The following is a 57,055-nucleotide window of genomic DNA, read 5'->3' on the forward strand; positions in this document are numbered from 1 at the left end:
CGGGCTGGCCTGGCGCTGGCGGGCCGGGCGCCCACCGGTCCCCAGCGGGCGCGGGGAGTGACATCGGCCACGTCCGGGGGCCTAGAGTCCCGGGCGTGGCAGAGGAACGCATCCGGGTCGTGATCGCCAAGCCCGGGCTCGACGGTCACGACCGGGGCGCCAAGGTCGTCGCCCGGGCGCTGCGCGACGCCGGCATGGAGGTCGTCTACACCGGCCTGCACCAGACGCCCGAGCAGATCGTGGAGACCGTCGTCCAGGAGGACGCCGACGCGGTCGGGCTGTCGGTGCTCTCCGGGGCGCACATGACGCTGTTCGCCCGGCTCGCCGAGCTGCTGCGCGAACGGGGCATCGACGACGTCGTCGTCTTCGGCGGCGGGATCATCCCGGACGCCGACCGCCCCGAGCTGGCCCGGCTCGGCGTCGCGCAGGTGTTCACCCCCGGCGCGACCACCGAGGAGATCGTGAGCTGGGTGCGCGAGCACGTGGGCACCCCCGCCGAGGCGACCTCCTGACCCCACCCCACTGGGTGGAAGAGACGAGTGACACGTCCCACGCGGGGTGAGGCCGCGGCGCGGGGGTGCCGGGGGGCGAGCTACCGTCACCGTTCGTGGATCTCTTCGAGTACCAGGCCCGTGACCTGTTGGCCTCGCACGGCGTGCCCGTGCTCCCCGGCGGCGTCGCCGAGACACCCGAGCAGGCGGAGGCGATCGCGCGGGAGATCGCCGGGCAGGTCGTCGTCAAGGCGCAGGTGAAGGTCGGTGGCCGCGGCAAGGCCGGTGGCGTCAAGCTGGCCGACGACCCCGAGAGCGCCAAGGCGCGCGCCCAGGACATCCTCGGCCTGGACATCAAGGGGCACATCACCCACCGCGTGATGGTCGCCCAGGCCAGCGACATCGCCGAGGAGTACTACTTCTCGTACCTGCTCGACCGGTCCAACCGCACCTTCCTGGCGATGGCCAGCAAGGAGGGCGGCATGGAGATCGAGCAGCTCGCCGTCGAGCGCCCGGAGGCGCTGGCCCGCATCCCCGTCGACGCCTCCGTCGGTGTCGACAGCCAGAAGGCCGCCGAGATCGTGGACGCCGCCGGCTTCCCCGCCGAGGTGCGCGACCAGGTCATCGCGATCGCCGTCCAGCTGTGGGACGTGTTCTCGAAGGAGGACGCCACCCTGGTCGAGGTCAACCCGCTGGCCAAGGCCCCCGACGGCACCGTCCTCGCGCTCGACGCGAAGGTCACCCTCGACGAGAACGCGGCCTTCCGGCACGCCGGGCACGCCGCTCTCGAGGACACCGCCGCGGCCGACCCGCTGGAGGCGGCGGCCAAGGAGAAGAACCTCAACTACGTCAAGCTCGACGGCGAGGTCGGCATCATCGGCAACGGCGCCGGCCTGGTCATGAGCACCCTGGACGTCGTCGCGTACGCCGGCGAGGAGTTCGGCGGGGTCCGCCCGGCCAACTTCCTCGACATCGGCGGTGGCGCCTCCGCCGAGGTGATGGCCAACGGCCTGGGGATCATCCTCGGCGACCCGGCCGTCAAGAGCGTCTTCGTCAACGTCTTCGGTGGCATCACCGCCTGCGACGCCGTCGCCAACGGCATCGTGTCCGCGCTGGGCATCCTCGGCGACGAGGCCACCAAGCCCCTGGTCGTCCGGCTCGACGGCAACAACGTCGAGGAGGGCCGGCGGATCCTCGCCGAGGCCAACCACCCGCTCGTCACCGTGGTCGACACGATGGACGGCGCCGCGCGCCGGGCCGCCGAGCTCGCCGCCGCCTGAAGCCCTAGCGAACAGGACCAGTAGAGATGTCGATCTTCCTCAACGAGAACAGCAAGGTCATCGTCCAGGGCATGACCGGCTCCGAGGGGCGCAAGCACACCCAGCGGATGCTCGCCTCCGGCACCGCGATCGTCGGTGGCGTGAACCCGAAGAAGGCCGGCGAGAGCGTCGACTTCGACGGCGGCACCAGCGTGCCGGTGTTCGGCTCGGTCGCCGACGCCATGAAGGAGACCGGCGCCGACGTCAGCGTCATCTTCGTGCCGCCGGCCGGCGCGAAGAGCGCCGTCATCGAGGCCGTCGACGCCCAGATCGGCCTGGCCGTGGTCATCACCGAGGGCATCCCGGTGCACGACTCGACCTACTTCTGGGCGCACGCCCAGGGCGGCACCACCCGGATCATCGGCCCGAACTGCCCCGGCCTGATCAGCCCGGAGCGCTCGAACGCCGGCATCATCCCGGCCAACATCACCAAGGCCGGCAAGATCGGCCTGGTCAGCAAGAGCGGCACGCTGACCTACCAGATGATGTACGAGCTGCGCGACATCGGCTTCTCCACGGCCGTCGGCATCGGTGGCGACCCGGTCATCGGCACCACCCACATCGACTGCCTCCAGGCGTTCCAGGACGACCCGGAGACCGAGGCGATCGTGATGATCGGCGAGATCGGTGGCGACGCCGAGGAGCGGGCCGCGGACTTCATCAAGGCCAACGTCACCAAGCCGGTCGTCGGCTACGTCGCGGGCTTCACCGCCCCCGAGGGCAAGACCATGGGCCACGCGGGCGCCATCGTGTCCGGCTCGGCCGGTACCGCCCAGGCGAAGAAGGAGGCCCTCGAGGCCGCCGGCGTCCGGGTGGGCAAGACCCCTTCGGAGACCGCCCGCCTGATGCGGGAGATCGTCCAGGGCTGAGCCGCCCTCCGGACGGCCTGCGACTGCCCGGCACCCCCACCCCGGGGTGCCGGGCAGTCGGCGTCCCGGGGCCGGCGGCGTGGGATCCTGCGGGGACCACCTGCCAGCGAGGAGCGCCCGTCCATGACCTCCAGCGGCCCCGGCGGCCACCAGCCCGGCCCGGTCCCGCCCCTCCCCGCCCCGCCGGCCCGGAGCGGGGCGTTCGACCTGCGCCGCCTCGGCGTGCCCGACCTCGGGATGCCCGTCGCCGCGGTCCTCTACCTGGTGCTGGCCTGCCTGCCCTGGGCGTCGGTCGACTTCTTCGCCGGCCGGTTCACCGTCAGCGGCTTCCGCTTCTCGGGGCTGGTCACCGTCACGCTCGTCCTGCTGCTCGCCGCGGCGGTCTGGGCGCTGCTGCCCGCGGTGACCGTCGTCCGGCTGCAGTTCCCGCGGCACGTGGTCACCGGTGGACTGGCCGCGCTGGCGGTGCTGATGACCCTCATCACGTGGCTGCGCAGCCTCGACTACGGCTTCGCCGCCCCGGCGTTCCTCGGCCTGCTGGTGACGCTCGCCGCCGTCGCGCTGGCCGCGGTGGGGCTGCTGCCCGAGCTGCGTGGCACCGCCGGCCGGCCGGGGAGCGGCGCGCCGGGTCAGCCGCCCGCGCCCGCCGCGGGCCCGGCCTACGGCCGGCCCGGCTGGCAGCCGCCGCAGGGGGTCCGGCCCGCCGGCCAGCCGCCGGTCCCGGCCCCGCCGGGCAACGGCCTGCCGGCCGCCACGCCGCCAGTTGCCGCGCCACCGGTCTACACGCCGCCACCGCCGACCGCGCCGCCCGCGCCGCAGCCGGCGCCGCCCTCCGGTCCGGCCGCGCCGCGGCCGTCCGACGAGGAGGCAGGCTTCTGGTCCCGGCCCCGCCCCGGTGACCCCGGCGCGCAGTCGGGGCCGGACGCCGGGTGAGGCCGCGCCGCGTCCGGCGTGAGTTCCGCGCCCCCGGCGCGTGCCGTCGAGGCCGTGCCCGCGCGCTTGCGAGAGTGGGGAGGTGACCTCCGTGCTGACCCGCCCGCCCTCCGGTGGGCCCGGCGAGCCCGGGGAGGGACGCAGCGCGACGGCCGCCTGGCTCGCTCCGCTGGCCGCCCTCGCCGTCCCGGTCACCGGGCTGGTCGCCCTCGGGCTGGCGGTCGTCGTCGTCCAGACGCTCGACCCCAGCGGCGGCCTGCCGGTCTCCGGCAGCGCCCGCGTCGCCGGGCAGCTGTGGCTGCTCGCGCACGGCGCGGAGCTCCGGCTGGCCTCCGGGCCGCTGCGGATCGCCCCGCTGCTGCTCACCCTCGCGGTCGCCTGGGGGCTGTCCGCCGCCGCCCGCGGGGTGGTCGGCCGGCTGGGTGCGACCACCGGCCGGGACGTCGCCCTGGTGGTCGCCAGCCAGACCGCCGTGCACACCGCGGTCACCGCAGCGCTGGCGTTCCTGCTCGACCGGCCCGACGCCGGCACCGGGCTGCTGCGGCCCACCGTCGGCGCACTGCTGCTGGCCCTGGTCGCCGGCGGCTGGGGCGCGCTGCGGGAGTCGGGGCTGTCGACCGACGTCCTCGGGCGGCTGCCCGGCCCGGCCGGGGTGCTCGGCCGGGCCGTCGCCGCCGGGCTGCTCGCCCTGGCGGCCGGCTGCACCGCCGTCGTCGCCGTCGCGCTGGCCGCCGACACCGACGGCGCCGCTCGGATGACCACCGGCCTGGGCGGTGCGAGCGCGGGAGCGGCCGGCCTGGTCGGGCTGAGCGCGCTCCTGCTGCCGAACGCCGCCGCCGCGGTCGCCGGCCTCGCGGCCGGCCCTGGCTTCACCGTCGGCACCGGCACGGCCGTCTCGGTGGGCGGCGTGACGCTCGGCCCGGTGCCCGCGCTGCCGCTGCTGGCGGCGCTGCCCGACACCCAGGCCGTCCCGCTGCTGGCCTTCCTCACCCAGGTGCTGCCCGCGCTGGCCGGGGTGGTCACCGGCACGGTGGTCGGCCGCCGGCTGGTCGCCGCCGGCACCGTCACGGCCGCGCTGTGGGGCCTGGCGGCCGGGGTCGGTCTCGGTGTCGCGACCGGCCTGTGGGTGCTGCTCGCCGCCGGCCGGCTCGGCGACGCCGCGCTCGCCTCGGTGGGCGCGCCGGCGACGGCCACCGGCCTGGCGGTCGCCGCGCAGGCGGGGCTCGCGGCCGCGCTCGCCGCCGCGGTCACCCGGTGGCGGGGCCACGGCTGACCCCCGGCCAACCGTGGCGTCAGGGCCGCCGACGGCCCCGTCTAGGGTCTGGAACGTGCCGGACGCTCCCGCCCCGCGGTCGCGCCTCGTCGTCCTGCTCTCCGGAGCGGGAACGCTGTGCGCCGCGCTGCTCGCCGCCACCGACGCCCCGGGCTACCCGGCGGAGGTCGTGGCGGTCGGGTCCGACCGGGCCGACGCCGCCGGCCTCGCCGCCGCCCGCGACCGGGGCCTGCCCACCTTCACCGTGCCGCTGGGCGCCCACCCCGACCGCGCCGCCTGGGACCGCGCGCTGGCCACCGAGCTCGCCGCGCACCGCCCCGACTGGGTGGTCTCCGCCGGGTTCATGAAGGTCCTCGGGCCCGCCGTCCTCGCCGCCTTCCCCGAGCGGGTGCTCAACACGCACCCCGCGCTGCTGCCGGCCTTCCCCGGCGCGCACGCCGTCCGGGACACCCTGGCCGCCGGCGTCGGCACCACCGGGGCGACGGTGCACCTGGTGGACGCCGGCGTCGACACCGGCCCGGTGCTCGCCCAGCGCGCCGTCCCCGTGCTGCCCGGCGACGACGAGGACCGCCTGCACGAGCGCATCAAGACCGTGGAGCGCGAGCTCCTGGTGCAGACGGTGGCCGCGCTGGCCACCGGCGCCCCCCTGCCGGTAGTCGTACCCACCCGACCCGCCCCTGAGGAGAGCTCGCGATGAGCGACCGCACCCCCGTCCGCCGCGCCCTGCTGGGCGTCTACGACAAGACCGGCGTCGAGGAGCTGGCCCGCGGGCTGGCCGACGCCGGCGTCGAGCTGGTCAGCACCGGTGCCACCGCTGCGCGGATCGCCGCGGCCGGTGTGCCGGTCACCCCGGTCGAGCAGGTCACCGGCTTCCCCGAGTGCCTCGACGGCCGGGTCAAGACGCTGCACCCCGCCGTGCACGCCGGCATCCTGGCCGACCGGCGCAAGCCCGACCACGTGCGCCAGCTCGACGAGCTCGGCATCGCCGCCTTCGACCTGGTCGTGGTCAACCTCTACCCGTTCAGCGACACCGTCGCCTCCGGCGCGACGCCCGACGAGTGCATCGAGCAGATCGACATCGGCGGCCCGGCCATGGTCCGCGCCGCGGCGAAGAACCACCCGTCGGTCGCCGTCGTCGTCGCCCCGGACCGCTACGAGCAGGTGATCGCCGCGGTGCGGGAGGGCGGCTTCACGCTGTCCCAGCGCCAGCAGCTCGCCGCCGAGGCGTTCCGGCACACCGCGTCCTACGACGTCGCGGTCGCCTCCTGGATGGGCAACGTGCTCAGCCCGGACGACGAGAGCGGCTTCCCCGACTGGATCGGCGGCAGCTGGGAGCGCACCGACGTGCTGCGCTACGGCGAGAACCCGCACCAGGCCGCGGCCCTCTACCGCAGCGGCCAGCCCGGGCTCGCCGACGCCGAGCAGCTGCACGGCAAGCCGATGTCCTACAACAACTACATCGACACCGACGCCGCCTGGCGCGCCGCGCACGACCACGAGGACCCGTGCGTGGCGATCATCAAGCACGCCAACCCGTGCGGCATCGCCGTCGGCCCGGACATCGCCGCCGCGCACCGCAAGGCGCACGCCTGCGACCCGGTCAGCGCGTTCGGCGGCGTCATCGCCGCCAACCGCGAGGTCGACCTCACCCTGGCCGAGCAGATCGCCGAGGTGTTCACCGAGGTGGTCGCCGCGCCGTCCTTCACCGAGGACGCGCTCGCGCTGCTCAGCCAGAAGAAGAGCATCCGGCTGCTGCGCATGCCCGCCGACGCGGCCCGGCTGACCGTCGAGATGCGCCCGGTCAGCGGTGGGCTGCTGCTGCAGACCGCCGACCGGATCGACGCCCCCGGCGACGACCCGGCCAGCTGGACGCTGGCCACCGGTGAGCCGCTGGACGCCGCGGCCCTCGACGACCTGGTGTTCGCCTGGCGGGCCGTGCGCGCGGTGAAGAGCAACGCGATCCTGCTGGCCAGCGGCAAGGCGACCGTCGGCGTCGGCATGGGCCAGGTCAACCGGGTCGACTCGGCCAAGCTCGCCGTCTCCCGGGCCGGGGACCGCGCCGCCGGGTCGGTCGCCGCCTCCGACGCGTTCTTCCCGTTCGCCGACGGGCTGCAGGTGCTGCTGGACGCCGGGGTGCGCGCGGTCGTGCAGCCCGGCGGCTCGGTGCGCGACGAGGAGGTCGTCGCGGCGGCGCAGGAGGCCGGCGTGACCATGTACCTCACCGGCACCCGGCACTTCGCCCACTGATGCGGGGCGCCCGGACCCCGCTCGACCCGCCGGCGCCGGACACCGTCTGGGAGGACGAGGACCTCGCCCGGGTCGACTGGGACGGCGCCCGGCTGGAGCGGGTCACCTTCGTCGGCTGCCGGTTCGACGACGCCTCCCTGGCCGAGGTGGTCACCAGCCGCTGCGTGTTCGAGCGGTGCGTGCTGACCGGGGTCTCGATGAGCAGCAGCCGGCACGAGGGGAGCGCCTTCCTCTCGTGCCGGTTCGACCGGGCGAAGCTCTTCGGCGTCCGGTGGATCGGCTGCAAGCTCACCGGCTCGCAGTTCCCCGGCGCCACGCTGCGGCCGATGACCAGCACCGAGAGCGACTGGAGCTACGCCTCGCTGCGCGGCGCGGACCTCGCCGGCGTCGACCTCGCCGGGCAGCGGCTGACCGAGGCCGACCTGACCGACGCCGACCTGACCGGCGCGGACCTCAGCCGCGCCGACCTCCGGCACGCCCGGCTCCAGGGCACCCGGCTGCGCGGTGCCGACCTGCGCGGGGCGGAGACCGCCGGCGTCAACTGGCAGGCGTTCGACCTGGCCGGCGTCCGGCTGGACCTGGCCCAGGCGCTGCAGTTCACCGCCGCCCACGGCGCGCTGCTCGACTGAGCCGCCCCCCTCCCGGTTTCGGCGCCGAAGGTCGTCCCACTTTCGGCCCCGAAAGTGGGACGGCGGGCTGTCAGCGCACCTTCGGGCCGGTCATCAGGGCCTTGAGGCTGCCCAGGACGCCGAGCCCGGCGACGGCGATCGCGAACCAGAAGCCGGTCGTGAACCGGTCGAACGACCACCGGGCGTCGGCCAGCGGCACGAGCACCCCCGCGGCCACCAGCAGGGTGACCACCAGCCCCAGCCCGCCGAGGAAGCGGTGGGTGCGGGCCGGGGTGAACAGGAACAGCCCGACCAGGAACAGCAGCGCCCCGCCGAGCACCACGGCCAGCGGCTGCCAGGTGCCGGTGTCGGCGAGCCGGCCGGTGCCCACCCGGGCGTCGTCGATGCCGTTGCGCACCAGGTCGAACCCGGTGCCGCCGCCGTGCACCCAGACCACCAGCAGGCTCACGCCCGCGGCGATGCCGGCCAGCAGCAGGAGCAGCCCGGCGATCGTGTCCGGCCGGCGCACCGCGACCGGGCGGTCGGACCAGTCGGGCGCCGTCACGCCCGCCTCGGTGGGGGACGCGGCGGCGCCCGGGGCGCCGTAGGTCGCCTCCGCGGGGGCGGCGGGGGTCCAGGCCGGCCCGCCCAGGTCGGTGCGCGTCCGGTCGGCGCGGTCCTGCTCGGCCCGGGTCCCGTCCGGGTGGTGGTCGGCGGCGTCGCCGTCCCAGAAGCTCGGCGTCCGCGGCCCGGCGGCCGGGCGGGCGTCGACGACCGGGCGGGGCCCGGTGGGCGGGTGCGGGTCGACGGCCGGGCGCGGCCCGGTGGCCGGGTGCGGGTCGGCCGGGGGGCGGGGGGCGGCCACGGGCATGCCGGCGACGGTGGCCGGGCCGGTGTCGGCCTGCGCGGCGTGCCCCGGCCAGACCGGCGGGAGCTGCTCGGTGTGCTGCTCGCCGGACGGCTGGCCGGGCAGCGGCCGGTTCGGGAGCGCGGCACCGCCGTAGGCGCTGCTGCCGTGCGGCTGGGGACCGGGGGGCCGGTCGTCGGGGCCGGGCGGCTGGCTCATCTGGGTTCCTCCTCCGCGCGCGGGCGCGCGGCGGCCCGTGCAGCTGTCGGTGCTCCCGAGCCTACGGGTGGCGGCGTCGGGCAGACTGCAACACGTGGCAGCGACGACACTCGACGGCAAGGCGACGGCGGCGGCGATCCGGGGGGAGCTGACCGAACGGGTCGCCTCCTTGGCAGCGGCAGGACGACGACCCGGGCTGGGCACCCTGCTCGTGGGCGACGACCCCGGCAGCAGGTGGTACGTCTCGGCCAAGCACAAGGACTGCGCGCAGGTCGGCATCGCCAGCATCCAGCGCGAGCTCCCGGCCACGGCCACCCTGGAGGACGTGCTCGCCGTCATCGACGAGTTCAACGCCGACCCGGCGTGCACCGGCTACATCGTCCAGCTCCCGCTGCCCAAGGGCATCGACGAGAGCGTCGTGCTGGAGCGGATCGACCCGGCGAAGGACGCCGACGGCCTGCACCCCACCAACCTCGGCCGGCTGGTCCTCAACGTGCCCGCGCCCCTGCCGTGCACCCCGGTCGGCATCGTGGAGCTGCTGCGCCGCTACGACGTCCCGCTCAACGGTGCGGAGGTCGTGGTCGTCGGCCGCGGCATCACCGTGGGCCGGCCGCTGGGCCTGATCCTCACCCGGCGCAGCGAGAACGCCACCGTGACCCTGTGCCACACCGGCACCCGCGACCTGGCCGCGCACACCCGCAACGCCGACGTCGTCGTCGCCGCGGCCGGCGTGCCCTCGATCATCACCCCCGACATGGTGAAGCCGGGCGCCGCCGTGCTCGACGTCGGCGTGAGCCGGGTCGACGGCAAGATCGCCGGGGACGTCGACCCCGCGGTGGCCGAGGTCGCCGGTTTCGTCGCCCCCAACCCCGGCGGCGTCGGGCCGATGACCCGCGCGATGCTGCTGGCCAACGTGGTGCTCGCCGCCGAGCAGGCCGCGGCCGCCGCAGCGCTGTCCGCCTGACCGTGGCCCAGCCGCCCGGCCCGGCCGGCACCGGGAAGCCGCCGCTGTACGTGCGGCGGCCGTTCCTCGCCGGGGCGCTGCGCCAGTGGCCGCTGACGTTCGTCGTGGTCACGGTCGGCGCCGGCCTCGTGCTGGTCGCGGTCGACCGGTGGCGGGCCGGGCTGGTGCTGGTGGGCTGCGCGCTGCTGGCCGGCGGGCTGCTGCGGATGCTGCCGGAGCGGCGGCTGGGCTTCCTCGCCGTCCGCAGCCGGACGATCGACGTCACGCTGATGCTCGGGGCCGGGGCCGCGGTGGTCGCCATCGCGCTCTCGGTCCCGGCCGGCTGACCTCCCGGCCGGAAGGCGCGCGGGCGGCCCGGTCGAACCGGGTCGCCCGGCGCTAGGTTGACCGGCATGGCGCAGCGCAGCGGCAAGGTCACCGTCGTCGGGGCCGGCTTCTACGGGTCGACCACCGCCCAGCGGCTGGCCGAGTACGACGTCTTCGAGACCGTCGTCCTCACCGACGTCATCGAGGGCCGCCCCGAGGGCCTGGCGCTCGACATCAACCAGAGCCGGCCGGTCGAGGGCTTCGAGACCCGGGTGGTCGGCGTCGGCGGCGGGTCCTACGCGGGCACCGAGGGCTCGGACGTCGTCGTGGTCACCGCGGGCCTGCCGCGCAAGCCCGGCATGAGCCGGATGGACCTGCTGGAGACCAACGCCCGCATCGTGCGGTCGGTGTCCGAGCGGATCGCGGAGACCTCACCGGACGCCGTCCTCATCGTGGTGTCCAACCCGCTGGACGAGATGACCGCGCTCGCCCAGCTGGCCACCGGCTTCCCGCACTCCCGGGTGATGGGCCAGGCCGGCGTGCTGGACAGCGCCCGGTTCGCGCACTTCGTGGCCGAGGAGCTGGGCGTTCCCGTCGCGTCGGTGCGCACGCTGACCCTGGGCTCGCACGGCGAGACGATGGTGCCGGTGCCGTCGGCCTGCACGGTCGAGGGCAAGCCGCTGGCCGACGTGCTGCCCGCCGAGCGGGTCGAGGCGCTGGTCGACCGCACCCGCAACGGCGGCGCCGAGGTGGTCGGGCTGCTGAAGACCGGTTCGGCCTACTTCGCCCCGTCCGCGGCCGCGGCCCGGATGGCCCGCGCGGTCATCGAGGACTCGGGCAGCGTGCTCCCGGTCTGCGCCTGGGTCGACGGGCAGTACGGCATCTCCGGCGTCTACCTGGGGGTGGAGGCCGAGATCGGCCGGGACGGCGTCCGGCGGGTGGTCGAGACCGACCTGTCGGAGACCGAGCTGGCCGGGCTGCGCACCGCCGCCGACGCGGTGCGCGCCAAGCAGTCCGACGTCGCGGGCCTGTGACCCCGCCCGTCCCACCCCGGTCCCACCCGTCCCACCCGCCCGACCCCGGCCCCGCGCGTCGGTCCGTGCGGCCGACGGTGTAGAGAAGACCAGGACACGTGCGTCCGCGTGCCACCGCACGCCGGGCGCCGCAGTTGCAGACCAGCGGCCGACCAGGCCAGCGAGGAGAGCACGTGAGCAAGATCAAGGTCGAGGGCACGGTCGTCGAGCTCGACGGCGACGAGATGACCCGGATCATCTGGCAGTTCATCAAGGACCAGCTGATCCTGCCCTACCTCGACGTCGACCTCGAGTACTACGACCTGGGCATCGAGCACCGCGACGCGACGGACGACCAGGTCACGGTCGACGCGGCCGAGGCCATCAAGCGGCACGGCGTGGGCGTCAAGTGCGCCACCATCACCCCGGACGAGGCGCGGGTCGAGGAGTTCGGCCTCAAGAAGATGTACCGGTCGCCCAACGGGACGATCCGCAACATCCTCGGCGGCGTCATCTTCCGCGAGCCGATCATCATGCAGAACGTGCCGCGGCTGGTGCCGGGCTGGACCAAGCCGATCATCGTCGGCCGTCACGCCTTCGGCGACCAGTACCGGGCCACCGACTTCCGCTTCCCGGGCGAGGGCACGCTGACGCTGACCTTCACCCCGAAGGACGGCTCGGAGCCCATCGAGCACGAGGTGTTCCAGTCGCCGGGCTCCGGCGTCGTCATGGGCATGTACAACCTCGACGAGTCGATCCGCGACTTCGCGCGCGCCTCGCTGAACTACGGCCTGACCCGCGGCTACCCGGTCTACCTGTCCACGAAGAACACGATCCTCAAGGCCTACGACGGCCGGTTCAAGGACATCTTCGAGGAGATCTTCCAGGCCGAGTTCAAGGACGACTTCGCCAAGGCGGGCATCACCTACGAGCACCGCCTGATCGACGACATGGTCGCCGCCTCCCTCAAGTGGGAGGGCGGCTACGTCTGGGCGTGCAAGAACTACGACGGTGACGTGCAGTCCGACACCGTCGCGCAGGGCTTCGGCTCGCTGGGCCTGATGACGTCGGTGCTGTCCAGCCCCGACGGCCGCACCGTCGAGGCCGAGGCCGCGCACGGCACGGTGACCCGGCACTACCGGCAGCACCAGCAGGGCAAGGAGACCTCGACGAACCCGATCGCGTCGATCTTCGCCTGGACCCGGGGCCTGGCCCACCGCGGCAAGCTCGACGGCACCCCCGAGGTCACCCGGTTCGCCGAGACCCTCGAGCGCGTCTGCATCGAGACCGTCGAGAGCGGTCAGATGACCAAGGACCTGGCCCTGCTGATCAGCAAGGACCAGCCGTGGCTGAACACCCAGGACTTCCTGGCGGCCATCGACAACAACCTGAAGAAGGCCATGGCCTGACCTCGGCCCGACTGCACGACGGCCCCCTCACCCGCTGGGTGAGGGGGCCGTCGCGCGTCCGGGCCCCCGGTGATCGGCGTCAGACGCCGAAGTCCTGGGTCCACCAGGGGCCGCCGCTGCCGGTCGCGACGCCGACGCCGAGCGTGCGCAGGCTGCAGTTGAGGATGTTGGCCCGGTGGCCGGGGCTGTTCATCCACGCCTTCATCACGGCCGCGGCGTCCTGCTGGCCCATGGCGATGTTCTCCGCGCGCATGGTCGTGATGCCGGCCGCCTTCGCCCGGGCCCAGGGGTCCTGACCGCTGGGGTTGGTGTGGTCGAAGAAGTGCCGGTCGCGCATGTCGGCGCTGTGCGCCCGGGCCAGGTCGGCCAGCCGGCCGTCGGCGCTGACCGCGCCGCAGCCCGCCGAGGCGCGCTGCTGGTTCACCAGGGCGAGCACCTCGGCCTCGGGACCGGCAGCGGTCACCGGGGCGGGAGCCGGCACGGGCGCGGGCGCCGGCGCGGGCGCCGGTGCGGCGGACGACGGGGCCGCGGGCTGCGGCGCGGGCTTCTGGCTCGCCACCGACGACGACGGGGCGGCCGGGGCCTTGGGCCGTGGCGACGCGGCGGGCGACGGCGCCGTGGACGACGGCGCCGTCGACGACGGGGCGGACGACGACGCGGGCGCCGTGGTGCTCGGCGCCGGGGTCGGGGCCGCCGGCGACGGCTCGGCGGTCGTGCTCGGGGCCGGCGTGCCGGACGGCGCGGAGCGGGCGGCGCGGTCGGCGGCGCCGCGGCGGCCCTGGTCGGTCCACGAGCGGCCGGGGGCCTGGTGGGCCGAATTCGCGGAGGCGTCCTCGAGCAGCGCACCGGCGGAGTCCTTCACCGGGGGCACCCCGAGCAGGACCCCGCCCAGCACGGCGAGCACGGCGAGGGGGACCCACACCGGGCGGCGCAGGAGGGTGCGGGCGAGCGGTCGCAGCACCCGTCGGGGAACGGACGGCGGCGGGGTGGAGCGGTGGTGCACGGGGACGTCCTCAGAAAGATCACGAATCGTTACCGCGTCGACACTAAGCGCAAACACCTGATCAACTGAAGCCCCGGCGGGAACACCACAGCGACGTCCGCCCGTTGGAGCGGGAAGGCCGTCGGCCTCCTGCCGCCACTACCGTGGCCCCGGAACGGGACCGTCCCGGGCAGGACCCCACCTCTGGAGGAGCACGCCGCCGGTGAGCGACGTCTGGCTCAACATCGTCATGGTCGTCGTCTTCGTGCTGATCGGCGGCGCCTTCTCGGGAGCCGAGATCGCCCTGGTCTCGCTCCGCGAGTCGCAGGTCCGCAGCCTGGCCGAGACCGGCCGCCGCGGGCAGGCCCTGAGCAGGCTGCTCGGCGACCCCAACCGCTTCCTCGCCTCCGTGCAGGTCGGCGTCACGCTCGCCGGGTTCTTCTCGGCGGCGTTCGGTGCCAGCACGCTGTCCGCGCCGCTGGCCGACTGGGCCGTCGGCACGCTGGGCACGTCCCGCGGCCTGGCCGACCCGCTGTCGTTCATCGTCGTCACCATCGCGATCAGCTACCTGTCGCTGGTGGTCGGCGAGCTCACCCCCAAGCGGCTGGCCCTGCAGCGGGCCGAGGGCTTCTCGCTCGTCGTGGCCGCGCCGCTGAACGCCATCGCCAAGCTGTTCCGCCCGGTCATCTGGCTGCTGTCCAAGTCGACCGACCTGCTGGTGCGCGCGCTCGGCGGCAACCCGGACCAGAGCGGTGAGTCGATCAGCCAGGAGGAGCTGCGCGACCTGGTCGCCGCGCACGAGTCGCTGTCCAGCGACGAGCGCCGGCTGATCGACGAGGTCTTCCGCGCCGGCGACCGCGAGGTGCGCGAGGTGATGACCCCCCGCACCGAGGTGCACTTCCTCGACGCGTCGATGACCGCCAGCCGCGCGGCCAAGCAGGTGGCCGACTCCAGCTGGTCGCGGTACCCGGTGGTCGGCCGCAGCGAGGACGACGTGGTCGGCTTCGTGCACGTGCGCGACCTGTTCCTGCCCAGCCACCCCGCCGGCCGGGCGGCGACCGTCGGCGACCTGGCGCGCGAGGTGAAGCAGCTGCCGGGCACCGCGAAGGTGCTCACCGCGCTGTCGGAGATGCGCCGGGAGAACGCGCACTTCGCGATCGTCGTCGACGAGTACGGCGGCACCGACGGGATCGTGACCCTGGAGGACCTCATCGAGGAGGTCATCGGGGACATCTACGACGAGTACGACGCCGACGTCACCGCCGAGACCGACGAGCCGGTGGAAGGCCCGCACGAGGTCGACGGTCTGCTCAACCTCGACGACTTCCGGGACGTCACCGGGCTGGCGCTGCCCGAGGGACCCTACGAGACGGTCGCCGGGTACGTGCTGGCCGACCTCGGCCGGCTGCCGGTGGTCGGCGACACGGTCACCGTCGAGGGCCGGCAGCTCGGCGTGCTGGAGCTCGACGGGCGGCGGATCGCCCGGATCGCGGTGTCCCGGGCACCCGAGCAGCCGGCCGAGGGGGAGCAGCCCGCGGCAGCCGAGGCGACCGCGGGCTGAGCGTCACCGGCGCGAGCGGGTGAACTCCCACGCGTCGGTGACGATCTCGCGCAGCGAGGAGTGCGACGGCGACCAGCCGAGGTCGGCGCGGATCCGGTCGGAGCTGGCCACCAGCCGGGCCGGGTCGCCGGCGCGGCGGGGGCCCACCTCGACGGGCAGCTCGTGGCCGGTGACCTCGCGGACGGCCTCCACCATCTCCTGCACCGAGAACCCGGTCCCGTTGCCCAGGTTGTAGATCCGGTGCTCGCCGGGCGCGGGCGCGGGCAGTGCCAGCAGGTGCGCGTCGGCCAGGTCGGTGACGTGCACGTAGTCGCGGATGCAGGTGCCGTCCGGCGTCGGGTAGTCGTCGCCGTAGATGGTCAGCGCCTTCCGGTCACCGGCGGCGACCTGCAGCGCGATCGGGATCAGGTGCGTCTCGGTCGCGTGCCGCTCACCCCGGCCGAACGCGGCGCCGCCGACGTTGAAGTACCGCAGGCTGACCGCGGCGAAGTCGTAGGCGGTCGCGTACGAGGTCAGCATCGCGTCGACGGCGAGCTTGCTGGCGCCGTAGGTGTTGGTCGGCCGGGTCGGGGCGGTCTCCAGGATCGGCACCTGCTCCGGCTCGCCGTAGGTGGCGGCGGTGGAGGAGAACACGATCCGCCGGCAGCCGGCCGCGCGCATCGCCTCGAGCAGCGCGAGCGAGCCGCCCACGTTGTTCTCCCAGTACAGCTCGGGCGACTCCTGGCTCTGCCCGACCAGGCTCTTGGCCGCGAAGTGCAGCACCGCCTCGGGCCGGACGTCGGCCAGCACCGGGGCCGAGTCCTGCAGCCGGGCCTGCACGAAGCGGGCGCCCTCGGGCACCGCGTCCGCATGGCCGGTCGACAGGTCGTCGAGCACGGTCACGTCGTGACCCCCGGCGAGCAGCGCCGCGGTGACTACGCTGCCGATGTACCCGGCTCCGCCGGTGACGAGAACGCGCATGCTGCGAGCCTAGTCAGCGCCCCGCCGGGGCAGCGGGCGGCAGCCGAGGAGGAGCCCCGTGGTCAGCCCACGTCCGGCCGTGGCGGCGCTGCCCGCCTACCGCCCTGGTCGCAACCCCGCCGACCTGGCCCGCGAGCTCGGGGTCGAGCGCGCGGTGAAGCTGGCCAGCAACGAGGTGGCGTTCCCGCCGCTGCCCAAGGTGGTCCAGGCGATCACGGCCGCGGCGGCCGAGACCAACCGCTACCCGGACAACGGGGCGGCGCTGCTCACCGAGCGGCTGGCCGGGCGCTACGGCGTCCGGCCCGAGCAGGTGGTCGCCGGCTGCGGCGCGGTCATCCTCTGCGAGCAGCTGGCCTGGGCGTTCACCGAGCCGGGCACGAGCATCGCGTTCGCCTGGCGGTCGTTCGAGATGTACCCGCTGCTCGGCCAGCTCACCGGCGCCACGTCGGTGCCGGTGCCGCTGCTGCCCGGCACGACCGGCGCCGCCCCCGACACCCACGACCTCGACGCGCTCGCCGCCGCGGTCGACGGGACCACCCGGCTGGTGTTCGTCTGCAACCCGAACAACCCCACCGGGACGGCGGTGCGGCGGGCCGAGCTGGAGCGGTTCCTGGACGCCGTCCCGGCCACCACGCTGGTCGTGCTCGACGAGGCGTACCGCGAGTTCGTGACCGACCCGGACGTCCCCGACGGGCTGGAGCTGATGCGCGGGCGGCCCAACGTCGCGGTGCTGCGCACGTTCTCCAAGGCCTGGGGGCTGGCCGGGCTGCGGCTGGGCTACCTGGTCGCCGAGGACCCCGCGGTGGCCGACATGGTGCGCCGCACGCACGTGCCGTTCAGCGTCTCGATGATCGCCCAGGCCGCCGGCGTCGCGGCGCTGGACAGCGAGGACGAGGTGCGGGAGCGCTGCGCTGCCGTGGTCGCCGAGCGCGGGCGGCTGACCGCCGCGCTGCGCGAGCGGGGGCTGGCGGTGCCCGGCAGCCAGGCCAACTTCGTCTGGCTGCCGCTCGGCGAGCGCACCGCGGACGTCGCGGCCGCGCTGGAGGCCCGTGCGGTGATCACCCGGCCGTTCGCCGGCGACGGCATCCGGGTCACCGTCGGCACCCCGGAGGAGGACGACGTCTTCCTCGCCGCGCTCGACGCGGTGCTCGCGGCCGTGCCCGCGGCGGCCGTCGACGACACGGCGGTGACGTCGCCCGGCGCGTGAGCTGAGCAGCGGATACGGGACGAGCGGGCGCCGGATCCCGGAGCCTGCCCCGGGACCGCTGGGGCGCGTGGTTCGATGGAGGACGTGCCTGCTCCCCGTGTGCTGTCCGGCATCCAGCCGACGGCGGACTCCTTCCACCTCGGCAACTACCTGGGTGCGCTGAAGCAGTGGGTGGCCCTGCAGGACGACCACGACGCGTTCTACTGCGTCGTCGACCTGCACGCCATCACCGCCGAGCAGCCCGACCCGGCCGTGCTGCGCCGCCGCACCCTGGTGTCGGCCGCGCAGCTGGTGGCGCTCGGTGTCGACCCGGCGCGCAGCACCCTGTTCGTGCAGAGCCACGTGCCCGAGCACACCCAGCTGTCCTGGGTGCTGGAGTGCCTGACCGGCTTCGGCGAGGCCAGCCGGATGACCCAGTTCAAGGACAAGAGCCAGCGGGAGGGCGCCGGGACGACGTCCGTCGGGCTGTTCACCTACCCCGTGCTGATGGCCGCCGACATCCTCGTCTACCAGGCCGACAAGGTCCCGGTCGGCGACGACCAGCGGCAGCACCTGGAGCTGACCCGCGACGTGGCGACCCGGTTCAACAGCCGCTACGGGCAGACGCTGACCGTGCCGGCCGGCTTCATCCCCGAGGCGGCCGCGCGGGTGCTGGACCTGCAGCAGCCGGACAAGAAGATGAGCAAGAGCCTGCCCCCGGCCGGCTGCATCAACCTGCTCGACGACCCCGGGGTGACGGCGAAGAAGATCCGCTCGGCGGTCACCGACACCGGCCGCGAGGTCGTCGCCGACCCGGTGGAGAAGCCCGGCGTCACCAACCTGCTGGGCATCTACGCGGCGCTGTCGGGGCAGACGGTCGCGCAGCTGGAGGAGCACTTCGCCGGCCGCGGCTACGGCGACCTCAAGAAGGAGCTCGCCGAGGTCGTCACCGAGGCGCTGGCGCCGGTGCAGCAGCGCACCGCCGAGCTGCTCGCCGACCAGGCCGAGCTGGAGCGGCTGCTCGCCGCCGGCGCGGCCCGGGCCCGCGAGGTCGCCTCGGTCACCCTCGCCACCGTCTACGACCGGGTCGGCTTCCTGGCGCCGGGCAGCACGGGCGGGGCGTCCGCGTGAGCGGGCAGGCGCAGTGAACGGGTCGGCGGAGTGAGCGGGCGGGCGCTGCGCGCCGACGACACGTTCGTCCACCGGCCGGTCGAGCGGCGCGAGGGCGAGGACACCTCGACGCTGGGCGTGGTCGTGTCGGTGCCCGAGCCGTGGGCCCAGCTGCTGGTGGAGTGGCGGACCAAGTGCGGTGACCCGCAGGCGAGCCTGGTGCCACCGCACGTGACGCTGCTGCCGCCCACCGAGGTCGCCGTCCGCGACCGGGCCGCGATCAGCGAGCACCTGGCCGCCGTCGCCCGCGCGCACGCGCCGTTCGACATGCACCTGTCGGGCACCGGCACCTTCCGGCCGGTCTCCGAGGTCGTGTTCGTGACCGTCGCCCTCGGGATCGGCGACTGCGAGCAGATCGCCACCCACGTGCGCACCGGTCCGCTGGCCCGCCCGCTGTCGTTCCCGTACCACCCGCACGTGACCGTCGCCCACGACGTGCCCACCGACATGCTCGACATGGCGTACGTGGCGCTGGCCGACCTGCACGCGGAGTTCCGGGTCGACTCGTTCACCGAGTTCGAGCAGCAGCCCGACGGCGCCTGGTCGGTCGTGCAGGAGTACCCGCTCACCGGTCCGCGCCGCTGACCCGTCCGGTCAGCCCGGGGGCGGGTCGCCCCCGTCGCCGGACCGGCGGTCCCGCCGGCGCCGGGCGACCAGGAACCCCGCCAGGACGGTGAGCGCGCCGACCAGGCCCAGGGTGCCCATCAGGTCGAGCAGCCGCCGCGCCTGCGGGCCGGGGTCGTCGGGCGCCGGGGCCGGCGACCCGGACGGCGGGCTGGTGGGTGCCGGCGCGGCGGCCGGCGTCGGCGCGGGGGAGGGCAGCGGGGTCGCCTCGGCCGGCGCCGTGGTGGTGAGCACCGTGGGGGCGGGCGCGACCGGGTCGACCAGCCGGCCCACGCTGCTGCCCGGCGGGGTGGCGAAGCCCCAGTCCAGCAGGAGCGCGGCCTGCTGCTGCTCGGGCACCGGGCGCCGCTCGGCCTGCATCAGGCTGACCACCAGCCGCCGGCCGCCGCGCTCGGCGGCGACGACGAACGTGTGCCGGGCGGCGTCGGTGAACCCGGTCTTGCCGCCCAGGGTGCCCGGGTAGGTGGCCAGCAGCGCGTCCTGGTTCTGGATCTGGAAGCCCGGCCGGCCGCCGGCGTCGGGCAGCTGCGCGGTGGGGGTCTGCAGGTAGCCCAGCGCGATGGGGTCGGCGATCAGCTGCCGCATGACCAGCGCCAGGTCGTAGGGCGAGGAGGACTGGCCGGCGACGTCCAGCCCGGACGGCGTGCCGACCACGGTGTCCCAGGCGCCGATCCGCGCCGCGGTGGCGTTCATCGCCGCCACCGTGGCCTCGACGCCGCCGGCGGCCCGGGCCAGCGCGTTGGCGCAGTCGTTGCCCGACTGCAGCACCAGCGCCTGGAACAGCAGCGGCACCGGGTACTGGCCGCCCTCGACCAGCCCGACCCGGCTGCCCTCCACGTCCTCGTCCTCGCGGGTGCCGGCCACCACCTGCGCGGGGTCGAGCACCGGCACGAGGGTGAGCAGGGTCAGCGTCTTGAGCGTGCTGGCCGGGTAGTAGCGGCCGTGCGGGTCCTGCGCGGCGAGCACCTCGCCGGTGCCGGCGTCGGCGACCAGCCAGCCGCGCGCGTCGATCCCGGCCGGCAGCGGCGGGGCGCCGGGCGCGACCACCAGCCCGCGGGTGGCCAGCTGCGGTCCGCCGACGGTGCTGCCGTCGGGCGCGCTGCCCTGCGGCGGGCGGTCCGGGTACGGCACCGTCGGCGTCGGTGCGGCCGGGTCGGCGGTCGGCCGCGGGCCGGCCGCCAGCGCCGGCCCGCCGGTGCCCGCGCAGAGCAGGACGGCCGCGACCGACCCGGCGGCGAGCCGGGCGCGGAACGGGACGCGGCGCACGCCCCGAAGCTAACCGGCGGCACCCGCGCGGAACGCACCCGGGAGCGCCCGGCAGTGAGCCACGGCACGCGGCGTCCGTGAGCCCGCTCGCCCCGCGCGAGCGCGTGTGTGTGCCGTGTTGCCGCTCGGCAACGATCCCATCACGGTCCGGCCCTCGGGGGTCATCTCCCGGGCGGGCGCAGTTAGCGTGCCGAGGTCGCCGTCGCCCGGCCTGCCTGCCCCCGCGGGCTGCCGGGGCGGCGGGAGGAACGCCCGAGAGGGACCACGAACCGGACACCCGCAGGGGCGGATCACCACCCCTGCGCCCGTCCGCGAGGAGAGGAGAGCGTCTTGCGCCACGCGCGTGGGATGAAGGCCGCGGCGCTGCTGCTGGCCGGCGGACTGGCCCTGGCGGCCTGTGCGAGCGACGACAGCGACGGCGGCAGCGGCAGCAGCAGCGGCGGCGGCAGCGACAGCGTCAAGATCGGGCTGGCGTACGACACCGGCGGCCGCGGCGACAAGTCGTTCAACGACTCGGCCTACGCCGGCGTCGAGGCGTTCGTCAGCGCCCACAAGGGCAGCAAGGTGCAGGAGCTGTCGCCCAACGCCGACGCCTCCAACCGGGCCGACCTGCTGACCCAGCTCGCCGACCAGGGCTTCAACCCGGTCATCGCCGTCGGCTTCAACTACGCCGACGTCATCGGCGACGTGGCCAAGCAGTACCCGGACACCTCGTTCGCCGTCGTCGACTCCACCGGTGTCGACGTCGCCGACAACGTCACCGGCCTGCAGTTCGCCTCCAACGAGGGCTCGTTCCTCGGTGGTGTGGCGGCCGCGCTGAAGACGACCACCAAGCACGTCGGCTACATCGGTGGTGTCGAGAGCCCGCTGCTGCAGAGCTTCGAGGCGGGCTACGTCGCCGGCGTCAAGGCCGTCGACCCGGCCATCCAGGTCGACGTCCAGTACCTGTCGCCCAACGGTGACTTCTCCGGGTTCAGCGACCCGGCGAAGGGCCAGATCGTCGCGCAGGGCATGTACGACTCGGGTGCCGACATCATCTACGCCGCCGCGGGTGGCTCGGGCATCGGTGTCTTCCAGGCGGCCAAGGCCAGCAACAAGCGGGCCATCGGCGTCGACTCCGACCAGTACCAGACCGTCGGCGACCCGTCGCTGCAGCCGGTCATCATGACCTCGGTGCTCAAGCGGGTCGACAACGCCGTCCAGGCCTACATCGAGGACTTCGCCGACGGCGGGGTCAAGGGCGGCCAGGACGAGACCTACGACCTCAAGAGCGAGGGCGTCGGCCTGTCCACCAGCGGTGGGTTCATCGACGACATCAAGACCCAGATCGACGACTACACCAGCCAGATCACCAGCGGCAAGATCAAGGTGCCCTCGAAGCCCTGATCCGCACGCGCTGCGCACGACGGGGCGGCGGGTCCCGGGCGTTCCACGCCCCGGGACCCGCCGTTCCCATGTCCGGGCCCGTTCCACCTGCGGAACGGGGGCCGGGCGTCTGTACCGTTCCCGTCGTCCGTGAGGACGACGTCCTCCGCGTCACCCGGCGGGTCACCCGCCGGCCGACGCCCCTCCGGTTCGAGGAGTCAGGTTGAACGAGCCCACGCCGCTGGCGGTGGAGCTGCGCGGGATCACCAAGCGGTTCCCCGGTGTCGTGGCGAACTCAGACATCGAGCTGCGGGTCCGCCGCGGCGAGGTGCACGCCATCGTCGGGGAGAACGGCGCCGGCAAGTCGACGCTGATGAAGACCCTCTACGGGATGCACCGCCCGGACGAGGGCGAGATCCTGGTCGACGGCCGGCCGGTGACCTTCCGCAGCCCGGGCGACGCGATCGCCGCCGGCATCGGAATGGTCCACCAGCACTTCATGCTGGCCGACAACTTCACCGTCCTGGAGAACGTCGTCCTGGGCAGCGAGCCCACGAAGGGCGGCCGGCTGGACCGCGCCGAGGCCCGCCGCCGGATCCGGGAGATCTCCGACAGCTACGCCCTGGGCCTGGACCCCGACGCGCTGGTCGAGGACCTCGGCGTCGGCGACCGGCAGCGGGTCGAGATCGCGAAGGTGCTCTACCGGGGCGCCCGCACGCTGATCCTCGACGAGCCGACCGCCGTCCTGGTGCCCCAGGAGGTCGACGAGCTGTTCGGCAACCTCGCCGAGCTCAAGCGCGAGGGCCTCACCGTCATCTTCATCTCGCACAAGCTCGACGAGGTGCGCAAGGTCGCCGACGCGATCACCGTCATCCGCCGCGGCACCACCGTCGGCGAGGCCGACCCGCGGACGACGACCGCCAAGCAGCTGGCCGAGATGATGGTCGGCGCCGAGCTGCCCACCCCGGCCACCCGCGAGTCGACCGTCCGCGACACCCCCGTGCTGCGCCTGGACGGCGTGACCGTGCGCAACGCCGAGGGCCGGCCGGTCGTCGACGGTGTCACCTTCACCGTCCACGAGGGCGAGGTCGTCGGCATCGCCGGCGTCGAGGGCAACGGCCAGGCCGAGCTGGTCGACGCGATCATGGGCCTGCGGCCGCTGGACGGCGGCGTGCTCCACCTCGGCACGGACGACGTCACCGCCTGGTCGACCCGGGAGCGGCGCGAGCGCGGGATCGGGTTCATCCCCGAGGACCGGCACCGCCAGGGCATGCTGCTGGACGCGCCGCTGTGGGAGAACCGCGTGCTGGGCCACCAGACCCGGCCGCCGTCGGCCAAGGGCGTGTTCATCGACCGCAAGGGCGCCCGCAGCGACACCGAGCGGATCATGCGCGAGTACGACGTCCGCGCGCCCGGCCCGGACACCCTCGCCGTCGCGCTGTCCGGCGGCAACCAGCAGAAGCTCATCGTCGGCCGCGAGATGAGCGCGAAGCCGCGGCTGCTCATCGCCGCCCACCCGACCCGCGGGGTCGACGTCGGGGCCCAGTCGGCGATCTGGGAGCTGCTCAAGGACGCCCGAGCCGAAGGGATGGGGATCGTGCTGATCTCGGCCGACCTCGACGAGCTGATCGGCCTGTCCGACACGCTGCACGTCATGCTGCGCGGCCGGGTGGTCGCCACGCTGGACCCGGCCCGGCTCACCCCCGAGGAGCTCGGCGGGCACATGACCGGCGCCGGTGCCCAGGCCGAGGTGACCGCGTGACCGCCGTCCGCCGGCTCGGCCGGACGCTGCTCGCGCCGGTCCTCGCCGTCGTCGTCGCGCTGCTGATCTCCGCGGTCGTCATGCTGGCGATCAGCGTCAACCCGGTCGACGCGCTGCGGGTCATGTTCGACTTCGGCGAGACCTCCACCCAGCAGATGACCGCGCTGATCGTGGTCCTCAACCGGGCGGTGCCGCTGTTCCTCTCCGGCCTGGCGGTCTCCATCGCCTTCCGGATGGGCCTGTTCAACATCGGCGTCGAGGGCCAGTACCGGATGGCCACCATCCTCGCCGCCGGCGCGGGGGCCGCGGTCGCGCTGCCGGGCCCGCTGCACGTCGCGCTGATCATGGTCACCGCGATGGCCGTCGGCGCCGTCTGGGCGGCCGTCGTGGCGATCCTGAAGGTCACCCGCGGCGTCAGCGAGGTGATCAGCTCGATCATGCTGAACTTCATCGCGCTGGGCACGGCGTCCTACCTGCTCACCGGCCCGCTGCGGGGCAGCAAGCCGGGCGCCTCGATCGTCACGACCGCGGAGATCCCCGAGTCCGGCTGGATGCCCAGCCTCAACGGCCTGCTCTCCTCGCTCGGCCTGGAGAGCCCGCCGCGGCAGCTCTACGGCTTCCTGGTCGTGGCGATCGTCATCGGCGTGCTCATCGCGGTGCTGCTCAAGCGCACCCGGTTCGGCTTCGACCTGCGGGCCAGCGGCCTGTCGCCGTCGGCCGCCTCGGCCAGCGGCGTCGACGCCCGCGGCATGGTCATCAAGACGATGGTGCTGTCCGGCGCGGTCGCCGGGCTCATCGGCCTGCCCGACCTGCTCGGCAGCGACCACCACTACGGCACGGAGTTCACCACCGGCCTGGGCTTCCTCGGCATCGCCGTCTCGCTGCTCGGCCGCAACAGCCCGGCCGGCATCGCGGTCGCGGCGCTGCTGTTCGCCTTCCTCGACCGGGCGCAGGTGCCGCTGCAGCTCAACGACATCCCGTCCTCGGTCGTCACGATCATCCAGGGCACGATCGTGCTCGCCGTCGTCATCGCCAACGAGGTGGCCCGCCGGCTCACCCGGCGCGCGGCCGAGCGCGGCACCCCGGTCGCCCCGCCGTCCACCGGTGACGGCAGCACCGGTGGCGGCCAGGGCGGGGACGGCGGCCCGCCGCCGGACGACGGCCCGGGCAGCGGCACCGGACCGGCGATCAGCACCGCCACCGGTCGCGGTGGCCGCAGCGACGACGTGGAGGTCTCGCAGTGAGCACCGCCGTGACCACCGCCCCCGCGCCCGGCGCCTCCCGCGGCCGGCTGACCGAGCTGTTCACCGGTGGCGGGCGCGCGCGCCGGCTGACCTGGCTGCTCGTCGGGCTGATCGTGCTGTTCTCCGCGGTGCGGGTGATCAGCGGCGAGCAGCAGCTCACCTCGTCCTCGACGCTGTCCGCGGCGCTGCTGCTCGCGGTGCCGCTGGCGCTGGTGGCCCTCGGCGGCCTGTTCTCCGAGCGGGCCGGCGTGGTCAACATCGGCCTCGACGGGATGATGACCCTCGGCACCTGGGGCGCCGGCTGGGCCGGGTACCAGTGGGGCTGGCAGGGCGCGGTCGTCGGCGGCCTGGTCATGGGCGCGCTGGGCGGGCTCGTGCACGCCGTCGCCACGGTGAGCTTCGGCGTCGACCACGTCGTCTCCGGTGTGGCGATCAACATCCTCGCCGGCGGCGTCGTCCGCTTCCTGTCCGAGACGATCTACGTCGACAACCCGGCCGGCGGTGGCGTCACCCAGTCGCCGGCGCTGTCGAGCAAGCCGCCGTCGTTCTCGGTGCCCTTCTTCTCCTCGGGCGCCGACGTGCTCGGCGACCTGGAGCGCAAGCACTGGTTCCTGCTGTCCGACGTCGCGGGGCTGCTGCGCGGCCTCACCAACAACGTCGGCGTGCTGACCGTCGTCGCCGTCCTGCTGGTGCCCGCCGCCTACCTGCTGCTGTGGCGCACCGCGTTCGGCCTGCGGCTGCGGTCGTGCGGGGAGAACCCCGCGGCCGCCGACTCCCTCGGCGTGCCGGTCTACCGGCTGAAGTACACCGCGGTGGTCATCTCCGGCGCGCTGGCCGGCCTCGGCGGTGTCTTCCTGGTGTTCGTCGCCAACCTGTACCGCGAGGGCCAGACCAACGGCCGCGGCTACATCGGCCTCGCCGCGCTGATCTTCGGCAACTGGCGGCCGGGCGGGCTGGCCGGCGGCGCCTCGCTGTTCGGCTTCGCCGACGCGCTGCAGCTGCGCAGCCAGAGCGCCGTCGTGGCGCTGCTGCTGCTCCTGGCGATCGGGCTGGCGGCCATCGCGGTGCTGCAGTTGGTCCGCGGCAAGCGGCTGCAGGCGGTGCTGGCGCTGGTGTTCGCCGCCGCCGCGCTGGTCGGCTTCCTCACCATCGACGAGCTGCCCGACGGCATCGTCTCGTTCACCCCGCACATCGTCACGCTGTTGGTGTTGTCGCTCGCCTCGCAGAGGCTGCGGATGCCCAAGGCGGACGGACTGGTCTACCGGAGAGGGGAGCACTAGTGGCGGACATCGACTGGGATGCGCTGCGCACGGCCGCGCGCGAGGCGATGACCCACGCGTACGCGCCCTACTCGGACTTCCCGGTGGGCGTCGCCGGGCTGGTCGACGACGGCCGCCTGGTCACCGGCTGCAACGTCGAGAACGCCTCGTACGGCCTGGGGCTGTGCGCCGAGTGCGGCATGGTCAGCGACCTGGCCCGCACCGGCGGTGGCCGGCTGGTCGCCGTCGCGTGCGTGGGCGGCGACGGGCAGCCGCTGATGCCCTGCGGCCGGTGCCGCCAGCTGCTCTGGGAGCACGGCGGCCGCGACATGCTCATCGAGACGGTGTCGCTGGGCATCGTGCCGATGAGCGAGGTGCTGCCGGACGCGTTCGGCCCCGACGACCTCGTCGCGGCGGCGCAGCGGTGAGCGCCCCCTTCGACGCGATCGACGTCATCCGGGCCAAGCGCGACGGGCAGCCGCTGTCGGCGGAGCAGATCCGCTGGGTGATCGGCGCCTACACCGCCGGCGACGTCGCGCACGAGCAGATGAGCGCGCTGCTCATGGCGGTGTTCTTCCGGGGCCTGTCGCCCGACGAGCTGTCGGTGTGGACGCGGTCGATGATCGACTCCGGCGTCCGCAAGGACCTGTCGGGGCTCGGCCGGCCGACCGCCGACAAGCACTCCACCGGTGGCGTCGGCGACAAGATCACCCTGCCGCTGGCGCCGCTGGTCGCCGCCTGCGGCGTGGCGGTGCCGCAGCTGTCCGGCCGCGGCCTCGGGCACACCGGCGGCACGCTGGACAAGCTCGAGTCGGTGCCCGGCTGGCGGGCGTCGCTGTCGGACGAGGAGTACGTCCAGCAGCTGCGGGACGTCGGCGCGGTCATCTGCGCCGCCGGCAACGACCTGGCCCCGGCCGACAAGCTGCTGTACGCGCTGCGCGACGTCACCGGCACCGTCGAGTCGATCCCGCTGATCGCCAGCTCGATCATGAGCAAGAAGATCGCCGAGGGCGCCGACGCGCTGGTGCTCGACGTGAAGACCGGGTCGGGTGCGTTCATGAGCGACCCCGACCGGGCGCGCGAGCTGGCCCGCACCATGGTCGGCCTCGGTGAGGCGGCCGGGGTGCGCACGGTGGCCCTGGTGACGGCGATGGACCGGCCGCTGGGCCGCACCGCCGGCAACGCGGTCGAGGTCGCCGAGTCGGTGGAGGTGCTCGCCGGCGGCGGGCCGGCCGACGTCGTCGAGCTCACCCTGGCGCTGGCCCGGGAGATGCTCGCCGGCGCGGGCCGCGCCGACGTCGACCCCGCCGACGCGCTGGCCGACGGCCGGGCGATGGACGTGTGGCGGGCGATGATCAGCGCCCAGGGCGGCGACCCGGACGCGCCGCTGCCGCAGCCGGCCGAGACCCACGTGGTCACCGCCCCGGCCACCGGCACGCTGACGAATCTGGACGCCTACGCGCTGGGCGTCGCCGCCTGGCGGCTGGGTGCCGGCCGGGCCCGCAAGGAGGACCCGGTGTCCGCGGCCGCCGGGATCACCTGGACGGCGACGGTGGGCGAGCAGGTGACCGCCGGTCAGCCGCTGCTGGAGCTGCGCACCGACGACGCCGGCCGGATCCCGCGCGCGCTCGAGGCGCTGGAGGGCGCGGTCGGCGTCGACACCGGCGACCAGCCGCTGCCCCTGCTGCTGGACCGCATCACCGCCTGAGTGGAGTCCCAGCGCATCGTTTCCCGAGCGCTGGGACTCCACCCCGGTCGGGTGCGCACAGGTCGAGGGAGGACACTTGCCGCCTGTGACCCGTCCGTCGACCGCCGCTGCGCCGACCCGCGCCCCGCTCGACCCCGACGCCGCCATCTCCGTGCGCGGGCTGGTGAAGCGCTACGGCGACCGGGCCGCCGTCGACGGGCTGGACCTCGACATCCGGCGAGGCGAGATCTTCGCGCTGCTGGGCCCCAACGGCGCCGGCAAGACCACCACCGTCGAGGTGCTCGAGGGCTTCCGCGACCGCGACGACGGCGAGGTGCGGGTGCTCGGCGTCGACCCCGCGGTGGGCGGCCGGCGCTGGAAGGCGGGCCTGGGCATCGTGCTGCAGTCCGGCCTCGCCGACAGCCAGCTGACCTGCCGGGAGCTGCTGCGCGCGCAGGCGTCGTACTACCCGGACGCCCGGGACGCCGACGAGGTGCTCGCGCTGGTCGGCCTCACCGAGAAGGCCGGGTCGCGGGGGCGCACGCTGTCCGGCGGCCAGCGGCGCCGGCTGGACGTGGCGCTGGGCATCATCGGCCGGCCGCGGCTGCTGTTCCTCGACGAGCCGACCACCGGCTTCGACCCGGAGGCCCGCCGACGGTTCTGGGCGCTGATCCGGGAGCTGCGCGAGCTCGGGACGACGATCCTGCTCACCACCCACTACCTGGACGAGGCCGAGGAGCTGGCCGACCGGGTGGGGGTCATCGCCCGCGGCCGCGTGCTGGAGGTCGCCGTCCCCTCGGAGCTGGGCGGCCGGGGCACCGCGCCCGCCGTCGTGCACTGGACCGAGGACGGCGCCCGGCGCACCGCCGAGACCGACACCCCGACCGCGTTCGTGCAGCAGCTGGCCGCCCGCTTCCCCGACGAGGTGCCCGACCTGGTGGTCGCCCGGCCCACGCTCGAGGACGTGTACCTGCGGATGATCGGAGAGCGGCGTCCGTGAGTGAGCATCGCAGCGAGCGCCAGCGAGCGGGGAGCGCAGCGATCGGCCGAGCGGAGCGAGGAGCAGTGCCATGGCTGTGAGCACGACCGTGACCGAGGCGCCGCTGCCGGGGGCGTACCGGACCCGGATCGGCGTCGAGCTCAAGGAGTTCTTCCGGCAGCGCGAGGGCGTGACGTTCACCGTCCTGTTCCCCGTCGTCCTGCTGCTCGGGCTCGGCTCGGTGCTCGACTACGACATCGGCGCCGGCGTCGACTTCTCCCAGTACTTCATGGCCGGCGTCATCGCCGCGGGCATCGTCGGCGCGAGCCTGCAGAACCTGGGCATCTACATCGCCAGCGAGCGGGCCGACGGCACGCTGAAGATGCTGCGCGGCACCCCGATGCCGGCCAGCGCCTACTTCGTGGGCAAGGTCGTGCAGGTGCTCGCGGTCGCCGCGGTCACGATCGTGCTGCTGCTGGTGGTCGGCGTCCTCGTCTACGACATCGACCTGCCCTCGGCCGCCGACTGGGTCACCTTCCTGTGGGTGGCGCTCCTCGGCATCACCGCCTGCACCCTGCTGGGCATCGCCGTCTCCAGCCTCGCGCCCAACCGCCGCTCGGCGTCCGCGCTGATCAGCCCCGCCGCGCTGCTGCTGGAGTTCGTCTCCGGGGTGTTCATGCCGTTCGGGAACCTCCCGCACTGGCTGCAGGTGGTCAGCTCCTTCTTCCCGGTCAAGTGGATGGCCCAGGGCATGCGCTCGGTCTTCCTGCCCGACGCGCTGCAGGTCGACGAGCCCGCCGGCAGCTGGGAGCTCGACCGGGTGGCGATCGTGCTGGCGGTCTGGTGCGTGCTCGGCCTGGTGCTCTGCGTGCGCACCTTCCGCTGGCAGGACCGCGGCGACCGGTAGTCCCGGGCCCGGGTACCTGTGCCCAGGGGGCTGCGGACGGCTCAGTACCGTTCGGCAGGTGGCTGCTGAACTGACCGCCGAGGACCTCGCCCGCGCGCCCAAGGTGCTGCTGCACGACCACCTGGACGGCGGGCTGCGGCCGCAGACCGTGCTCGAGCTCGCCGAGGAGGCCGGCTACCGCGACCTGCCCGCCGACGAGCCCGCGGCGCTGGGCCGCTGGTTCCGGGAGGCCGCCGACTCCGGCTCGCTGCCGCGCTACCTGGAGACCTTCGCGCACACCGTGGCCGTGCTGCAGCGGCCCGAGGCGCTGCAGCGGGTGGCCCGCGAGGCGGCGCTCGACCTGGCCGCCGACGGCGTCGTCTACGCCGAGGTCCGGATGGCGCCGGAGCTGGCGACCGCCGGGGGCACGTCGCTGGACGCCGCGGTCGAGGCGATGCTCGACGGCTACGCCCAGGGCAGCCGGGACGCCGCCGCGGCGGGCCGGCCGATCGTCGTCGGCACCCTGCTGTGCGCGATGCGCCAGGCCGACCGCTGGGTGGAGGTCGCCGAGCAGGTGGTCCGCCACCGCGACGCCGGCGTGGTCGGCTTCGACCTGGCCGGGCCGGAGGACGGGTTCCCGCCGGACCGCATCCCCGAGGCGATCGCCCTGCTGGACCGGGCCGGCGCGCACCGCACCATCCACGCCGGGGAGGCCGCCGGGATCGGATCCATCGCCGCCGCGCTGGACGGCGCCCGCGCCGAGCGGCTGGGCCACGGGGTCCGGATCGCCGACGAGGTGCCGCTGGGCGGCCCGCTCGGGCCGGTGGCGGAGCGGGTGCTCGACGAGCAGGTGGTGCTCGAGGTCGCGCCGTCGTCCAACGTGCAGACCGGTGCCTACCCCTCGCTCGCCGACCACCCGGTCGACCGGCTGCTCCGGGCCGGCTTCGCGGTCACCCTCAACACCGACAACCGGCTGATGAGCGGGGTGTCGGTGACCAGCGAGCACGCCGCCGTCGCGGCGACGTTCGGCTGGACCTGGGACGACGTGCAGACCGTCGCCGAGCGCGCGCTGGCCGCCGGGTTCGCCGACCCCGCGGTGCGCGAGCGGCTGCTGGTGGACGTGCTCCGGCCGGGGTACGCGGCGCTGCGTGACTGAGCTCGCGGCCGGCTACCCCTCCGGTCAGGACTGGGAGCAGGTCGGCGAGCTCGGGCTCGCCTTCCTGCTGTCGGCGCTGATCGGGCTGGAGCGGGAGCTGCGGCAGAAGGCGGCCGGGCTGCGGACGCTGACCATCGTCGGCTTCGCCTCGGCGCTGTTCATGCTGATCAGCAAGTACGGCTTCTTCGACGTGGCCGGGCCGGGCGTGAGCATCGACCCGTCCCGGATGGCCGCGCAGGTCGTCTCCGGGCTGGGCTTCATCGGCGGTGGGCTGGTGTTCGTCCGCCGCGACTCGGTGCGCGGGCTGACCACCGCGGCCGTCGTCTGGCTCACCGCCGCGGTCGGGATGGCGGCCGGCGCGGGGCTGCCGCTGCTGGCCGTGCTGGTGACCGCCGGGCACTTCGTCATCGTCTACGGCTTCACCCCGCTGGCCCGCCGGCTGTCCCGGCGGGTGGCCGGCACCCACCAGGTCCGGCTCACCTACCGGGACGGCGAGGGCGTGCTGCGCCGGGCGCTCGCGGAGTGCACCAGCCGGGGCTTCGTCGTCCGCGAGCTGACCACCGCCCCCGACCCGTGGGACGGTCAGGACGACGGCACCCGGCGGGTGTCGCTGCGGCTGACCGTCGAGGGGCGGGGCACCGCCACCGAGCTCGCCGCCTGGCTCAGCGACGTCGACGGCGTGCTCGCGGTGACCGCCGGCGACGTCGACGAGGAGGCCGACTAGCGACCCCGAGGGTGGGGTGCGCCACGCTGCGGAATCATCCGGGGCGCTGCGCTGCTAACCTGGACGTGCCGGTGAGTGCCGGTCATCCTCCCGGACGGTCCTGTCCGGGCAGCGCATCCGTGCAGATCACGCGTCATCGCAGACGGCGGCGATCACCAGTGTGAGCGCCGGTCTCCCGGCGGTCACCACACCACGGGACGCGCACCGATCTGTATCGGAGTTCCCGCTTGACCTCGTTCGACTCTGTCGACGCCAGCACCACCCAGACGAACACCACCTCTGAGACCAGCACCCCCGAGGTCCCCGTCGAGCCCCAGGGCCCGACGTTCGGTCAGCTCGGGCTGCCGCAGCAGCTGGTCACCGCTCTCGAGCGGCGCGGCATCCACCGCCCCTTCGCCATCCAGACCTCCGCGCTGCCCGACGCGCTCGCCGGGCGGGACGTGCTGGGCAAGGCGGCCACCGGCTCGGGCAAGACCCTGGCCTTCGGCCTGCCGCTGCTCGCCCGCCTCGGTGCGGACGTCCAGCAGGGTCGCCGCGCGCCGCGCGGCCTGATCCTGGTGCCGACCCGTGAGCTGGCCCAGCAGGTGCACGACAACCTGGCCCCGCTCGGGCAGGCGATCGGCGTCCAGCTGGCCGCCGTCTACGGCGGTGCCTCGATGTACCGGCAGATCCAGCAGCTGCGCCGCGGCGTCGACGTGCTGATCGCCACCCCGGGGCGCCTGCAGGACCTGATCAACCAGGGCGAGACCACGCTGTCCGACGTCTCGCTCTCGATCATCGACGAGGCCGACTTCATGGCCGACCTCGGCTTCCTGCCGGTCGTCAAGGAGCTGCTCGACCAGACCCGGCGCGACGCCCAGCGGCTGCTGTTCTCGGCCACCCTGGACGGCGAGGTCGACACCCTGGTCCGCCGCTACCTCAAGGACCCGGCCCGGCACGAGGTCGTCCGCGCGGAGGACTCCGGTCCGGCCGCCGAGCACCTCGCCTACAGCGTGTCCTTCCCGGACAAGCTGCGGGTCGCCGAGCAGATGGCCGCCCGCCCGGGCCGGATCATCATCTTCGTGCGCACCCAGCACGGCGCCGACCGGCTGGCCGACAACCTGCAGCAGGTCGGCATCAAGGCCGAGGCGATCCACGGCGGCCTGCCGCAGTCGGCCCGCCGCCGTGCGCTGGAGGCGTTCACCGACGCGCGCAGCCCGGTGCTGGTCGCCACCGACGTCGCCGCCCGCGGCATCCACGTCGACGACGTCTCGCTGGTCCTGCACTACGACCCGCCGGCGGACCACAAGACCTACCTGCACCGCTCGGGCCGCACGGCGCGCGCCGGTGCCGCGGGTGTCGTGGTCTCGCTGCTGCTGCCCGACCAGGTCGGCCAGTCCAAGCGGCGCTTCCGCCAGGCCAAGGTCGACCCGCAGGTGAGCCGGATCCGTCCGGGCGACGCCCCGATCGCCGAGCTCGTCGCCGGGGGCGTGCACGTCGAGCCGGTGGAGCGCCCGGTGCGCGAGCGCCGGCCGTCCTCCGGCCCGGGCGGGCGTCGTCCGCGCCGCGACGGTGACCGTCCCGGTGCGCCGCGCCGTTCGTACGGTGACCGCGAGCGGTCCGGCGGCCGTCCCCAGGGCGAGCGCACCTACGGTGACCGCCCGCAGGGTGAGCGCACCTACGGCGACCGCCCGCAGGGCGAGCGCTCGTTCGGTGAGCGGTCCTACGGCGAGCGGTCCGAGCGCTCCTTCGGTGGCGACCGGCCGCGCGGCGACTCCCGGGACCGTCGTCCCGGTGGGTACCGCGGCCAGGGCGAGGGGCACCGCTCCGGCGGCCGCCCGTCCCGCCCGGCGCGCTCCTACTGAGCACGCGCCCCGCTGAGGCGGGGCGAGCAACGACGAACGGCCGGCTCCCGCACCGCGGGGGCCGGCCGTTCGGCGTTCGGGGTCCTGCGTCAGTCGCGGTAGGTGACCGCGCCGCGGACGGCGGTGACGACCTCCGACCACGGCCCGGTGACCGTCGCGGCGTCCTGCGGGTGGATCGGGGCCTCCGGGTCGGCCTCGCTGCGGCCCAGCGCCCGGCCCAGCGGCGAGGCGCCGCCGAGCAGCTCCTCGACGTGGGCGAGCCCGGCGTACTCGGCGACGTCGCGGGCCCCGTCGGCCGGCTGCAGCAGCACCCGCTGCGGGATCAGCCCGCCGGCGCCCCCCGCCACCTCACCGAGCACCTCGGCGAGCTCGGCCAGGTCGTAGCGGTCCTCCTCGGCCGGCAGCGGCAGCACGTCGGTGTCGGCCACCTCCGGCCAGGACGCGATGTCGGTGAGGTCGTGCGCCTCGTCGCCGGCGCAGAAGCGGGCCAGCTCGACGGGGGAGGGGAACAGGAAGACCTTCCCCTCGCGGCCGAGGAAGCGGGCCCTGTCCTGCACGTAGCAGCGCAGGGTCAGCCCGGCGCCGTCGGGGAGCACCAGCTCGACCGGCAGGATGCCCACCGCCTCCCAGAACTCCTGAGCGGCGGCCACCGCGGCCGGGGTCGCGGTGAACCGGGCGCCCTGGACCGTCGTGCTGGCGGCGGTCGCGGCGTCGGCGGGGGCGGCGGCGGTCGAGCCGGCGGCCGGGCGGCGGAGCGCCGCGTCGTCCTGGTCGTCGTCCTGGTCGACGTCGACCAGCTCGGTGTCGTCCAGGTCGTCCTCGTCGTCGTCGGGCTCGGCGGCGCGGGCCTCGGCCTCCTCGGCGGCGGACGGGTAGGTGTCGGGGTCGACCCGGCCGGCACCGGTCCAGTCGAGGTGGTCGTCGAGCTCCTCGACGACGTCCTCCCACAGCTCGTCGACGGCGGTGCCCAGGCGCGCCCAGGCCTCCTCGCCGTCGCGGCCGAGGAACGCGTCGATGCCCAGGCCGAGCGCGGCGACCTCCGGCCGGGCGACCAGCTCGGCGACCGACTCGAACACCGTCTCGTCGTCGTCGGCGAGCAGGTCGTCCTCGTCGTCGCCGGCGGTGTCGCAGCACTCGGCGAGCCGGCCGACCATGTCCATCAGCGCGGCGAGCTCGTCGACGGCCCAGCGGTCCGGGTTCTCCGCGACCACGTCGTAGACGCCGTCGAGGTCGAAGCGGTGGTCCTCGTCCGGGGTGAGCTCAGCGGCGTCCAGCCCGGCCACGACCGGCCAGACCGGGTGGTCGGCGAGGTCGTGGTCGGTGCTGGACCGGCAGAACGCGGCCAGCGCCGCCGGCGAGGGGAACAGGTGGACGACGGCCTTCGCCTCCGGGGCGTCCGGGTCGTCGTCGTTCAGGTCGGCGCGCACCTCGACGGTGCTGCCGAGGAACGCCTGCCACTCCTCGCCGTCCTCCTCCCACGGTGGCGCCCACAGGGTGTAGCCCGTGCGGTCGTCGAGGGTGAGGGCGATCGGGACGATGCTGGGCCTGGCCACCCGCCCATCCTGCCGGGTGCGGCCGGGGGCCCGCAGGCCGGTACCGCTAGAGGCCCATCGGGTGCCACACCGACTTGGTCTCCAGGAACGGCGTCAGCCGGGACAGGCCCGGGTCGGCGGTCCAGTCCGGCTCGTCGGCGCCGGCACGCAGCACCCGCTTGACGGTGCCGGCTGCCGACCGCTCGAGCTCCATCGCCAGCGGGCCGCGGGCGCCGGCCAGGTCGATCGCGTCGACGTCGGCGTGCTCGGCCAGCCACGGACCGATCTCCGCGGCGTCGCCGGTGAGCAGGTTGACCACGCCACCCGGGACGTCGGACGTCGCGAGCACCTCGCCGAGCGTGATCGCGGGCAGCGGCCGGGCCTTGGAGCTGACCACGACGGCGGTGCTGCCGCCGGCCAGCACCGGCGCGAGCACGCTCACCAGGCCCAGCAGGCTGGACCGCTGCGGCGCCAGGACGGCGACCACCCCGGTCGGCTCCGGCGTGGAGAACCCGAAGTAGGGGCCGGCGACCGGGTTGCTGCTGCCCAGCACGGCGGCCAGCTTGTCGGTCCATCCGGCGTACCAGACCCAGCGGTCGATCGCGGCGTCCACCTCGGCGCGCGCCTTGGACGACGACAGCCCCTCGCCGGCGGCGACCTCCTCGGCGAACTGGGCGGCGCGGCCCTCCATCACCTCGGCGACCCGGTACAGCACCTGGCCGCGGTTGTAGGCGGTGGCGCCGGACCACTTCGCGAACGCGCCGCGGGCGGCCACGACGGCGTCCCGGGCGTCCTTGCGCGACGCCCACGCGGCGTTGGCCAGGAAGTGCCCCTTGGCGTCGCTGACCTCGTAGGTGCGGCCGGACTCCGAGCGGGGGAACGCCCCGCCCACGTACAGCTTGTAGGTCTTGCGGACGGCGAGCCGCTCGGTCACTGGTTGCTCCCCTGGAGGTAGGCGGCCAGGCCCTGCCGGCCGCCCTCGCGGCCGTAGCCGGACTGCTTGTAGCCGCCGAACGGCGAGGTCGGGTCGAACTCGTTGAAGGTGTTGGCCCACACGACGCCGGCGCGCAGCTGGTCGGCGACCTTGAGGATCCGGGAGCCCTTCTCGCTCCAGATGCCGGCCGACAACCCGTAGGTGGTGTTGTTCGCCTTGGCGACCGCCTCGTCGGGGGTGCGGAAGGTGAGCACGCTCAGCACCGGCCCGAACACCTCGTCGCGGGCGATCCGGTGGGCGGGGGAGACGTCGGTGAACACCGTCGGCGGGAACCAGAACCCGCGGTCGGGCAGCTCGCAGGCCGGCTGCCAGCGGTGCGCGCCCTCGGCCTCACCGATGTCCGACAGCTCGCGGACCTTGGCCAGCTGCTCGGCGCTGTTGATCGCGCCGAGGTCGGTGTTCTTGTCCAGCGGGTCGCCGACGCGCAACGTGCCGATGCGCCGCTGCAGGGCCGCGACCACCTCGTCGTGCACCGACTCCTGCACCAGCAGCCGGGAGCCCGCGCAGCAGACGTGGCCCTGGTTGAAGAAGATGCCGCGGACGATGCCCTCGACGGCCTGGTCGACCGGGGCGTCGTCGAAGACGATGTTGGCCGCCTTGCCGCCCAGCTCGAGGGTCAGCCGCTTGTGCGTGCCGGCCACCGCCCGGGCGATCTCCCGGCCGACGTCGGTCGAGCCGGTGAAGGCGACCTTGTCGACGTCGGGGTGCGCGACCACGGCCCGGCCGGTGCCCCCGGCGCCGGTCACGATGTTGACCACGCCCGGCGGCAGGTCGGCCTGCTGGCAGACCTCGGCGAACAGCAGCGCGGTCAGCGGCGTGGTCTCCGCGGGCTTGAGCACCACGGTGTTGCCGGCGGCCAGCGCCGGGGCGATCTTCCACGCCAGCATGAGCAGCGGGAAGTTCCACGGGATCACCTGCCCGGCCACGCCCAGCGGGCGCGGGGCCGGACCGAGGCCCGCGTAGCCGAGCTTGTCGGCCCAGCCCGCGTGGTAGAAGAAGTGCGCCGCGGCCAGCGGGACGTCGACGTCCCGGCTCTCCCGGATCGGCTTGCCGTTGTCCAGCGACTCCAGGACGGCGAACTCCCGCGCCCGCTCCTGCAGCAGCCGGGCGATGCGGAACAGGTACTTGCCGCGGTCGGCCGGGCGCATCGGGCCCCACACGCGGGTGAACGCCCGGCGGGCGGCGCGGACGGCGCGGTCGACGTCCTCGTCGCTGCCCACGGCGACCTCGCTGAGCACCTCCTCGGTGGCCGGGTTGACGGTCTTCATCGTCGTGCCGGTGCCGTCGGTGAACTCGCCGTCGACGAACAGCCCGTAGCTGGGCCGGAGGTCGACGATCGACCGCGACTCGGGCGCGGGGGCGTACTCGAAGACGCCGGGGGCGGGACGGGCGGGTGAGGTCATCAGTCCACGCTCACGTGGTCGGGGCCGGAGTAGTGGCCGGTGCGGAGCTTCTGGCGCTGCTGGAGCAGGTCGTTGAGGAGGCTGGAGGCGCCGAAGCGGAACCAGTCCGGGGACAGCCAGTCGGCACCGGCGGTCTCGTTGACCAGCACCAGGTGCTTGACGGCGTCCTTCGTCGTCCGGATGCCGCCGGCGGGCTTGACGCCGACCTGGCGGCCGGTGGCGGCGCGGAAGTCGCGGACCGCCTCGAGCATCACCAGGCAGACCGGCAGGGTCGCGGCGGGGGAGGTCTTGCCGGTGGAGGTCTTGATGAAGTCGCCGCCGGCCAGCATCGCCAGCCAGCTCGCCCGGCGGACGTTGTCCAGCGTGACCAGCTCGCCGGTCTCCAGGATCACCTTGAGGTGGGCCGGCCCGCAGGCCGCCTTCACCGCGACGATCTCCTCGTAGACGTCGAGGTAGCGCCCGGCGAGGAACGCACCGCGGTCGATGACCATGTCGATCTCGTCGGCGCCGCCCGCGACCGCGTCCTCGACGTCGGCGATCTTCACCCGGCGGCTGGCGCGCCCGCTGGGGAAGGCGGTGGCGACGGCTGCGGTGTGGATGCCGGTGCCGTGCAGCTCCTGGCTGGCCACGCCGGCCAGGTCGCCGTACACGCAGACCGCGGCGACCGCCGGGCACGCCGGGTCGGTCGGGTCAGGGCGGCGGGCCTTGGCGGCCAGGCTGCGCACCTTGCCGGGGGTGTCGGCGCCCTCGAGGGTGGTCAGGTCGACCATCGAGATGGCGGTGTCGATCGCCCAGGCCTTCGACGTCGTCTTGATCGAGCGGGTGCCGAGGACGGCGACGCGCTGCTGGGCGCCGACCTGGTCGACGCCGGGCAGCCCGTGCAGGAACGCGCGGAACGCCTCGTTCGAGCGGGTCACGTCGGCGAACGGCGCGAGCGGCTCGGGGAGCGGCCGGCCCTCGCGGGACAGCGCCTCGGGGTCGAGCACGTGGGTCATGCCGACCATCATCCCCGACCCCTCCGACGTCCCGGGCCGGGGCGGGAACCCGCGGCCGGCCGGGCCCGTTGAGCCCGGGTCGCTCGCGGACCATGGAGGTCGTCGATGCCCGCCCCGTCCAGCCCCGCCGTGCTGCCCGCCCTGCCCCCGCCCGCCGAGCAGGCGCAGCGCCTGGTCGACCTCGGCGTCCCGGCGCTGACCGGCCTGCCGGCCGCGGTGTTCAGCGCCGCCGCCGCGCGGGCCGGCGACGGCCTGCTCGTCGTCCACCCCGACTGCCTGCCCGCGTCGGCGCTCGTGCCGCTGCTGCGCTGGGAGGGCCGGCCCGGCTTCCTCGTGGTGGACATGGCCGACGTCGACGACTTCGCGCCCGTCGTCGAGCTGCCGCCCGCGCCGGTCTACCTGCTGCGCGAGGTCGACCGCGGCGACGCGATGGCCAACTGGAGCCCCGACGAGGCGCTGCCGGCGCTCACCGCCGCCGGCCGCACGCCGATGACGGTGGGGGAGGGCGTGCAGTGGCTGCTGCACCGGCCGGAGGCGCTGGCGCGCAACCACTGCTTCATGACGATCGGCTCGCGGGCCCGCCGGCCCAGCGGTGCGCTCGACGCGCGCACGCCCGCGGTGTGGATCAGCAACGGCACCGGCCGGGACGGCGCCGCGCGGCGGAACGCGGCCAAGGTGGGCTGGTGCTGGGCAGGGAACCGGCACACCTGGCTGGGCATGGCCTCCGCGGCCGCCCGGGAGGGCCTGCCCGGCTGAGCGTCAGCGCGGCGTCCGCCCGGGCAGGAGGCGGCCGCGGGGCGGGCCCTCGTAGACCGACCGCGGGCGGAAGCGCAGGCCGCGCTCGTCGACCTCCTCCAGGTAGTGGGCGATCCAGCCGGCCGTGCGGGCGACGGCGTGCACGGCGGCGGGCGTCCGGTCCGGGAGCGCGAAGGCGCGGGTGAGGGCGGCCAGCGCGAGGTCGACGTTGGCGCCGGGCAGGCCCAGCCGGTCCGCGGTCGCGGTCAGCCGGCGGGTGGCCGCGAGGGTGGGCGGGCTGCCGCCGGTCGCCTCGACCTGCCGCAGCAGCAGGACGGCGCGCGGGTCGCGGCGGTAGAGCAGGTGGCCGAAGCCGGGCACGTGGCCGCGCGCCGCCGCGGCGGCGAGCGCCTGCGCCGGGTCCGGGGCGTCCAGCAGCGCGAGGGCGGCCCGACCGGAGCTGCCGTGCAGCGGGCCCGCCAGGGCGCCGAGCCCCGCGGCCACCGCCAGCTCGGGGCCGGCGCCGGTCGATGCGGCCACCCGCACGGCCAGCGTGCTGGCGGCGAGGTCGTGGTCGGCCAGCAGCACCAGCGCGGCCGCGAGGGCGGCCGTGACGTCCGGCCCCGGGTCGGCACCGCACAGCGTCCGCCCGAGCAGCAGGGCCACCGGCTGGGCGGCGTCCCCGTCGACCTCGGCGTCCGGGGCCGCGGCGGCGAGCGCGACGGCCCGCACGAGCGTGGGGCCCATCGCCAGCGCCCGCTCGTGCCGGTCGCCGTCGCCGCCCTCGAGCGCCGCGCCCGCGGCGAGGACCGCGGTCACCGCCCGGGCGTGCACCCCGGACGTCCGGGGCAGCGCGGCCACCGCGCGCCGGGCTGCCTGCAGGGCGCCGGGGTCACCGGTCAGCCGCTCGGTGGGGTCCCAGACGGACTCCCACAGCCAGGTGGCGGTCGCCTCGACGTGCGGCGGGTCGAGCAGCCCGGTGACGTCGACGCCGCGGTAGGCGAGCCAGTCCTGGCCGATGCCGGTGATCGCCGTCCGGACGACGGCCGTCGACGAGGTGGGCCGCCGCGCGAGCAGGCCCTGGGTGCGCAGCCGGTCGACCTCGTCCGGGTCGAACGTGCTCGTGCGGCCCTCGCGCACCGAGTGCAGGAGACCGCGGGAGACGTAGGCGTAGACGGTCGTCCGGTCGACGCCCAGCCGCTCGGCCACCTGCAGGGTGGTCAGCCGTCGAGGGGTCGCCGTCACGCCCCGAGCCTGCCGGATGCATTGACCCGGTCAACGTTGCCCGCCGTCCGGGCGCTGACGAGGGTCCCGCGCAGGGCGCGACCGCCCCGGTCGCGCGAGCACAGGAGGACCACATGAGCACCGAGTTCCGCCCCGGCCTGGAGGGCGTCGTCGCCGCCGAGACCGAGATCGCCGAGCCCGACCGCGCGGGTGGGGCGCTGCGCTACCGCGGGGTCGACGTCGAGGACCTGGTCGGCCGGGTGACCTTCGGCGACGTGTGGGGGCTGCTCGTCGACGGCCGGTTCGGTGCCGGGCTGCCGCCGGCCGAGCCGGTCGTCGTCCCGGTGCGGACCGGCGACGTCCGCGCCGACGTGCAGGCCGCGCTGGCGACGCTCGCCCCGCGCTGGGGGATGCCGCCGCTGTTCGACTCCACCGACGAGCGGGCGCGGGACGACCTGGCCCGCGCCTCGGTGACCGCGCTGTCGTTCGTCGCCCGGTCGGCGCGCGGCGCGGAGCTGCCGGCGGTGCCCGAGCGGGTCGTCGACGAGGGGGCGACCGTCGTCGAGCGGTTCCTGCGCCGCTGGCGCGGCGAGCCGGACCCCCGGCACGTCGCCGCGCTCGACGCCTACTGGACGTCGGCCGCCGAGCACGGGCTCAACGCCTCGACGTTCACCGCCCGGGTGATCGCCTCCACCGGTGCGGACGCCGCCGCCGCGCTCTCCGGGGCCGTGGGCGCGATGTCCGGGCCGCTGCACGGCGGGGCGCCGGCCCGGGTGCTGCCGATGATCGAGGAGGTCGAGCGGACCGGGGACGCCGCCGGCACGGTGCGCCGGGTGCTGGACGCCGGGGAGCGGCTGATGGGCTTCGGCCACCGCGTCTACCGCGCCGAGGACCCCCGCGCCCGGGTGCTCCGCCGCACCTGCCAGGAGCTCGGCGCCGTGCGGTTCGAGGTGGCCGCGGAGCTCGAGCAGGCCGCCCTCGCCGAGCTCCGGTCGCGGCGGCCCGACCGCGCGATCGAGACGAACGTCGAGTTCTGGGCGGCCGTCGTCCTCGACCTCGCGGAGGTGCCGGTCGCGATGATGCCGGCCATGTTCACCTGCGCCCGGACGGCGGGGTGGTCGGCGCACGTGCTGGAGCAGAAGCGGCAGGGGCGGATCATCCGGCCGGCGGCGGCCTACGTGGGGCCCGCGCCCCGCCGTCCGGAGGACGTCGAGGGCTGGTCGTCGGTCGCCGTCCGGTGACGTGCCGAGTGGGCAGTCGTGGTCGCCCGGCGCGGCGCGTCCGCCCGTGTCGCCGACCGCAACTGCCCACTCGACCCTGCCCGTGCGGTTCTCCGCCAACGACCACGGACTGGCCGGTTGAGCTGGGGATTCGTCTGGTCCGGGTGATCGTTCTCCGGTATACTTCGTACACACGTTCGAAGAGACCGGGAGGTGTCGTGCACGCACTGCTGGCGTTGCTGCGCGACCTCTCGGAGCAGGACCTGCACGAGCTGACCGACGGGGAGGCCCTGGACCGGACGGCCCTGCTCGTGGCGGCGGGGAACATGGTCGCGGCCGAGCTGACCCGCACCGCGCGGCACGCGGAGACCACGCAGGCGCCTGAACTCGATGGGCTGACGTCGATGCGGTCGTGGCTGGTCGGGCACCAGCGGGTGTCGGCGAACGACGCGTCAAAGCTGACCCGGGCCGGTCGGACGCTGCCGTCCTTCCCGCTGGTGGCGGCCGGGTTCGCCGAGGGTTCGATCAGCGCGGCGCAGGTGGACGTGATCGCCGACGCGGTGGGACCGAAGGAGATCGCCGCCGCTGCGGCGCAGGGCATCGACCTGTCCGCCTTCGACGAGGACTGGGCGCGGGTGGCGCGCGAGTCGTCCCACGAGGCGTTGAAGATCGCGGTGCAGGCATTCGAGGCCGCGCTGGACCCCGATGGTCCCGAGCCCGATCCGGCCGACTGTCGGAGCCTGCGGATCGTCAAGCACGCCGATGGCAGCACGACCGGCAGGTGGGACCTGGACGCGGTGGCCAGCGAGAAGGTGCAGGCCGCGCTGGAGTCGCAGGTGCAGGCCGACCGGCCCAAGGGCGACACCCGTAATCGGGCGCAGCAGCAGGCGGACGCGTTGGTGCAGATCGCGGACAACCAGCTCGCCAGTGGGCAGCTGCCGGTCCTGCGGAGCGAGAAGCCGCACGTGGTGCTGCAGATCAAGCTGGAGGACCTCGTCGACCCGGCCACCGGCTCCCAGACCGCGACCATGGGTTTCGGGGCGCAGATCTCGGCAGCTCGGGCCCGCTGGCTGGCCTGCGACGCGGTGGTCTCCCGGGTGGTGATGGGTCCGGACGGGATGCCGCTGGACTACGGGCGAAAGCACCGGATCGTCCCGGCGGGCTTGCGGAGAGCCGTCGTCGCCCGGGACAAGAACTGCGTGTTCGCCGGCTGCGGGGCACCGCACTGGTGGGCCGATGTGCACCACCTGGTGCACTGGATCAACGGCGGTGAGACCAGCCTCGAGAACTCGGCACTGTTGTGCGAGCGGCACCACACCAAGGTCCACCACGGGTTCCGGGTCGAGCGACAACCGGACGGGCGATGGCGGACGTTCCGGCCCGACGGCACCGAGATCCTCATCGGACCCCTGGTCACCTGAGCGCTGCGATGCTGGGCGCCATGACGGACGCCCGCGACCGGTCGGAGCTCGAGCGGCTCGCGCTGGCCGAGTGGTCGCCGGCGGCTGGTGCGCGGATCGAGTCGGTGACGGTCGTCGACGACCGTGCAGAGGTGGTCGTGCGCCTCGGGCCCGGCTACGACGACTTCACGTACTTCCAGCGGGGTGACGACGGGGCGTGGCACGAGATCGTCTCCGGCAACGGGCCCACGGTGGGTTGGGACGACCCGGCGCAGATCGAGTGGTGAGCAGGCGCCGCCGTTCCGGGGGCTGGCGGCAGCCGCGGCGGCACGGCTGACCAGCGGGGCCGTTACCGTGTCAGCCGTGCAGCTGACCGTCGTCGACCACCCGCTCGCCCGTGCCCGCCTGTCCCGGATGCGCGACGAGCGCAGCGACAACGCCACCTTCCGGGCGGCCCTGCACGACCTGACCGAGTTCCTGGTCTACGAGGCCACCCGTGACCTCGAGCTGGCCGAGGAGCCCATCACCACCCCGGTCGTCGAGACCACCGGCTACCGGTTGGCCGCCCCGCCGCTGATCGTGCCGGTGCTGCGCGCCGGCCTCGGCATGGCCGACACCGCGCACAGCCTGCTGCCCGAGTCGCAGATGGGCTTCGTCGGCCTGGCCCGCAACGAGGTCACCTTCCAGCCGGAGGCCTACATGGCCTCGCTGCCGGCGTCCCTGGTCGACCGCGAGGTCTTCGTGCTCGACCCGATGCTCGCCACCGGCGGCTCCCTGGTGCACTGCTGCACGCTGCTCACCGACCGCGGTGCCACCTCGATCACCGTGCTCTGCGCGCTCGCCGCCCCCGAGGGCATCAAGCGCCTCGAGGAGAGCGGCCTCCCGCTGCGGGTGTTCACCGCCAGCGTCGACGAGCGGCTCAACGAGCACGCCTACATCGTCCCGGGCCTCGGGGACGCCGGGGACCGCCAGTTCGGGAAGGTCTGAGCGTGCGGTTCGCCGTCCTGGGCACCAGCCACTGGGCGCGCACCGTCCATGCCACCTCCCTCGCCGACCACCCGGACGCCGAGCTCGTCGCCGTCTGGGGCCGCGACCTCGCCAAGGCGAAGGCGGCCGGCGCCGAGTTCGACGTCCCCGGCACCGACGACCTCGACGCGCTGCTCCCCGACGTCGACGCGGTCAGCTTCTCGCTGCCCCCGGACGTCCAGGCCCCGCTGGCCGAGCGGATCGCCGCCGCCGGCAAGCACCTCCTGCTGGAGAAGCCGGTCGCGCTGTCGACCGAGGCCGCCGACCGGGTGGTCGCCGCGGTCGAGGCCGCCGGCGTCGCGTCGGTCGTCTTCTTCACCAACCGCTTCCGGACGGCGACCTCCACCTGGCTGGAGCAGGCCGGCCGCACGACCCTCGCGGGCGGGTCGGTCACCTGGCTCGGCTCGCTCGCCGGCACCCCCTTCGACGCCTCGCCCTGGCGGCACGAGCACGGCGCCCTCTGGGACGTCGGCCCGCACGCGCTGTCGGTGCTGGTGCCCGCGCTCGGCCCGGTGACGGAGGTGCAGGCCGGCCGCGGCACCGGCGACGAGGTGCACCTGGTGCTCCGCCACGAGGGCGACCGGCTGAGCTCGGTGGTCCTCTCCTCGACCGCGGCCAAGCTGTCCGCCGGTATCGACGTCTGGGTGCACGGCGACGCCGGCCGGCTGGTGCTGCTGCCGGAGTCCGGCACCGCCGTCGAGGCGCACCGCACCGCGGTCACGGAGCTGACCCAGGCCGCGGTCGCCGGCGGCGTGCACCCCTGCGACGTCGGGTTCGGGCGGGACGTCGTCCGGGTGCTCGAGACCGCCCAGCGCGCGCTGCGGACCGGCTGCCGGGAGGCCGTCGGCGCATGACCACCGGCGGCACCCGCCGGGGTCTGCACCTGGCGCGGCGCGCCGACGCCGACCGGCACGCGCTCCTGCTGCTCGTCGGGCTGGCGGGCTCGATCGCGGTCACCCGCGCCTACCTGTCGCTCACCGGCTACCCGACCGTCGGCGGCGACACCCTGCACATCGCCCACGCGCTGTGGGGTGGGCTGCTCCTGCTGGTCGGCGCGGTGCTGGCGCTGACCCTCGTCAACCGGGCCGTGCTGCCCTGGGCCGCGCTGGTCACCGGGGTCGGCGCGGGCCTGTTCGTCGACGAGGTCGGCAAGTTCATCACCGTCGACAACGACTACTTCTTCGCCGCCGCGGCCCCCATCGCCTACCTGGTGCTCGTCGCCGCGCTGGCCCTCTTCCTCCGGCTGCGCCGCCGCCGCGACCCCGCGCCCGCCTCGCAGCTGCTCGCCGCGCTCGAGCTGCTCGGCGGCGCCGTCGACCGCGACCTCTCCCCGCACGACCGGCGGCGCCTCGAGCACCGGCTGGAGCGCGCGGCCGGCTCGGACCAGGACGACCTCGCCCGGCTCGCCCACGAGCTCCTCGACCTCACCCGGGCCGGCGTGCTGGACGCCGCCGTCGAGCAGCCCGGTCCGGTCCGGCGGCGGCTGCGGCGGGCCGGCGACGCCGTCCGGCGCGCGACCACCGAACCGCGGCTGCGCCGGGTGCTGGTCGTCGTCCTCGGGCTGCTGGCGCTCGCGACCCTCGCCGACCTGGCGCTGGCCGGCCTGATCGCCGTCGACCGGGCCGACGGGGCCACCGACCTGGCCGACGCGGTCGACGACTACGTCCGGGTCGACGTCCAGGACGGGCTGGGCACCACGCTGACCTTCCTGCGCATCGGCCTCGACGCCGTCGTGGGCGTGCTGCTGGCGGTGGCCGCCGTCCAGCTCGGCCGCGGGCGCCTCGAACGGGGCGACGCGCTGGCCCGGACGGCGCTGCTGATCGCGCTCGTCCTGGTCGACGCGCTCTTCTTCTACACCGAGCAGTTCGCCGCCGGCGGCATCGCACTCGTGCACCTGCTGGTGCTCTTCGCGGTCCGCCACCACGAGAGGCTGGTCACCGATGCCTGAGCAGCGCACCGCCTGGCTGATCTGGCCGATGCTGGCGCTCACCTTCTCCACCGGGGTCGTCGACGCGGTCGGCTACCTCGGCCTGGACCGGGTGTTCGTCGGCAACATGACCGGCAACGTCGTCGTCCTGGGCATGGCCGTCGCCGGCGCGGACCAGCTGCCGGTGCTCGGGCCGGCGCTGGCGTTCGCCGCGTTCCTGGTCGGCGCGGCCGCCGGCGGCCGCGCGCTGCGCGGCCAGCCCGCGGCGTGGACGACGCGCGCCACCGTGCTGCTGGCGGTCGTCGGCCTCGTCATCGCCGGGTGCGCGGCCACGCTGCTCGCGCTCGACGTGCCGCCCGCCTCCCCGGCCGACCCGGGCCCGCGGTGGCTGCTGGCCGCCACCTGCTCGCTGGCCGCGGTGATGGGCCTGCAGGCCGCGGTCGCCCGCACGCTCGCGGTCAAGGACGTGACCACGGTCGTGGTCACGTCGACGATGACCGCGCTGGCCGCGGAGTCGCGGCTCGGCGCGGCCAGCGGCGGCACCGCCTGGCGGCGCCGGGCGGGCGCGATCACGCTCATCGCCCTCGGCGCGCTCGCCGGCGCGGCCCTGCTCAAGGTGCACCTGGGCGCGGGGCTCGGCCTCGCCGCCCTGCTCGTGCTGGGCACCGCGGTCGGCGGGCACCTGGGCGCACGACGCCTGGAGCTACGGGCCCGCTGACCTGCCCCCACCCGTCCGGGTGATGGCGGTCACGCGGCGCGACCGCCACGATGAGCCGCCACCCCGACCGGGCTGGCACCGCCAGGGTGAACGGGGAACCGCATGAACGTCGGTCAGTGGTACGTGAGCAGGGGCCGGATCGACCGGCCCACCTTCTGGCTCCGCTACTTCCTGCCCATCTTCGCCGCCAGCATCGTGGCGTCGGTCATCGACGCGGTGATCGGGACGCGCAGCGACACCGGCGTGGGGGTGCTCACCACCATCGTCGGCCTGGCGACCATCGTCCCGTCGATCTCCTCGACGGTGACCCGCCTGCACGACCGCGACCACTCGGCCTGGTGGCTCCTCTGGAACCTGCTGCCGATCGCCGGGTTCATCGTGCTGCTGGTCCAGTACTGCCAGCCGGGCACCCCCGGTCCGAACCGGTACGGCCCGCCGCCGGCGCCGGCCGGTGGCCCGGTCGGCGAGCCGGGGTACCCGCAGCACTACAGCTGAGCCGCCCGAGCCCGCCGGTCAGCAGCCCAGCCGGTCGGCGAGCTCGGTCAGCGAGCCCACCGACAGGTCGGCGTCCGGGTCGGTGGCCGGCGGCGTGCGCCGGCCACCGGACTCCGCGGGCCGGTGCACGTACGCCGTGCGCAGCCCCCGGTCGCGGGCGGCGGCCAGGTCGCTGACGTGCGCGGCGACCATCAGCACCTGGTCGGCGGGCACGCCGAGGAACCGCGGCGCGGAGTCGTAGACCTCCGGGTCGGGCTTGTAGTGCTCGACGAGCTCCGCACCGAGCACCGCGTCCCAGGGCAGCCCGCCGTGCCGGGCCAGGTCGACGGCGAGCGCCACGTTGCCGTTCGACAGCGGCGCCAGCACGTACCGGGTGCGCAGCCGGGTCAGCCCGGCGACGACGTCCGGCCACGGGTCCAGCCGGTGCCAGGCGAGCGTGAGCTCCGCCCGGACGGCGGGGGAGACGGCGGCCAGGCCGCGCTCGGCGAGCAGCTCGTCCAGCGACGCCCGGTGCAGCGCGTCCAGCGGCGTCCAGGGCAGCTCACCGGAGCGCACCCGGTCCATCGCCGGCGCGTACCGCCCGCGCCAGTCGTCGGCCACGTCGAACGGGTCGACCCCGGCCGACCCGAGCTCGTCGCCCAGCAGCCGGGCCGCCTCGCGGGCCACGCCCGAGCGCCAGTCGACGAGGGTGCCGAACACGTCGAAGACCAGCGCCCGGACGTCCACGGTCACGGTCACGGCGCCCTACAGCCCGAGTGCCGCGGACATCTCGGTGCGCAGCTGGTCCAGCTCGTCGGCGCCGCGGCCGCGGGCGGCCAGCACCCCGGCGTCGTCGTGCACCGGGACGACGGTCTCCAGGTACGCCTTGAGCTTCGGTTCCGTGCCGGACGGCCGGACGATCACCCGCACCCCGTCGCCGAGCAGCCGGACGGCGTCCACCGACGGCTCCTCGTGCACCAGGTCGGTGTACTCGACCGCCCGGCCGAGCAGCTGCGCCGGCGGCTGCGCGCGCAGCCGGGTCATCGCCTGCCCGATCAGCGACAGGTCCTCCACCCGCACCGACAGCTGCCCGGTGACGAACAGCCCGTGCTCGCGGGCCAGGTCGTCGAGCCGGTCGAGCAGGGTGCGGCCCTCGGCCTTCAGCTCGGCGGCCAGCAGCGCGACGGCGAGCGCCGCGGAGATGCCGTCCTTGTCGTGCGCGACGCCCGGGGTGACCGCGTAGCCGAGCGCCTCCTCGTAGCCGAACGCCAGCGGCGCCTCGGGCGAGCCGGCCCGGATGATCCACTTGAACCCGGTCGGGGTCTCGGCGAACGGCACCCCGTGCGCCTGGGTGAGCTCGTACAGCAGCGAGCCGCTGACCAGCGACGACGCGTACGTGCCGCGCACGCCGCGGCGCAGCAGCCAGTCGGCCAGCAGCGCGCCCACCTCGTCGCCGGTGAGCTGCCGCCCACCGCAGACCACCGAGCAGCGGTCGGCGTCGGGGTCCTCGGCGATGGCGACGTCCGCGCCGGTGCGCCCGGCGAGCGCCAGCAGCAGGTCGACCGCGCCGGGCTCCTCCGGGTTCGGGAAGGAGACGGTCGGGAACGCGGGGTCCGGCCGGTCCTGCTCGGGCACCGAGTGCAGCGGCGAGAACCCGGCGGCCTCGAACACCGCGCGGGTCGTGCCGGAACCGACGCCGTGCATGGCGGTGTAGGCGACGACCAGCCGCTGCCGGTCGGCCAGCGGCACCCGGCCCGGCTCGAGCGCGTCGACGACGGCGGCCACGTAGTCGGCGACCAGGTCGTCGCCGGCGGTGACCCAGTCGTCCTGTCGCGGGAGCGCGCGCAGCGACCCGACCTGCGCGATCGCCGCCTCGATCTCCCGGTCGGCCGGCGGCACCAGCTGCGCGCCGTCGCCGAGGTAGACCTTGTAGCCGTTGTCCTGCGGCGGGTTGTGGCTGGCGGTCACGGTGATCCCGGCGACCGCCCCCAGGTGCCGGACGGCGAACGACAGCACCGGCGTCGGCAGCGGCCGCGGCAGCACCGTGACGGCGAAGCCGGCCGCGGTGAGCACCTCGGCCGACAGCGCAGCGAACTCGTCGGACCGCCGCCGCGCGTCGTAGCCGATGACGATCCCCCCGCCGGCGTGCCCCTGCGCGGTCAGCCACGCGCCCAGCCCGGCGGCCGCGCGCATCACCACGGCGGCGTTCATCCCGGCCGGCCCGGCCCGCAGCGGCCCGCGCAGCCCGGCCGTCCCGAAGGTCAGCGGGCCGGCGAACCGGCGCTCCAGCTCGGGGAGGTCCTCGCTCTCGATCAGCGCCTCGATCTCCCGGCGGTCACCCTCGTGCGGGTCGTCGTCCGCCCACTCGCGGGCGGTCTGCAGCACGGTCACGGTCGGCCCTCCTCGGCCAGCTGGGCGGCGATGGTGTCCGCGTCGAACTCGTCGGAGGTGAACTCCCCGCCCACCCGGGCGTGCACCGGGTCGGCGGGGTCGGGCTCGCCGGGCGCGGCGAGCAGCGCCGCGGCGAAGGGCTCGGCGTCGTCCTGCGGCTGGTAGCCCAGCGCCCGCGCCGCGGTGAGGTCCCACCAGCGGCGGGTGTTGTCCGAGACGCCCCAGACGGTGCGGAAGCCGGGGTCCGGCGCGGTGAGCGCGGCCTGCACCAGCCGCACCGTGTCACCGGGCGACAGCCAGGTCGACAGCTGCCGCACCGTCGTCGGCTCGGGGAAGGCGCTGCCGATGCGCAGGCACACGACGTCCAGGCCGTACCGGTCGGCGTACAGCGAGCCGAGCGCCTCCATCGCGACCTTGGCGACGCCGTAGAAGGTGTCCGGCCGGGGCGGGGCGTCGGCCTCGGTCAGCAGCCCCGCCGCCGGTCGCGGGGTGTAGCCGGTCGCGTGGTTGCTGCTGGCCAGCACCACCCGGCGCACGCCGGTGCGGCGGGCGGCCTCCAGCACGGCCCAGCTGCCCTCGACCTGGCTGTCCCGGATCGCCGGCCACGTCGACTCGGTGGGGATGCCGGCCAGGTGCACGACGGCGTCGGTGCCCCCGGCGGCCGCGACCACCGTGCCGAGGTCGGTCGCGTCGCCGACCCGGTGCTCCACGCCCGGGCGCGGGTCGGTCACGTCGACGACGTCGAGCCCGCGCACCGCCCAGCCGAGCTCCGGCAGCGCGTCGCGCAGCCAGCTGCCGATCCGCCCGGCCGCGCCGGTGACCAGGACGGTGCGCGGTCCGCTCACATGCGGCCGATCAGCTGCACCAGGAACTGGCCCAGCCGGCCGGCGGCGGCGCGGCCGGCCTGGAGCACCTCCTGGTGGTCCAGCGCCTCGCCGGTGATGCCGGCCGCGGCGTTGGTGACCATCGACAGCCCGAAGACCTCCAGGCCGGCGGCGCGGGCGGCGATCGCCTCGAGCGCCGTGGACATGCCGACCAGGTCGGCGCCCAGCGTGCGCAGCATGCGGATCTCGGCCGGCGTCTCGAAGTGCGGGCCGGGGAGTGCCGCGTACACGCCCTCGACCAGCGACGGGTCGATCTGCTGGGCCAGCGCCCGCAGCCGCGCGGAGTACAGGTCGGTCAGGTCGACGAAGGTCGCGCCGACCAGCGGCGAGCGGGCGGTGAGGTTGAGGTGGTCGCTGATCAGCACGGCCTGCCCGACCCGGTGGTCGGGCGCCAGCCCGCCGGCGGCGTTGGTGAGGACGACGCTGCGCACGCCGGCCGCCGCCGCGGTGCGGATGCCGTGGACGACGGGCTCGACGCCGCGGCCCTCGTACAGGTGCGTCCGGCCGAGGAACAGCAGGACCTTGTGCGCACCCACCTGGACCGAGCGGATCTCGCCGCCGTGACCGACGACGGTCGGCGCCGAGAAGCCGGGCAGCTCGCCCATCTCGACGCTGGCCAGGGTGCGCCCGAACGCCTCCGCGGCCGGCGCCCAGCCGGAGCCCATGACCACCGCGACGTCGTGGCCCTCACCGAGCGCGGACTGCAGGTCGTCGGCGGCGCGGGCGGCCACGGCGGAGGGGTCGGTCGGGGGCACGGCGGTCACGTCGCTCACGGCCCGAAGGTAGCGGAGGACAGCAGGTGGGGCGGGGTGCGGGCGGCGCCGCGCTCGCCCGGCGGAAGATCGTCGACGCGCCTAGGATCCCGCTGGTGCAGATCCCCTTCCACAGCTCGGAGCGGGCGAGCCTCGGCGTCGAGTGGGAGCTCCAGCTCGTCGACCGGCAGACGCGCGAGCTCACCGCCGGTGCCACCGAGATCCTCGCGGAGCTGACGCCCGAGGGGCTCGAGGAGCACCCCAAGGCCAAGCACGAGCTGCTGCAGTCGACCGTCGAGATCATCACCGGCGTCTGCACCACCGTCGCGGAGGCCAAGGCCGACCTGGCCGCCACCCTCGCCGAGGTGGTCGAGGCCGCCGACCGCCGCGGGCTGGGCGTGCTGTGCGCCGGCAGCCACCCGTTCACCCGCTGGGACTCCCAGGAGATCTCGCCCAAGGAGCGCTACGCGCAGCTGGTCGAGCGGATGCAGTGGATGGCCCGGCGGATGCAGATCTTCGGCGTGCACGTGCACGTCGGCGTCCGCTCGCCGGAGAAGGCCATCCCGACGGTCAACGCGCTGACCCAGTACCTGCCGCACTTCCTCGCGCTCTCGGCGTCCTCCCCGTTCTGGTCCGGTTGCGACACCGGCCTGGCCTCGGCGCGCACCAAGGTGTTCGAGGGCATGCCCACCGGCGGGCTGCCGCACCAGCTCGCCGACTGGGACGAGTTCGAGGAGTACATGGACACCCTGATCCGGGCCGGCGCGATCGAGAGCGTCCGCGAGGTCTGGTGGGACGTGCGGCCGCACCCGGACTTCGGGACGGTGGAGCTGCGCGTCTGCGACGGGCTGCCCACCCTCGACGAGATCGGCGCGGTCGCGGCGCTCGCGCAGTGCCTGGTCGAGCAGTTCGACACCCAGCTCGACCGCGGCTACACGCTGCCCACCCCCGCCGAGTGGATCGTGCGGGAGAACAAGTGGCGGGCCGTGCGCTGGGGCCTGGACGCGAAGATCGTGGTCGACGAGCAGGGCACCGTCCGGCCGGTCCGCGAGGCGCTCACCGAGCTGGTCGAGGAGCTCATGCCGGTCGCGAAGCGGCTGGGCTGCGAGGCCGAGCTGGCCGACGTCCGCCGGGTGCTCGACGTCGGCGCCTCCTACCAGCGGCAGCGCGACGTCGCCGAGCGCGCCGGCGGCGACCTCACCGCGGTCGTCGACAGCCTGCTGGCCGAGATGCGCGACGGGCTGCCCGCGGGGCGGGAGAACGGGTGACCGACGGCACGCGCCCCGACCACCCCGCCGCCGCGGCGCTCGACCGCTGGGTGCACGAGCACGCCGACGAGCTGGTCGCCGTCCGCCGGCACCTGCACGCCCACCCCGAGCTGGGCTTCGCCGAGCACGGGACGACGGAGTACCTGGAGCAGCGGCTGACGGCGGCCGGCCTGGCGCCCCGGCGGCTGCGGGTGGGCACCGGGCTGGTCTGCGACGTCGGTCGTGGGCGGGTCGGGTCGGAGGGTGGTGGAGGCCCGGTGGTGGTGCTGCGCGCCGACATCGACGCCCTGCCGCTGGCCGACCTCAAGGACGTGCCCTACCGCTCGACCCGCGAGGGGCTCTGCCACGCCTGCGGGCACGACGTGCACACCACCGTGCTGCTGGGCACCGCGCTGGCGCTCGCCGAGCAGGACGAGCTGCCCGGCACCGTGCGCTGCGTGTTCCAGCCGGCCGAGGAGCAGGTGCCCGGTGGCGGCCTGGAGGTGCTGGGCGAGGGCGTGCTCGCCGGGGCCGGCCGGGCGTTCGCGCTGCACTGCGACCCGTCGGTGCCGGTCGGCTCGGTGGGCCTGCGCACCGGTGCGATCACCGCGGCCTGCGACCGGGTCGAGGTCACCCTCACCGGTCCCGGCGGCCACACCGCGCGGCCGCAGCTGACCGTCGACCTGGTGCACGCGCTGGGCCGGGTGGTCACCGAGGTGCCCGGCCTGCTGTCCCGGCTGGTCGACCCCCGCGCCGGGGTGTCGCTGGTGTGGGGCGCGGTCAGCGCGGGTGTCGCCGCCAACGCGATCCCGCAGACCGGCACCCTGCGCGGCACGTTGCGGGTGCTGGACCGCGAGGTCTGGGCGGAGGCCGAGGAGCTGGTGCGCCGGCTGGTCACCGAGATCGCCCGGACCTCCGGCGCCGACGTCGAGATCGAGTACGTGCGCGGTGTGCCACCGGTGGTCAACGACCCGCGCAGCGTCGCGCTGCTGCGCTCGGCCGCGCTGGAGACCGTGGGCACCGAGGGCGTGCGGCTCTCGCCGCAGAGCATGGGCGGCGAGGACTTCGGCTGGTTCGCCGAGGTGCTGCCGATCGCGCTGGCCCGGCTGGGCACCGCGGGCACCGGGCCGGCGCTCGACCTGCACCGGGGCACCTTCGACGTCGACGAGCGGGCCATCGGGGTCGGCGTCCGGCTGCTGGGCCGCGCGGCCCTGCACGCGCTGGCCGCCGACGCCGCGCTACCCGCTGGCACCCCGGGCCGCTCGCCCCTGTAGACACGTGGGGACGACGCCACCAGCACGAGAGGCGGGACCCGACGATGCGTTCCACCCAGCCGGCGAGCCCGGGCGGTCCGCCGCCGGCCGAGCCGGACGCCCCGGCCGAGCTGCCGCTGGCCGCGGAGTTCCCCGCCGCGACCCGTGACCAGTGGCGGGAGCTGGTGGCCGGGGTGCTGCGGAGGTCCGGCGTCGAGGAGCTGCCCGACCCGGTCGAGGACGCGCTGCGCCGGCCGGTCGCCACCGGGGTCACCGTCGCCCCGCTGTACACCGCCGAGGACGCCGCCGACCTCCCGCGCGCCGTCGGCGTCCCCGGGCTGCCGCCGTTCGTCCGCGGCGCCCGCGCAGGAGCCGCGAACGGGAACACCCCCGCCGGCTGGGACGTGCGGCAGCGGCACGCCGACCCGGACGTCGCGCTGACCCGCGAGGCCGTCGCCGCCGACCTGGAGAACGGCGGCACGTCGCTGTGGCTGGTCGTCGGCGAGGGCGCGCTGCCGGCCGACCGGCTCGGTGAGGTGCTCGCCGACGTCTACCTCGACCTCGCGCCGCTGACCCTCGAGGGCTCCGGGGTGGCGGGCGGGTCGGCGGCAGCCGCCGAGGCGTTCCTCCGGCTCGTCGAGGGGCGCACCGACCTCGCGCCCGGCGGCTGCCTGGGGCTCGACCCGATCGGCGTGCACGCCGCCACCGGCGAGCCGCAGGACCTCACCGGCCTGGCCGACCTCGCCCGCCGCGCCCCGGCCGGCTGGCGCACCGTCGTCGTCGACGCCACCGTCTTCGCCGACGCGGGCGCCTCCGCGGTCGAGGAGCTCGGCTGCTCGCTGGCGGCGGGGGTGGCCTACCTGCGCGCGCTCACCGACGGCGGCCTGCCCGTCGACGAGGCGTTCGGCCAGCTGGAGTTCCGGTACAGCGCGACCGTCGACCAGTTCACCACCATCGCCGCGCTGCGCGCCGCCCGCCGGCTGTGGGACCGGGTCGGCGAGGCCAGCGGCGCCGCGCCGGCGGCCCGCGCGCAGCGCCAGCACGCGGTCACCTCCTCGGTGATGACCACCCGGCACGACCCGTGGGTGAACATGCTGCGCACGACGGTGGCCTGCTTCGCCGCGGGCGTGGGTGGCGCGGACGTCGTCACGGTGCAGCCGTTCGACGCCGCGCTCGGCCTGCCCGACGCCTTCGCCCGCCGGATCGCCCGCAACACCCAGAACCTGCTGGTCGAGGAGGGGCACCTCGGCCGGGTGCTCGACCCGGCCGGCGGCTCCTGGTACGTCGAGTCGCTCACCGAGTCGCTGGCGCAGGCCGCGTGGGCCTGGTTCACCGAGGTCGAGCGGGCCGGCGGGCTGGCCGCGGCGCTGGACTCCGGGCTGGTGGCCGACCGGATCGGCGACGCCTGGGCGCAGCGGCTGGACCGGCTCGCGCACCGCACCGAGGCCGTCACCGGGGTCAGCGAGTTCCCGAACCCGGCGGAGGTGCTGCCGGTCCGCCGTCCCGAGGCCCGGGTGCGGCCCGCCGGCGGGCTGCCCCGGGTGCGCGCCGCGGCCCGGTTCGAGGAGCTGCGCGACGCCGTCGAGGCGCGCGAGCCGCGCCCGGCCGTGTACCTGGCCACGCTCGGGCCGGTCGCCCGGCACACCGCCCGCGCGACGTTCGCGGCGAACCTGCTGCAGGCCGGCGGGCTGGCCACCCCGGCCGGCGACGGCACCGCCGGGTTCGCGGCCGCCGGCACCACGGTCGCCTGCATCTGCGGCACCGACCCGGACCACGCCGGGTCGGCTGCTGCGCTGGCCGCCGAGCTGCGCGCCGCCGGTGCGGAGCACGTGTGGCTGGCCGGCACCGCGGAGGTCGACGGCGTCGACGGGCACCTGTCGGCGGGGTGCGACGCCCTCGCCGTCCTCACCACGGTCCTCGAGCAGCTGGGAGTCCAGCGATGAGCGCGATCCCCGACTTCGGCGGCCTCGAGCTCGGTCCGCCGGCGAGCGACGCGACGGCGGCGGACTGGGCGGCCGCCTACGCGCGGGCCACCGGGCAGGGGGTGGCCGACGCGACCTGGCACACGCCCGAGGGCATCGCCGTCCCGCCGCTGCACACCCCCGACGACCTCGCCGGCATCGACTACCTGGGACCGGACTTCCTGGGCACCTACCCGGGCGTCCCGCCCTACCTGCGCGGGCCCTACCCGACGATGTACACGACGCAGCCGTGGACGATCCGCCAGTACGCCGGGTTCTCCACCGCTCGGGAGTCCAACGCGTTCTACCGGCGCAACCTCGCCGCCGGGCAGAAGGGCCTGTCGGTCGCGTTCGACCTGCCCACCCACCGCGGCTACGACTCCGACCACCCGCGGGTGGTCGGAGACGTCGGCATGGCCGGGGTGGCGATCGACTCGATCCTGGACATGCGGCAGCTGTTCGACGGCATCCCGCTGGACCGGATGAGCGTGTCGATGACGATGAACGGCGCCGTCCTGCCGGTGCTCGCGCTCTACGTGGTGGCGGCGGAGGAGCAGGGGGTGGGCCCGGACCAGCTCACGGGGACGATCCAGAACGACATCCTCAAGGAGTTCATGGTCCGCAACACCTACATCTACCCGCCCCGGCCCTCGATGCAGATCATCAGCGACATCTTCGCGTTCACCTCGACCGAGATGCCGCGGTTCAACTCGATCTCCATCTCCGGCTACCACATCCAGGAGGCCGGGGCGACGGCCGACCTGGAGCTCGCCTACACGCTCGCCGACGGCGTCGAGTACCTGCAGGCGGGCACGGCGGCCGGCCTGGACGTCGACGTGTTCGCACCGCGGCTGTCGTTCTTCTGGGCCATCGGCATGAACTTCTTCATGGAGGTCGCCAAGCTGCGGGCCGGGCGGCTGCTGTGGGCGAAGCTGGTGCGCGAGGCCGGCGCGCGGGCGGACAAGTCGCTGTCGCTGCGCACCCACTCGCAGACCTCGGGCTGGTCGCTGACCGCGCAGGACGTCTACAACAACGTCGTCCGCACCTGCCTCGAGGCGATGGCCGCCACCCAGGGCCACACCCAGTCGCTGCACACCAACGCCCTCGACGAGGCGCTGGCGCTGCCCACCGACTTCTCCGCCCGGATCGCCCGCAACACCCAGCTGCTGCTGCAGCAGGAGTCCGGGACGACGCGGGTGATCGACCCGTGGGGCGGGTCGGCGTACGTCGAGCAGCTGACCTACGACCTGGCCCGCCGGGCGTGGGGGCACATCCAGGAGGTCGCCGCACACGGCGGCATGGCGCAGGCGATCGACGACGGCATCCCGAAGCTGCGCATCGAGGAGGCCGCGGCCCGCACCCAGGCGCGGATCGACTCCGGGCGCCAGCCGGTGATCGGCGTGAACAAGTACCGGGTCGACGCCGACGAGGCGGTCGAGGTGCTGCGCGTGGACAACGCCGACGTGCTCGCCCAGCAGAAGGCGAAGCTCGCCGAGCTGCGGGCCTCCCGCGACCCGCGCGCGGTGCAGGAGACGCTGGGCCGGCTCACCGACGCCGCCCGCGCCGCCGCCGAGGGCCGGCGGGGCCCGTCGCTGGAGTCGAACCTGCTCAAGCTCGCCGTCGACGCGGCCCGGGCGAAGGCGACGGTGGGGGAGATCTCCGACGCGCTGGAGGCCGTGTACGGGCGGCACTCCGGTCAGGTGCGCACCATCTCCGGTGTGTACCGCGACGAAGCAGGTGCCTCGGGGCCCGTGGCCGAGACCCGC

General features: G+C 75.1%; 54 protein-coding genes (2 of these 54 only partly in view). 41 read left to right on the plus strand and 13 right to left on the minus strand.

The features are described from left to right. The 9 genes from AB0J00_RS03630 to AB0J00_RS03670 all read left to right on the plus strand — a co-directional run. Positions 1 to 61: the 3' end of a hypothetical protein gene (locus tag AB0J00_RS03630; RefSeq protein WP_357740283.1), read on the plus strand. The gene continues 968 nt to the left of window position 1, outside the view; only the last 61 of its 1,029 coding nucleotides appear in the window; the start codon falls outside the window, past its left edge; it ends in the stop codon at positions 59 to 61. 34 nt (positions 62 to 95) lie between these two features. After that, positions 96 to 512, plus strand: a complete 417-nt coding sequence (locus tag AB0J00_RS03635) for a cobalamin B12-binding domain-containing protein (RefSeq protein WP_357740286.1) — start codon at positions 96 to 98, stop codon at positions 510 to 512. Positions 513 to 607: 95 nt separating this feature from the next. Further along, positions 608 to 1,771, plus strand: coding sequence for an ADP-forming succinate--CoA ligase subunit beta (gene sucC, locus AB0J00_RS03640; protein ID WP_357740289.1), 1,164 nt, complete (start codon positions 608 to 610; stop codon positions 1,769 to 1,771). Positions 1,772 to 1,797: 26 nt separating this feature from the next. Then, a complete protein-coding gene (gene sucD, locus AB0J00_RS03645; RefSeq protein ID WP_357740292.1) occupies positions 1,798 to 2,679 on the plus strand; it encodes a succinate--CoA ligase subunit alpha in 882 nt (293 codons plus the stop codon). A gap of 123 nt (positions 2,680 to 2,802) precedes the next feature. After that, the gene (locus AB0J00_RS03650; protein WP_357740295.1) at positions 2,803 to 3,612 is read left to right on the plus strand and encodes a hypothetical protein; all 810 of its coding nucleotides are present in this window, start codon (positions 2,803 to 2,805) and stop codon (positions 3,610 to 3,612) included. Between the two features lie 82 nt (positions 3,613 to 3,694). Next, positions 3,695 to 4,885 carry a DUF6350 family protein gene (locus AB0J00_RS03655; RefSeq protein WP_357740298.1) on the plus strand — a complete coding sequence of 397 codons (1,191 nt, stop codon included), beginning with the start codon at positions 3,695 to 3,697 and terminating at the stop codon, positions 4,883 to 4,885. Positions 4,886 to 4,940: 55 nt separating this feature from the next. Beyond that, a complete protein-coding gene (gene purN / locus AB0J00_RS03660; RefSeq protein WP_357740301.1) occupies positions 4,941 to 5,582 on the plus strand; it encodes a phosphoribosylglycinamide formyltransferase in 642 nt (213 codons plus the stop codon). Continuing rightward, positions 5,579 to 7,132, plus strand: a complete 1,554-nt coding sequence (gene purH / locus AB0J00_RS03665) for a bifunctional phosphoribosylaminoimidazolecarboxamide formyltransferase/IMP cyclohydrolase (protein ID WP_357740303.1) — start codon at positions 5,579 to 5,581, stop codon at positions 7,130 to 7,132. The genes purN and purH overlap by 4 nt, the downstream gene beginning before the upstream one ends. Next, positions 7,132 to 7,761, plus strand: coding sequence for a pentapeptide repeat-containing protein (locus AB0J00_RS03670; protein WP_357740306.1), 630 nt, complete (start codon positions 7,132 to 7,134; stop codon positions 7,759 to 7,761). Before purH ends, AB0J00_RS03670 begins: the two co-directional genes overlap by 1 nt. 70 nt (positions 7,762 to 7,831) lie before the next feature. On the opposite strand, the gene AB0J00_RS03675 is transcribed toward AB0J00_RS03670, so the two are convergent. After that, entirely contained in the window at positions 7,832 to 8,806 is a 975-nt protein-coding gene (locus AB0J00_RS03675) for a hypothetical protein (RefSeq protein ID WP_357740309.1), read from the minus strand. Positions 8,807 to 8,900: 94 nt separating this feature from the next. On the opposite strand from AB0J00_RS03675, the gene AB0J00_RS03680 reads away from it, so the two are divergent. From AB0J00_RS03680 to AB0J00_RS03695, 4 genes are all read left to right on the plus strand, one after another. After that, a complete protein-coding gene (locus AB0J00_RS03680; protein WP_357740312.1) occupies positions 8,901 to 9,770 on the plus strand; it encodes a bifunctional methylenetetrahydrofolate dehydrogenase/methenyltetrahydrofolate cyclohydrolase in 870 nt (289 codons plus the stop codon). Between the two features lie 2 nt (positions 9,771 to 9,772). Further along, on the plus strand, positions 9,773 to 10,096 hold the full coding sequence (locus tag AB0J00_RS03685) for a DUF3017 domain-containing protein (RefSeq protein WP_357740314.1): 324 nt from the start codon (positions 9,773 to 9,775) through the stop codon (positions 10,094 to 10,096). A gap of 66 nt (positions 10,097 to 10,162) precedes the next feature. Further along, positions 10,163 to 11,110: a malate dehydrogenase gene (gene mdh, locus AB0J00_RS03690; RefSeq protein WP_357740317.1), complete on the plus strand. Its 948-nt coding sequence runs from the start codon at positions 10,163 to 10,165 to the stop codon at positions 11,108 to 11,110. A 173-nt stretch (positions 11,111 to 11,283) separates the two neighbouring features. Next, a complete protein-coding gene (locus AB0J00_RS03695; protein WP_357740320.1) occupies positions 11,284 to 12,498 on the plus strand; it encodes an NADP-dependent isocitrate dehydrogenase in 1,215 nt (404 codons plus the stop codon). A 79-nt stretch (positions 12,499 to 12,577) separates the two neighbouring features. Here the strand turns inward: AB0J00_RS03695 and AB0J00_RS03700 are convergent, their stop codons facing one another. Next, complete coding sequence (locus tag AB0J00_RS03700) at positions 12,578 to 13,459, minus strand: CAP domain-containing protein (RefSeq protein WP_357740323.1); 882 nt, start codon at positions 13,457 to 13,459, stop codon at positions 12,578 to 12,580. A gap of 244 nt (positions 13,460 to 13,703) precedes the next feature. Here AB0J00_RS03700 and AB0J00_RS03705 point away from each other — a divergent pair, with 244 nt between their 5' ends. Continuing rightward, positions 13,704 to 15,041, plus strand: a complete 1,338-nt coding sequence (locus AB0J00_RS03705) for a hemolysin family protein (RefSeq protein WP_357740326.1) — start codon at positions 13,704 to 13,706, stop codon at positions 15,039 to 15,041. A 3-nt stretch (positions 15,042 to 15,044) separates the two neighbouring features. On the opposite strand, the gene galE is transcribed toward AB0J00_RS03705, so the two are convergent. Then, entirely contained in the window at positions 15,045 to 16,001 is a 957-nt protein-coding gene (gene galE, locus AB0J00_RS03710) for a UDP-glucose 4-epimerase GalE (protein ID WP_357740329.1), read from the minus strand. A 58-nt stretch (positions 16,002 to 16,059) separates the two neighbouring features. On the opposite strand from galE, the gene hisC reads away from it, so the two are divergent. From hisC to AB0J00_RS03725, 3 genes are all read left to right on the plus strand, one after another. Continuing rightward, positions 16,060 to 17,208 carry a histidinol-phosphate transaminase gene (gene hisC, locus AB0J00_RS03715; protein WP_357740332.1) on the plus strand — a complete coding sequence of 383 codons (1,149 nt, stop codon included), beginning with the start codon at positions 16,060 to 16,062 and terminating at the stop codon, positions 17,206 to 17,208. A gap of 84 nt (positions 17,209 to 17,292) precedes the next feature. Continuing rightward, on the plus strand, positions 17,293 to 18,318 hold the full coding sequence (gene trpS, locus AB0J00_RS03720; protein WP_357740335.1) for a tryptophan--tRNA ligase: 1,026 nt from the start codon (positions 17,293 to 17,295) through the stop codon (positions 18,316 to 18,318). Between the two features lie 30 nt (positions 18,319 to 18,348). Continuing rightward, complete coding sequence (locus AB0J00_RS03725) at positions 18,349 to 18,942, plus strand: 2'-5' RNA ligase family protein (RefSeq protein WP_357740338.1); 594 nt, start codon at positions 18,349 to 18,351, stop codon at positions 18,940 to 18,942. Positions 18,943 to 18,951: 9 nt separating this feature from the next. Here AB0J00_RS03725 and AB0J00_RS03730 read toward each other — a convergent pair whose 3' ends face one another. Further along, entirely contained in the window at positions 18,952 to 20,247 is a 1,296-nt protein-coding gene (locus AB0J00_RS03730; RefSeq protein ID WP_357740341.1) for a D-alanyl-D-alanine carboxypeptidase, read from the minus strand. A gap of 330 nt (positions 20,248 to 20,577) precedes the next feature. Between AB0J00_RS03730 and AB0J00_RS03735 the strand changes: the two genes are divergently transcribed. The 11 genes from AB0J00_RS03735 to AB0J00_RS03785 all read left to right on the plus strand — a co-directional run bounded on the left by AB0J00_RS03735 (position 20,578) and on the right by AB0J00_RS03785 (position 33,153). Beyond that, positions 20,578 to 21,633, plus strand: coding sequence for a BMP family ABC transporter substrate-binding protein (locus AB0J00_RS03735; protein WP_357740344.1), 1,056 nt, complete (start codon positions 20,578 to 20,580; stop codon positions 21,631 to 21,633). A gap of 202 nt (positions 21,634 to 21,835) precedes the next feature. After that, a complete protein-coding gene (locus AB0J00_RS03740) occupies positions 21,836 to 23,374 on the plus strand; it encodes an ABC transporter ATP-binding protein (protein WP_357740347.1) in 1,539 nt (512 codons plus the stop codon). Then, a complete protein-coding gene (locus AB0J00_RS03745; RefSeq protein WP_357740350.1) occupies positions 23,371 to 24,618 on the plus strand; it encodes an ABC transporter permease in 1,248 nt (415 codons plus the stop codon). Before AB0J00_RS03740 ends, AB0J00_RS03745 begins: the two co-directional genes overlap by 4 nt. Continuing rightward, positions 24,615 to 25,898, plus strand: coding sequence for an ABC transporter permease (locus AB0J00_RS03750; protein WP_357740352.1), 1,284 nt, complete (start codon positions 24,615 to 24,617; stop codon positions 25,896 to 25,898). The genes AB0J00_RS03745 and AB0J00_RS03750 overlap by 4 nt, the downstream gene beginning before the upstream one ends. Further along, positions 25,898 to 26,305 (plus strand): cytidine deaminase, encoded by a 408-nt coding sequence (locus AB0J00_RS03755; RefSeq protein ID WP_357740355.1) that lies wholly within the window; start codon positions 25,898 to 25,900, stop codon positions 26,303 to 26,305. The genes AB0J00_RS03750 and AB0J00_RS03755 overlap by 1 nt, the downstream gene beginning before the upstream one ends. Then, positions 26,302 to 27,585, plus strand: coding sequence for a thymidine phosphorylase (locus AB0J00_RS03760; RefSeq protein ID WP_357740358.1), 1,284 nt, complete (start codon positions 26,302 to 26,304; stop codon positions 27,583 to 27,585). Before AB0J00_RS03755 ends, AB0J00_RS03760 begins: the two co-directional genes overlap by 4 nt. An 85-nt stretch (positions 27,586 to 27,670) precedes the next feature. Continuing rightward, entirely contained in the window at positions 27,671 to 28,564 is an 894-nt protein-coding gene (locus tag AB0J00_RS03765; RefSeq protein ID WP_357740361.1) for an ABC transporter ATP-binding protein, read from the plus strand. Between the two features lie 70 nt (positions 28,565 to 28,634). Further along, complete coding sequence (locus tag AB0J00_RS03770) at positions 28,635 to 29,450, plus strand: ABC transporter permease (RefSeq protein ID WP_357740364.1); 816 nt, start codon at positions 28,635 to 28,637, stop codon at positions 29,448 to 29,450. 58 nt (positions 29,451 to 29,508) lie between these two features. Next, positions 29,509 to 30,585 carry an adenosine deaminase gene (locus tag AB0J00_RS03775; RefSeq protein ID WP_357740367.1) on the plus strand — a complete coding sequence of 359 codons (1,077 nt, stop codon included), beginning with the start codon at positions 29,509 to 29,511 and terminating at the stop codon, positions 30,583 to 30,585. Next, positions 30,578 to 31,309 (plus strand): MgtC/SapB family protein, encoded by a 732-nt coding sequence (locus AB0J00_RS03780; protein WP_357740370.1) that lies wholly within the window; start codon positions 30,578 to 30,580, stop codon positions 31,307 to 31,309. Before AB0J00_RS03775 ends, AB0J00_RS03780 begins: the two co-directional genes overlap by 8 nt. 227 nt (positions 31,310 to 31,536) lie before the next feature. Continuing rightward, positions 31,537 to 33,153 carry a DEAD/DEAH box helicase gene (locus tag AB0J00_RS03785; RefSeq protein WP_357740373.1) on the plus strand — a complete coding sequence of 539 codons (1,617 nt, stop codon included), beginning with the start codon at positions 31,537 to 31,539 and terminating at the stop codon, positions 33,151 to 33,153. A gap of 89 nt (positions 33,154 to 33,242) precedes the next feature. Here AB0J00_RS03785 and AB0J00_RS03790 read toward each other — a convergent pair whose 3' ends face one another. The 4 genes from AB0J00_RS03790 to deoC are packed head-to-tail and all read right to left on the minus strand — an operon-like array spanning position 33,243 to position 38,077. Then, positions 33,243 to 34,706 carry a hypothetical protein gene (locus tag AB0J00_RS03790; RefSeq protein ID WP_357740376.1) on the minus strand — a complete coding sequence of 488 codons (1,464 nt, stop codon included), beginning with the start codon at positions 34,704 to 34,706 and terminating at the stop codon, positions 33,243 to 33,245. A 46-nt stretch (positions 34,707 to 34,752) separates the two neighbouring features. Then, the gene (locus AB0J00_RS03795) at positions 34,753 to 35,619 is read right to left on the minus strand and encodes an aldehyde dehydrogenase family protein (protein ID WP_357740379.1); all 867 of its coding nucleotides are present in this window, start codon (positions 35,617 to 35,619) and stop codon (positions 34,753 to 34,755) included. Continuing rightward, on the minus strand, positions 35,616 to 37,082 hold the full coding sequence (locus tag AB0J00_RS03800) for an aldehyde dehydrogenase family protein (RefSeq protein ID WP_357740381.1): 1,467 nt from the start codon (positions 37,080 to 37,082) through the stop codon (positions 35,616 to 35,618). Before AB0J00_RS03800 ends, AB0J00_RS03795 begins: the two co-directional genes overlap by 4 nt. Continuing rightward, on the minus strand, positions 37,082 to 38,077 hold the full coding sequence (gene deoC, locus AB0J00_RS03805; RefSeq protein ID WP_357740384.1) for a deoxyribose-phosphate aldolase: 996 nt from the start codon (positions 38,075 to 38,077) through the stop codon (positions 37,082 to 37,084). The genes AB0J00_RS03800 and deoC overlap by 1 nt, the downstream gene beginning before the upstream one ends. A gap of 105 nt (positions 38,078 to 38,182) precedes the next feature. Between deoC and AB0J00_RS03810 the strand changes: the two genes are divergently transcribed. Beyond that, positions 38,183 to 38,833 carry a DUF5701 family protein gene (locus tag AB0J00_RS03810; protein WP_357740387.1) on the plus strand — a complete coding sequence of 217 codons (651 nt, stop codon included), beginning with the start codon at positions 38,183 to 38,185 and terminating at the stop codon, positions 38,831 to 38,833. Positions 38,834 to 38,836: 3 nt separating this feature from the next. Here AB0J00_RS03810 and AB0J00_RS03815 read toward each other — a convergent pair whose 3' ends face one another. Beyond that, positions 38,837 to 40,057, minus strand: a complete 1,221-nt coding sequence (locus AB0J00_RS03815) for a citrate synthase (protein WP_357740390.1) — start codon at positions 40,055 to 40,057, stop codon at positions 38,837 to 38,839. Positions 40,058 to 40,170: 113 nt separating this feature from the next. Here AB0J00_RS03815 and AB0J00_RS03820 point away from each other — a divergent pair, with 113 nt between their 5' ends. The 8 genes from AB0J00_RS03820 (at position 40,171) to AB0J00_RS03855 (ending at position 46,822) form a co-directional block, all read left to right on the plus strand. Next, positions 40,171 to 41,277: a citrate synthase 2 gene (locus AB0J00_RS03820; RefSeq protein WP_357740393.1), complete on the plus strand. Its 1,107-nt coding sequence runs from the start codon at positions 40,171 to 40,173 to the stop codon at positions 41,275 to 41,277. Positions 41,278 to 41,474: 197 nt separating this feature from the next. After that, the gene (locus tag AB0J00_RS03825; RefSeq protein ID WP_357740396.1) at positions 41,475 to 42,677 is read left to right on the plus strand and encodes a DUF222 domain-containing protein; all 1,203 of its coding nucleotides are present in this window, start codon (positions 41,475 to 41,477) and stop codon (positions 42,675 to 42,677) included. 20 nt (positions 42,678 to 42,697) lie between these two features. After that, on the plus strand, positions 42,698 to 42,943 hold the full coding sequence (locus AB0J00_RS03830; protein WP_357740399.1) for a hypothetical protein: 246 nt from the start codon (positions 42,698 to 42,700) through the stop codon (positions 42,941 to 42,943). A gap of 76 nt (positions 42,944 to 43,019) precedes the next feature. Next, positions 43,020 to 43,643, plus strand: a complete 624-nt coding sequence (upp, locus tag AB0J00_RS03835; RefSeq protein WP_357740402.1) for a uracil phosphoribosyltransferase — start codon at positions 43,020 to 43,022, stop codon at positions 43,641 to 43,643. A gap of 2 nt (positions 43,644 to 43,645) precedes the next feature. Next, positions 43,646 to 44,536, plus strand: a complete 891-nt coding sequence (locus tag AB0J00_RS03840) for a Gfo/Idh/MocA family oxidoreductase (protein WP_357740405.1) — start codon at positions 43,646 to 43,648, stop codon at positions 44,534 to 44,536. Beyond that, complete coding sequence (locus AB0J00_RS03845) at positions 44,533 to 45,630, plus strand: hypothetical protein (RefSeq protein ID WP_357740408.1); 1,098 nt, start codon at positions 44,533 to 44,535, stop codon at positions 45,628 to 45,630. Before AB0J00_RS03840 ends, AB0J00_RS03845 begins: the two co-directional genes overlap by 4 nt. Further along, positions 45,623 to 46,327, plus strand: a complete 705-nt coding sequence (locus tag AB0J00_RS03850) for a YoaK family protein (RefSeq protein ID WP_357740411.1) — start codon at positions 45,623 to 45,625, stop codon at positions 46,325 to 46,327. The genes AB0J00_RS03845 and AB0J00_RS03850 overlap by 8 nt, the downstream gene beginning before the upstream one ends. Before the next feature lie 102 nt (positions 46,328 to 46,429). Next, the gene (locus tag AB0J00_RS03855; RefSeq protein WP_357740414.1) at positions 46,430 to 46,822 is read left to right on the plus strand and encodes a DUF805 domain-containing protein; all 393 of its coding nucleotides are present in this window, start codon (positions 46,430 to 46,432) and stop codon (positions 46,820 to 46,822) included. An 18-nt stretch (positions 46,823 to 46,840) separates the two neighbouring features. On the opposite strand, the gene AB0J00_RS03860 is transcribed toward AB0J00_RS03855, so the two are convergent. Genes AB0J00_RS03860 through AB0J00_RS03875 form a run of 4 tightly spaced genes read right to left on the minus strand, consistent with a single transcriptional unit; the run spans position 46,841 to position 50,849 of the window. After that, positions 46,841 to 47,560 (minus strand): haloacid dehalogenase type II, encoded by a 720-nt coding sequence (locus AB0J00_RS03860; RefSeq protein WP_357740417.1) that lies wholly within the window; start codon positions 47,558 to 47,560, stop codon positions 46,841 to 46,843. 6 nt (positions 47,561 to 47,566) lie between these two features. Next, a complete protein-coding gene (locus AB0J00_RS03865; RefSeq protein ID WP_357740419.1) occupies positions 47,567 to 49,192 on the minus strand; it encodes a phospho-sugar mutase in 1,626 nt (541 codons plus the stop codon). After that, positions 49,189 to 50,037, minus strand: a complete 849-nt coding sequence (locus AB0J00_RS03870) for an NAD(P)-dependent oxidoreductase (RefSeq protein ID WP_357740423.1) — start codon at positions 50,035 to 50,037, stop codon at positions 49,189 to 49,191. Before AB0J00_RS03870 ends, AB0J00_RS03865 begins: the two co-directional genes overlap by 4 nt. Then, positions 50,034 to 50,849, minus strand: a complete 816-nt coding sequence (locus AB0J00_RS03875; protein WP_357740426.1) for a purine-nucleoside phosphorylase — start codon at positions 50,847 to 50,849, stop codon at positions 50,034 to 50,036. Before AB0J00_RS03875 ends, AB0J00_RS03870 begins: the two co-directional genes overlap by 4 nt. 26 nt (positions 50,850 to 50,875) lie before the next feature. Between AB0J00_RS03875 and AB0J00_RS03880 the strand changes: the two genes are divergently transcribed. The 4 genes in view from AB0J00_RS03880 to scpA are tightly spaced (at most 44 nt apart) and all read left to right on the plus strand, a layout consistent with a single transcriptional unit that may run on beyond the window. Beyond that, entirely contained in the window at positions 50,876 to 52,096 is a 1,221-nt protein-coding gene (locus AB0J00_RS03880; protein WP_357740428.1) for a glutamate--cysteine ligase, read from the plus strand. Continuing rightward, positions 52,093 to 53,349 (plus strand): amidohydrolase, encoded by a 1,257-nt coding sequence (locus AB0J00_RS03885; RefSeq protein ID WP_357740431.1) that lies wholly within the window; start codon positions 52,093 to 52,095, stop codon positions 53,347 to 53,349. Before AB0J00_RS03880 ends, AB0J00_RS03885 begins: the two co-directional genes overlap by 4 nt. 44 nt (positions 53,350 to 53,393) lie before the next feature. Continuing rightward, on the plus strand, positions 53,394 to 55,271 hold the full coding sequence (locus tag AB0J00_RS03890) for a methylmalonyl-CoA mutase subunit beta (protein WP_357740435.1): 1,878 nt from the start codon (positions 53,394 to 53,396) through the stop codon (positions 55,269 to 55,271). Continuing rightward, positions 55,268 to 57,055, plus strand: the 5' portion of a protein-coding gene (gene scpA / locus AB0J00_RS03895; RefSeq protein ID WP_357740438.1) for a methylmalonyl-CoA mutase. Its footprint extends 435 nt past the window's final position; 1,788 of the gene's 2,223 nt are visible here — the first part of the coding sequence; its start codon is at positions 55,268 to 55,270; its stop codon lies beyond the right edge, outside the window. The genes AB0J00_RS03890 and scpA overlap by 4 nt, the downstream gene beginning before the upstream one ends.

The sequence above is a fragment of the Modestobacter sp. NPDC049651 genome, assembly GCF_040659695.1.
GTDB lineage: Bacteria > Actinomycetota > Actinomycetes > Mycobacteriales > Geodermatophilaceae > Modestobacter.

What these genes read in the sequence shown, in the direction of transcription:
- sucD (WP_357740292.1), top strand. Translation starts at nt 1,798, where the DNA reads ATGTCGATCTTCCTCAACGAGAACAGCAAGGTCATCGTCCAGGGCATG.
- purH (WP_357740303.1), top strand. Translation starts at nt 5,579, where the DNA reads ATGAGCGACCGCACCCCCGTCCGCCGCGCCCTGCTGGGCGTCTACGAC.
- deoC (WP_357740384.1), bottom strand. Translation starts at nt 38,077, where the DNA reads ATGACCCACGTGCTCGACCCCGAGGCGCTGTCCCGCGAGGGCCGGCCG.
- AB0J00_RS03855 (WP_357740414.1), top strand. Translation starts at nt 46,430, where the DNA reads ATGAACGTCGGTCAGTGGTACGTGAGCAGGGGCCGGATCGACCGGCCC.
- AB0J00_RS03800 (WP_357740381.1), bottom strand. Translation starts at nt 37,082, where the DNA reads ATGACCTCACCCGCCCGTCCCGCCCCCGGCGTCTTCGAGTACGCCCCC.
- AB0J00_RS03820 (WP_357740393.1), top strand. Translation starts at nt 40,171, where the DNA reads ATGAGCACCGAGTTCCGCCCCGGCCTGGAGGGCGTCGTCGCCGCCGAG.
- galE (WP_357740329.1), bottom strand. Translation starts at nt 16,001, where the DNA reads ATGCGCGTTCTCGTCACCGGCGGAGCCGGGTACATCGGCAGCGTAGTC.
- AB0J00_RS03830 (WP_357740399.1), top strand. Translation starts at nt 42,698, where the DNA reads ATGACGGACGCCCGCGACCGGTCGGAGCTCGAGCGGCTCGCGCTGGCC.
- AB0J00_RS03770 (WP_357740364.1), top strand. Translation starts at nt 28,635, where the DNA reads ATGGCTGTGAGCACGACCGTGACCGAGGCGCCGCTGCCGGGGGCGTAC.
- AB0J00_RS03650 (WP_357740295.1), top strand. Translation starts at nt 2,803, where the DNA reads ATGACCTCCAGCGGCCCCGGCGGCCACCAGCCCGGCCCGGTCCCGCCC.
- AB0J00_RS03810 (WP_357740387.1), top strand. Translation starts at nt 38,183, where the DNA reads ATGCCCGCCCCGTCCAGCCCCGCCGTGCTGCCCGCCCTGCCCCCGCCC.
- AB0J00_RS03675 (WP_357740309.1), bottom strand. Translation starts at nt 8,806, where the DNA reads ATGAGCCAGCCGCCCGGCCCCGACGACCGGCCCCCCGGTCCCCAGCCG.
- AB0J00_RS03845 (WP_357740408.1), top strand. Translation starts at nt 44,533, where the DNA reads ATGACCACCGGCGGCACCCGCCGGGGTCTGCACCTGGCGCGGCGCGCC.
- mdh (WP_357740317.1), top strand. Translation starts at nt 10,163, where the DNA reads ATGGCGCAGCGCAGCGGCAAGGTCACCGTCGTCGGGGCCGGCTTCTAC.
- AB0J00_RS03670 (WP_357740306.1), top strand. Translation starts at nt 7,132, where the DNA reads ATGCGGGGCGCCCGGACCCCGCTCGACCCGCCGGCGCCGGACACCGTC.
- AB0J00_RS03850 (WP_357740411.1), top strand. Translation starts at nt 45,623, where the DNA reads ATGCCTGAGCAGCGCACCGCCTGGCTGATCTGGCCGATGCTGGCGCTC.
- AB0J00_RS03890 (WP_357740435.1), top strand. Translation starts at nt 53,394, where the DNA reads ATGCGTTCCACCCAGCCGGCGAGCCCGGGCGGTCCGCCGCCGGCCGAG.